Annotated in this window: 39 protein-coding genes and 2 tRNA genes (1 of these 41 running past the window's edge); 29 read left to right on the top strand and 12 right to left on the bottom strand. The window is 40.4% G+C overall.

The features are described from left to right. Positions 1-382: the 5' end (the start) of a TIGR01777 family oxidoreductase gene (locus IWX76_RS15045; RefSeq protein ID WP_196860854.1), read on the bottom strand. 527 nt of this gene lie to the left of the window's left edge; only the first 382 of its 909 coding nucleotides appear in the window; it begins with the start codon at positions 380-382; its stop codon lies off the left edge, out of view. 153 nt (positions 383-535) lie between these two features. Here IWX76_RS15045 and IWX76_RS15040 point away from each other — a divergent pair, with 153 nt between their 5' ends. The 4 genes from IWX76_RS15040 to odhB all read left to right on the top strand — a co-directional run bounded on the left by IWX76_RS15040 (position 536) and on the right by odhB (position 6,870). Beyond that, positions 536-1,816 carry a DASH family cryptochrome gene (locus IWX76_RS15040; protein WP_196860853.1) on the top strand — a complete coding sequence of 427 codons (1,281 nt, stop codon included), beginning with the start codon at positions 536-538 and terminating at the stop codon, positions 1,814-1,816. 68 nt (positions 1,817-1,884) lie between these two features. Next, positions 1,885-2,763, top strand: a complete 879-nt coding sequence (locus IWX76_RS15035; RefSeq protein ID WP_196860852.1) for a MerR family transcriptional regulator — start codon at positions 1,885-1,887, stop codon at positions 2,761-2,763. A 66-nt stretch (positions 2,764-2,829) separates the two neighbouring features. Beyond that, the gene (locus IWX76_RS15030; protein ID WP_196860851.1) at positions 2,830-5,625 is read left to right on the top strand and encodes a 2-oxoglutarate dehydrogenase E1 component; all 2,796 of its coding nucleotides are present in this window, start codon (positions 2,830-2,832) and stop codon (positions 5,623-5,625) included. A gap of 15 nt (positions 5,626-5,640) precedes the next feature. Further along, on the top strand, positions 5,641-6,870 hold the full coding sequence (gene odhB, locus IWX76_RS15025; protein ID WP_196860850.1) for a 2-oxoglutarate dehydrogenase complex dihydrolipoyllysine-residue succinyltransferase: 1,230 nt from the start codon (positions 5,641-5,643) through the stop codon (positions 6,868-6,870). A gap of 59 nt (positions 6,871-6,929) precedes the next feature. Here the strand turns inward: odhB and IWX76_RS15020 are convergent, their stop codons facing one another. The 3 genes from IWX76_RS15020 to IWX76_RS15010 form a co-directional block, all read right to left on the bottom strand. Then, positions 6,930-7,628, bottom strand: a complete 699-nt coding sequence (locus IWX76_RS15020; protein WP_196860849.1) for a head GIN domain-containing protein — start codon at positions 7,626-7,628, stop codon at positions 6,930-6,932. A 73-nt stretch (positions 7,629-7,701) separates the two neighbouring features. Then, positions 7,702-9,369, bottom strand: coding sequence for a M1 family metallopeptidase (locus IWX76_RS15015; RefSeq protein WP_196860848.1), 1,668 nt, complete (start codon positions 9,367-9,369; stop codon positions 7,702-7,704). A 1-nt stretch (position 9,370) separates the two neighbouring features. After that, entirely contained in the window at positions 9,371-11,242 is a 1,872-nt protein-coding gene (locus IWX76_RS15010; RefSeq protein WP_196860847.1) for a CocE/NonD family hydrolase, read from the bottom strand. 123 nt (positions 11,243-11,365) lie between these two features. Here IWX76_RS15010 and IWX76_RS15005 point away from each other — a divergent pair, with 123 nt between their 5' ends. Genes IWX76_RS15005 through lpdA form a run of 3 tightly spaced genes read left to right on the top strand, consistent with a single transcriptional unit; the run spans position 11,366 to position 14,889 of the window. Further along, positions 11,366-11,776 (top strand): GtrA family protein, encoded by a 411-nt coding sequence (locus tag IWX76_RS15005; RefSeq protein ID WP_196860846.1) that lies wholly within the window; start codon positions 11,366-11,368, stop codon positions 11,774-11,776. Further along, positions 11,773-13,443 (top strand): ArnT family glycosyltransferase, encoded by a 1,671-nt coding sequence (locus IWX76_RS15000; protein WP_334642030.1) that lies wholly within the window; start codon positions 11,773-11,775, stop codon positions 13,441-13,443. Before IWX76_RS15005 ends, IWX76_RS15000 begins: the two co-directional genes overlap by 4 nt. Positions 13,444-13,482: 39 nt before the next feature. Beyond that, the gene (gene lpdA, locus IWX76_RS14995; RefSeq protein ID WP_196860845.1) at positions 13,483-14,889 is read left to right on the top strand and encodes a dihydrolipoyl dehydrogenase; all 1,407 of its coding nucleotides are present in this window, start codon (positions 13,483-13,485) and stop codon (positions 14,887-14,889) included. Between the two features lie 72 nt (positions 14,890-14,961). On the opposite strand, the gene IWX76_RS14990 is transcribed toward lpdA, so the two are convergent. From IWX76_RS14990 to IWX76_RS14970, 5 genes are all read right to left on the bottom strand, one after another. Further along, entirely contained in the window at positions 14,962-18,156 is a 3,195-nt protein-coding gene (locus IWX76_RS14990) for an efflux RND transporter permease subunit (protein WP_196860844.1), read from the bottom strand. A gap of 15 nt (positions 18,157-18,171) precedes the next feature. Beyond that, positions 18,172-19,236, bottom strand: coding sequence for an efflux RND transporter periplasmic adaptor subunit (locus tag IWX76_RS14985; protein ID WP_196860843.1), 1,065 nt, complete (start codon positions 19,234-19,236; stop codon positions 18,172-18,174). Beyond that, on the bottom strand, positions 19,233-20,564 hold the full coding sequence (locus IWX76_RS14980; protein ID WP_196860842.1) for a TolC family protein: 1,332 nt from the start codon (positions 20,562-20,564) through the stop codon (positions 19,233-19,235). The genes IWX76_RS14985 and IWX76_RS14980 overlap by 4 nt, the downstream gene beginning before the upstream one ends. A 20-nt stretch (positions 20,565-20,584) precedes the next feature. Next, a complete protein-coding gene (locus tag IWX76_RS14975; RefSeq protein WP_196860841.1) occupies positions 20,585-21,187 on the bottom strand; it encodes a TetR/AcrR family transcriptional regulator in 603 nt (200 codons plus the stop codon). Positions 21,188-21,299: 112 nt separating this feature from the next. Beyond that, on the bottom strand, positions 21,300-21,905 hold the full coding sequence (locus IWX76_RS14970) for a TetR/AcrR family transcriptional regulator (protein ID WP_196860840.1): 606 nt from the start codon (positions 21,903-21,905) through the stop codon (positions 21,300-21,302). Positions 21,906-22,041: 136 nt separating this feature from the next. On the opposite strand from IWX76_RS14970, the gene murB reads away from it, so the two are divergent. The 4 genes from murB (at position 22,042) to IWX76_RS14950 (ending at position 24,769) form a co-directional block, all read left to right on the top strand. Next, positions 22,042-23,058, top strand: coding sequence for a UDP-N-acetylmuramate dehydrogenase (gene murB, locus IWX76_RS14965; protein WP_196860839.1), 1,017 nt, complete (start codon positions 22,042-22,044; stop codon positions 23,056-23,058). Positions 23,059-23,229: 171 nt separating this feature from the next. Next, positions 23,230-23,760 carry an RNA polymerase sigma factor gene (locus IWX76_RS14960; RefSeq protein WP_196860838.1) on the top strand — a complete coding sequence of 177 codons (531 nt, stop codon included), beginning with the start codon at positions 23,230-23,232 and terminating at the stop codon, positions 23,758-23,760. Positions 23,761-23,868: 108 nt separating this feature from the next. After that, entirely contained in the window at positions 23,869-24,549 is a 681-nt protein-coding gene (locus IWX76_RS14955; protein ID WP_196860837.1) for a lycopene cyclase domain-containing protein, read from the top strand. After that, on the top strand, positions 24,536-24,769 hold the full coding sequence (locus IWX76_RS14950) for a cytochrome b5 domain-containing protein (protein WP_196860836.1): 234 nt from the start codon (positions 24,536-24,538) through the stop codon (positions 24,767-24,769). Before IWX76_RS14955 ends, IWX76_RS14950 begins: the two co-directional genes overlap by 14 nt. A 9-nt stretch (positions 24,770-24,778) precedes the next feature. On the opposite strand, the gene IWX76_RS14945 is transcribed toward IWX76_RS14950, so the two are convergent. Continuing rightward, positions 24,779-25,693, bottom strand: a complete 915-nt coding sequence (locus IWX76_RS14945) for a PfkB family carbohydrate kinase (RefSeq protein ID WP_196860835.1) — start codon at positions 25,691-25,693, stop codon at positions 24,779-24,781. A 135-nt stretch (positions 25,694-25,828) separates the two neighbouring features. Here IWX76_RS14945 and IWX76_RS14940 point away from each other — a divergent pair. The 8 genes from IWX76_RS14940 to IWX76_RS14905 all read left to right on the top strand — a co-directional run bounded on the left by IWX76_RS14940 (position 25,829) and on the right by IWX76_RS14905 (position 34,586). Then, positions 25,829-25,902, top strand: a tRNA-Asn gene (locus tag IWX76_RS14940). A 399-nt stretch (positions 25,903-26,301) separates the two neighbouring features. Beyond that, entirely contained in the window at positions 26,302-27,585 is a 1,284-nt protein-coding gene (locus IWX76_RS14935; protein WP_196860834.1) for a tetratricopeptide repeat protein, read from the top strand. Beyond that, complete coding sequence (locus IWX76_RS14930) at positions 27,546-27,884, top strand: helix-turn-helix transcriptional regulator (RefSeq protein WP_196860833.1); 339 nt, start codon at positions 27,546-27,548, stop codon at positions 27,882-27,884. Before IWX76_RS14935 ends, IWX76_RS14930 begins: the two co-directional genes overlap by 40 nt. Before the next feature lie 209 nt (positions 27,885-28,093). Then, positions 28,094-30,802, top strand: coding sequence for a TonB-dependent receptor (locus IWX76_RS14925; RefSeq protein ID WP_196860832.1), 2,709 nt, complete (start codon positions 28,094-28,096; stop codon positions 30,800-30,802). A gap of 24 nt (positions 30,803-30,826) precedes the next feature. Beyond that, entirely contained in the window at positions 30,827-31,858 is a 1,032-nt protein-coding gene (locus IWX76_RS14920) for a hypothetical protein (RefSeq protein WP_196860831.1), read from the top strand. A 3-nt stretch (positions 31,859-31,861) separates the two neighbouring features. Then, entirely contained in the window at positions 31,862-32,926 is a 1,065-nt protein-coding gene (locus tag IWX76_RS14915; protein ID WP_196860830.1) for a purple acid phosphatase family protein, read from the top strand. 22 nt (positions 32,927-32,948) lie between these two features. Beyond that, positions 32,949-34,022, top strand: coding sequence for a phytase (locus IWX76_RS14910; protein WP_196860829.1), 1,074 nt, complete (start codon positions 32,949-32,951; stop codon positions 34,020-34,022). Positions 34,023-34,512: 490 nt separating this feature from the next. After that, positions 34,513-34,586, top strand: a tRNA-Asn gene (locus IWX76_RS14905). A gap of 93 nt (positions 34,587-34,679) precedes the next feature. On the opposite strand, the gene IWX76_RS14900 is transcribed toward IWX76_RS14905, so the two are convergent. Continuing rightward, entirely contained in the window at positions 34,680-35,117 is a 438-nt protein-coding gene (locus tag IWX76_RS14900; protein WP_334642024.1) for a DoxX family protein, read from the bottom strand. A gap of 209 nt (positions 35,118-35,326) precedes the next feature. On the opposite strand from IWX76_RS14900, the gene IWX76_RS14895 reads away from it, so the two are divergent. The 4 genes from IWX76_RS14895 (at position 35,327) to IWX76_RS14880 (ending at position 40,657) form a co-directional block, all read left to right on the top strand. Then, the gene (locus IWX76_RS14895; protein ID WP_196860828.1) at positions 35,327-37,747 is read left to right on the top strand and encodes a TonB-dependent siderophore receptor; all 2,421 of its coding nucleotides are present in this window, start codon (positions 35,327-35,329) and stop codon (positions 37,745-37,747) included. A gap of 177 nt (positions 37,748-37,924) precedes the next feature. After that, a complete protein-coding gene (locus IWX76_RS14890) occupies positions 37,925-38,662 on the top strand; it encodes an MBL fold metallo-hydrolase (protein ID WP_196860827.1) in 738 nt (245 codons plus the stop codon). 16 nt (positions 38,663-38,678) lie between these two features. Continuing rightward, complete coding sequence (locus IWX76_RS14885; RefSeq protein ID WP_196860826.1) at positions 38,679-39,698, top strand: AI-2E family transporter; 1,020 nt, start codon at positions 38,679-38,681, stop codon at positions 39,696-39,698. Between the two features lie 38 nt (positions 39,699-39,736). Beyond that, on the top strand, positions 39,737-40,657 hold the full coding sequence (locus IWX76_RS14880) for a carbohydrate kinase family protein (RefSeq protein ID WP_196860825.1): 921 nt from the start codon (positions 39,737-39,739) through the stop codon (positions 40,655-40,657). Here IWX76_RS14880 and selD read toward each other — a convergent pair. Then, on the bottom strand, positions 40,654-41,571 hold the full coding sequence (gene selD, locus IWX76_RS14875; protein WP_196860824.1) for a selenide, water dikinase SelD: 918 nt from the start codon (positions 41,569-41,571) through the stop codon (positions 40,654-40,656). The genes IWX76_RS14880 and selD overlap by 4 nt on opposite strands. 231 nt (positions 41,572-41,802) lie before the next feature. Here selD and IWX76_RS14870 point away from each other — a divergent pair, with 231 nt between their 5' ends. The 6 genes from IWX76_RS14870 (at position 41,803) to galB (ending at position 57,537) form a co-directional block, all read left to right on the top strand. Continuing rightward, complete coding sequence (locus tag IWX76_RS14870) at positions 41,803-45,909, top strand: hybrid sensor histidine kinase/response regulator transcription factor (RefSeq protein WP_196860823.1); 4,107 nt, start codon at positions 41,803-41,805, stop codon at positions 45,907-45,909. A 137-nt stretch (positions 45,910-46,046) separates the two neighbouring features. Further along, positions 46,047-48,899: a TIM-barrel domain-containing protein gene (locus tag IWX76_RS14865; protein ID WP_196860822.1), complete on the top strand. Its 2,853-nt coding sequence runs from the start codon at positions 46,047-46,049 to the stop codon at positions 48,897-48,899. A 55-nt stretch (positions 48,900-48,954) separates the two neighbouring features. Continuing rightward, positions 48,955-52,053, top strand: coding sequence for a SusC/RagA family TonB-linked outer membrane protein (locus IWX76_RS14860; RefSeq protein WP_196860821.1), 3,099 nt, complete (start codon positions 48,955-48,957; stop codon positions 52,051-52,053). Between the two features lie 20 nt (positions 52,054-52,073). After that, positions 52,074-53,666 carry a RagB/SusD family nutrient uptake outer membrane protein gene (locus tag IWX76_RS14855; RefSeq protein ID WP_196860820.1) on the top strand — a complete coding sequence of 531 codons (1,593 nt, stop codon included), beginning with the start codon at positions 52,074-52,076 and terminating at the stop codon, positions 53,664-53,666. 26 nt (positions 53,667-53,692) lie between these two features. Further along, the gene (locus tag IWX76_RS14850; protein WP_196860819.1) at positions 53,693-55,078 is read left to right on the top strand and encodes a hypothetical protein; all 1,386 of its coding nucleotides are present in this window, start codon (positions 53,693-53,695) and stop codon (positions 55,076-55,078) included. Between the two features lie 95 nt (positions 55,079-55,173). Then, positions 55,174-57,537 (top strand): beta-galactosidase GalB, encoded by a 2,364-nt coding sequence (gene galB / locus IWX76_RS14845; RefSeq protein WP_196860818.1) that lies wholly within the window; start codon positions 55,174-55,176, stop codon positions 57,535-57,537. Positions 57,538-57,671: the final 134 nt, after the last annotated feature.

The raw sequence follows: 57,671 nt of genomic DNA, 5'->3' as shown, positions 1-57,671 counted from the left end.
AAATTTCATCACCACAATCTCCATAATAGCCCACTGCTGAGGCGGAAATCATGTCTTTCACTTGATGAGGTGTTTCCCTCAGGGTTTTGTATAACAATTCGGTTGACCGCACCCTACTGTCGATTAATTGTTCCTTACGCTCCTTTGTCCATTTTTTAGTGGCTATATTTTCACCCGCCAGGTGTACGATGGTATCTACACCATCCAGGCAGGCTGCATCAATTTTCTGGCGATATACATCCCACAGGAATACCTTTACCCCCGCAAGTTTAATGCGCTTTCTACTTAATACCGAGACGGTGTGTCCTTCTTTTATTAAGGCCTTTAACAGGTCTTTTCCGATCATTCCTGTAGCTCCGGTGATTAAGATGTGTTTTTTCATGGGGTTTAATTGTTTTTCACAGGTTGTAATCTACTATTAAAGAATCTTTATTGTCACAAATTGTTTTGCTTGTGTAATTATTATAGAGGCAGTTTGCTTAAAGTTACGAAAATGAGGTACTTTTACCCTAATCCCTAAATATGCCTATTCAAAATGAAGCCCAAGAAGATATTAGTCTGGTTTAGAAATGATCTCCGTCTGCATGATAACGAAATGTTGGTGGAAGCTATTGCTAAGTCTAACGAAATTTTACCGGTTTATATTTTCGACCCACGCACCTTTCAGCTTTCCGTGGAGCCCCCTGTTTTTAAATCAGGGAACATCCGGACCAGGTTCCTGCAGGAGAGTGTAGCAGCGTTGCGTGAATCATTTCAGCAATTGGGTGGCAATTTACTCGTGTTAAACGGTCATCCCGAAGACATTCTGCCTGACTTAGTGGAGCAATATGATATCGCAGAGGTCTATCATCACCGCGAAGTGGCCTCAGCTGAAACGATTGTTTCTGCAGATGTAGAGGATCGCTTATGGAAAATTCAGGTTAATCTTCGTCATTTCATTGGACATACCTTATATAACAAAGAGGATTTACCTTTTCCCATTAAAGATATACCCGATGTTTTTGCTCAGTTTAAGAAAAAAACTGAACGCGATGCTATAGTAAAGGCTTGTTTTTTGTCCCCTGAAGTTATCAATTTCACTGAAGTAGACGATTGGGGATTGATACCTGATTTACAGACCTTGCTGCAGGTTGATGCTTTGGTGGAACCAATACAGCATGAATTAATTGGTGGAGAACAGGCGGGTTTACAACACCTCAGTGAATTACTAGCTCCAGGCGCTGCCATATACCTAAAAATAGCAAAAACTGGTGCGGGGAAAGCTGGGTTTTCTTCCCGTTTATCACCATGGTTGGCGGTGGGTTGTTTATCGCCAAGGATGGTCTACTGGATGGTCAAAGATGCCGAAGAGGAACATGGTGGACATGCAAATTTCAATCAAATCATTTTAGGTTTACTTTGGCGCGATTACTTTAGGTTTATGCTTAAAAAACATGGCTTTACATTTTTTGAAGAATTAGCCGAGCAACCGGCGCAGGTGTTAACTCAAGCAGAGGAAAATAGCTTACTGGAGCAATGGAAGTCGGGTGCAACAGGCCATGGGTTGGTTGATGACTATATGCAGCAATTGAATGAAACTGGTTTTGTAACCAATACCGGCAGGGTATTATTAGCCACCTACCTAATTTATGTCTTAAAAGTGAATTGGATGAAGGGGGCAGCGTATTTTGAAGAAAAATCAATAGATTACGCCCCTGCAAATAATTGGTGCAACTGGGCTATTGTAGCCGGCGGAGGAAAGGCTGGCCATGCATCAAAAAGCACATTTAATTTAGACAAGCAATTAAAAATGCTTGATATTAATGTTTCTATATAAACGTGGTCATTGTCTTATGGGCAATTATTGTATTTTAAACCAATTAGTTTAAGTTTTGTTATCATACTGTGAAAAGATTTTCAATTAGTGATATAGAGTCATTTACTGGCATAAAGGCGCACACTTTAAGGGCTTGGGAAAAAAGATTTAATTTGGTGCCGCCAAAACGGACGTCGACAAACATTCGCTTTTATGATGAGCAGGACTTGAAAATGCTGTTGAATATTGTCACCTTAAATGAAAATGGCTATAAAATAAGTAAGATAGCCAGCTTAAGTTCAGAGCAAATTAACCACTTGGTTGCCCAAATGAAAGCCGACTGGAATAATGATGCCGTTCAGGTGCTTAATCTTTCTGAAGCGACGCTTCGTTATGATGAAGAAACTTTTTCAAAAATATTATCGGGATGTATCAAGGAGATGGGTTTGGTAAAAACCATGGACATTGTATTGTTCCCTTTTATGAAAAGGGTGGGTATGTTGTGGCAAACCAGCACACTGGATCCTGCACATGAGCATTTCGCAGGTAACCTGATTCGGGATCAGCTCATTATTGCCATTGCTAAGGTGAAAAAGCCGATTAAGAAAAGCCCTAAACGTTTCCTTTTATTCCTTCCCGAAGCAGAGACTCATGAAATTGGATTGCTTTTTGCAAGGTACTTGTTGAAGAGATGCGGGCATGATGCCCTGTATATTGGTCAGGATATTCCATATAGCGATATTAATAAAGTTATCGATGCTTTTAAACCCGACTATGCGTTTATGGTGCTTACTTCTTTAAATTTAGGAAAGGACGTAAACAAGATAATTGGTAAAGTAATGGGCAATTTAGGAGTTCCACTGTTGGTTGCCGGCAGTTTAATTTCTGAATTTGACATTGTTATGAACGAGCGGTTGATACCCCTAAAAAATGTTTGTGATATGGTCGACTTTCTCGAAGAAATATAAAGAATTTTGCCTGTTTTATAAGGTAAAATCCTAATTTTACCGTACTTATAGAATTTCAAAAACATAATGGATAATTTATCTTATCTCAGCGGCGAAAATGCTGAATACATTGATTCCTTATACAAAGCTTATAAAGAAGACCCCGATGCTGTAGAATTTGGATGGCAGAAATTTTTTGAAGGATTTGACTTCGGAAGGAGTTCTTCAGATGGTTCAGTAGCTACTCAGGCGCCTGAGCACTTTTTCAAAGAGGTTAATGTACTAAATCTTATTAATGGCTACCGCAACCGGGGCCATCTGTTTACCAAAACTAATCCTGTTCGTGAAAGACGAAAACACTTGCCTACCTTATCCCTGGAGAATTTCGGTTTAAGTGATGCAGATTTAAATACAGTTTTTAATTCAGGTGTAGAAATAGGCATTGGTGCAGCTAAATTGAGCGATATTGTTGCTTTTCTAGAACAAACCTATTGCGGCTCTATTGGTGCACAGTATAAGTATGTTCGTACCCCAGAAGTTCTTACCTGGATTGAAGATAAAATGGAAAGCACCCGTAATACGGCGAAGTTTTCTATTGATGAGAAAAGAAGGATTTTAAAGAAGTTGAATGAAGCTGTGAGCTTTGAAAACTTCTTAGGGACTAAATTTCTTGGACAGAAACGTTTTTCATTGGAAGGTGCAGAAGCATTAATTCCTGCATTGGATTCAGTGATTGAAAAAGGTGCCGACTTAGGAATCGAAGAGTTTGTGATTGGTATGGCACACCGTGGACGTTTAAACGTTCTTGCCAATATCATGCAGAAGACCTATAAAGATATTTTTGCTGAATTTGAAGGTAAGGGCTATAGCGCTACTTCTCCGTTTGGTGGGGATGTAAAATACCATTTGGGTTATTCTACTGACGTGACGACAAACGCGGGTAAAGAAGTTCACTTAAGTCTTTGTCCTAACCCTTCACACCTGGAAACCGTTAATGGTGTGGTAGAAGGATTGACACGTTCTAAAATTGATTTTAAATACGGTGGCGACAATGCGCGCATTGCACCGATCTTAATACATGGTGACGCTTCAGTTGCTGGTCAGGGTATCGTTTATGAAGTAATTCAGATGGCTGGTTTGGATGGTTATAAAACCGGGGGTACTATTCACCTGGTGATTAACAATCAAATTGGTTTTACCACCAATTACAAAGATGCACGTACCAGTACCTATTGTACAGACATTGCTAAAGTTACCTTGTCGCCAGTATTCCATGTGAATGGTGATGATGTGGAAGCTTTAGTTTATGCCATTAACCTGGCTATGGAATACCGCCAGCGGTACAAAAACGATGTCTTTATTGATATTTTATGTTACCGCAGGTTTGGGCACAATGAGGCAGATGAGCCTAAATTTACCCAGCCACTTTTATACAAAGCGATTGAGCAGCATGCTAATCCCCGTGATATTTATATTAAGCAATTAATTGGAGAAGGCTCACTGGAAGCAAGCATGGCAAAAGAAATGGAAAAAGAATTCCGTGGTATTTTGCAGCAACGTTTAAATGAAGCCAAAGAATTAGTGTCTACTTATCAGGATGTTAAATTTGGTGGTGCATGGGCAGATATGCGTATTGCATCTGCAAAAGACTTTGACAAGTCGCCAGACACTGCTGTAGATAAAGAGACTTTATTGTCTATTGCCAACAAAATAAGCACTTTACCTGGGGACAAAAAGTTCTTCAAGAAAATTGAAAAGCTCTTTGATGAGCGTAATAAAATGGCTACGGCTACCCACATATTCGATTGGGCAATGGGTGAGCAACTTGCTTATGGTACATTATTGGCCGAAGGTAAAAGAGTTCGACTAAGCGGTCAGGATGTAGAACGTGGAACTTTCTCTCACCGTCATGCGGTGTTAACGCTGGAAGATCAGGAGGAGGAATATATTCCATTAGCACACTTGTCACCAGAACAGGGGCCATTTGATATTTACAATTCCCACTTATCTGAATATGGTGTTCTAGGATTTGAATATGGTTATGCCATGGCTAATCCAAATGCATTGACGATCTGGGAAGCACAATTTGGCGACTTCTTTAATGGGGCTCAGATTGTAGTGGATCAGTATATTGCAAGTGCAGAAACGAAATGGCAGCGTGAAAATGGGTTAGTGATGCTGTTACCTCATGGCTACGAAGGCCAGGGGCCGGAGCACTCTTCAGCCAGAATTGAACGTTTTATGGAGTTGTGTGCAGACCATAACATGCAAGTGATTAATTGTTCAACTCCAGCAAACTTTTTCCATGCTTTACGCAGACAGTTTGCACGTGATTTCAGAAAACCTTTAGTGGTATTTACGCCGAAAAGTTTATTGCGTAACCCGGCATGTGTATCTAAATTAGAAGAATTTACAGAAGGTAGATTCCAGGAAGTTATTGCAGATCCAAATATTGCGGCAACTGACGTCAACCGGGTTCTTTTTTGCAGTGGTAAAATCTATTATGAGTTGTTGGAGAAACAACGTAATGATCAGATCAAAAATGTTGCGATTATTCGTTTAGAACAACTTTATCCTTTACCGCTTCAGCAAATGGAAGCTGTTTATGCAAGTTACCAAAATGCTAAAGAGGCGCTTTGGGTACAGGAAGAGCCTGAGAACATGGGTGCCTGGCCATATCTGGTGCGTAAGTTAAGAAAAACTAGCTTTAGTGCTATCGAAGTGATTTCCAGAAAAGAAAGCAGCAGTACCGCTTCGGGCTTTGCCAAACAACATGCCGATCAGCAAGCTTACATTTTAGCTAAAGCATTTGAAATGCCTGTAACGGAAAAAGAACAGAAAATTGCCAAGAAATCGGTAAGTAAAATATACAACGTAGATTAAAATAATACATCAGTTATGAGTATAGAAATAAAAGTTCCGCCAGTAGGAGAGTCAATTACTGAAGTTGTTTTATCCAGCTGGATAAAGAATGATGGTGACGCAGTTGAAATGGATGAAGTTATTGCTGAATTAGAGTCAGATAAAGCGACATTTGAATTAACTGCTGAACAAGCGGGAACTTTAAGAACAGTGGCCCAGGAAGGTGATACCCTTGCTATTGGCGCTGTAGTATGTAAAATTGAAGATGGTGGCGCAGCACCTGCGGCACCGGCAGAAAAAGAAGAAAAAGCTGTTGTTGCAGAAGAGAAAGCGGTCTCTCCGGTAGCTGAAAAAACTGGCGACAGTTATGCTACGGGTACACCTTCGCCTTCGGCTGGAAAGATCCTTGCGGAGAAAGGTGTAGCGCCTGCCGACGTTAAAGGTTCTGGTGTAGACGGAAGAATTACTAAAGAAGATGCTTTAAACGCTGAAAAAGCTCAGCCTAAAGCTGCTGCTAAACCAGCACCAGCATCGGCTCCGGCCGCTGCTCCAGTTGTTGCAGGTTCTAGAAATGAGCGCAGACAAAAAATGACGCCATTGCGTAAAACTGTTGCTAAACGTTTAGTAGCGGTAAAAAGTGAAACGGCCATGTTAACTACTTTTAACGAAGTGGACATGAAGCCGATCATGGACTTACGTGGTAAATACAAAGATAAGTTCAAAGAAAAATATGGTGTAGGTTTAGGCTTTATGAGCTTCTTTACCAAAGCAGTTTGTGAGGCTTTAAAAGACTTCCCTTCTGTAAATGCACGTATTGACGGTGAAGAAATTGTGTATAACGATTTCGTTGACGTATCCATTGCGGTGTCTGCACCAAAAGGATTAGTTGTTCCGATTATCCGTAATGCAGAAAGCAAAAGTCTTGCTGAAATAGAGAAAAGTGTTGTAGAACTAGCTACTAAAGCCCGCGACAACAAGTTGTCTTTAGAGGAAATGACAGGTGGAACTTTTACCATTACCAATGGTGGTGTTTTTGGTTCAATGATGTCAACGCCAATCATTAATTCTCCACAGTCGGCAATCTTAGGGATGCACAATATTATTGAGCGCCCAATTGCAATTAAAGGAGAAGTGGTTGTTCGTCCAATGATGTATTTAGCTTTATCATATGATCACCGTATCATTGATGGAAGAGAATCTGTAGGTTTTCTGGTAAGGGTTAAACAATTGTTAGAAGATCCAGCTCGTTTATTGTTAGGCGTTTAATCCTAATAACGGTATAAATAAAAAAACGGCCTTTCCAATTGGAAAGGCCGTTTTTTTATTTAGCTTTTTCTGACGCCACCAGAGCCTGAAACTGTTTTTTCAACCTGTGGGTCTCCCGTATAATGAACATTTCCGGAGCCTGATACTACGGCATTTAACTTCTTGTGGGCGGAAATGTAAATTGATCCGGAGCCACTAACAGTTGTGGATGCTGTTTCTGCCCGCAAGTCTGTTCCTCTGAAGTTGCCAGAGCCACCAACAGTAATGTTGGCATCATTGGCCCTGCCCTGAATATTTACGTTGCCAGAGCCACTAACTACCGCTGATAATGATTTAACATTTGCGGATGCCCGGATGATCCCTGATCCGCTAACGGTAGCAGCAAGTTCCGTTGAATTAATCTGGCCTTGCACATCTATACTTCCAGAACCACTCATGGTTAAGGAGGTTAACTTTTTGGCCGTAATGTAAGCCGTAATGCGGCTGTTTCTGAACTTCTTGTTCCACTCTCCCCATTTATTTTTGGTTCTGATGATTAAGACACCACCTTTAACTTCAGTAATCAGTTCGTTAATGGCTTCCTGGTCACCTTCGAAACGAAGGCTCTCCTTATTGCCGATCTGAATAATGGTTTTAATAGAACCACTAATTGCGACGCCATCGAAGTTGCTAACGGCCCGCTCCTGGGCAAAGGTTGTATTCGCTGATACCACACAAACCAGTAGTACCAGGATTAAGATTTTAATACAATGTTTCATAAAATTATTTTATAAGGTTAGGTTATCTATAAGACCCAACTATTTGCATTTAGTTGCACGCCCGACCTAAAAATTATAAAATATTTTTTATTAATACATAGAAGTTTGGATCAGCATTAAATTCGCTGGGAGGTAATGAACGATCAATACTAGTGGTTTTCCACTTTTCAGTAGGAGAGATGAAGCTGTATTTACCTTTTGTCAGCGTGACTTTCAGCGGCATTTTAAATCCCTTAACGCTGTTCGCCCAGCGGTAACTTAACTTACCCTGGTTAATTTTATATTCCAGCACCGGTATCTCCGTATGACGTAAATATTGGTCAAATACCTTATCCAGTTTCAGTCCGCTCTGCTTACCGATATATTGCTCTACTTGTTCCGTGGTGACCGTTTGGTGGTAAAAAGTTTTATTCATGCCCCTTAATAAGGTCCTGAACTTATCGTCATTATTGATTAGCTGTCTTATCGTATGGATCATGTTTGCGCCCTTATAGTACATGTCGCCGGATCCTTCTTTATTAACTCCATAATGACCAATAATTGGCACATCATTGAGAATCTTCTTCCTGACCCCAATTACATATTCTTCGCCAGCAGCCTTGCCACTTTGGCTTTCCACAAACAGCGCTTCCGAATAATTAGTGAAACTTTCATGGATCCACATGTCGGCAATATCTTTGGCGGTGATGTTATTGCCAAACCACTCATGACCACTTTCGTGAATGGTAATGAAGTCGAAATTCATACCCCAGCCAGAGCCAGATAAATCAGTGCCGGCGTAACCTTTTTTGAACTTGTTGCCATAAGCCACTGCGCTTTGGTGCTCCATGCCTAAGTGTGGGGCATGTACCAGTTTGTAGCCATCTTTGTAGAATGCGTAAGGACCAAACCAATGCTCAAAACTCTTTAACATGGGTTTTACATCTGCATCCCAATGTGGTCTGGCTTTAGCGCTATCAGCTTTTAATGCCCAGTAATCCAGGGCTAATTTGCCGTTTTCACCATCAAATTCATCTGTCCAATGGGCGTAGTCGCCAATATAAAAGGTAATGTTATAATTGTTAATCGGGTTACCTACAAACCAGTTAAACTGCGTGTAGCCATCGGCCTGTTCCACTACACTGCGTAAGCGGCCGTTAGACACTTCCTTTAAACCCTTTGGAACACTCATGCTGATGAATACACTGTCCACCTCATCACTCTGGTGATCTTTATTAGGCCACCAGCTGCTGGCACCCAATCCCTGGCAGGCCACAGTTACCCATGGTTTACCTGCACTGTCTTTTGCGAAAACAAAACCACCATCCCAGGGTGCTTTTTTAGCAACAATCGGGTTCCCGGAATAATGAACAGTAAATTTATCTTTTGCCCCTTTTTTAATGGTCTGTGGGAAAGTCACAAAAACGGCATTAAATTCTCTTGTAAATGCAAGCGGCTCCCCATTGTAAATCACCTTTTCTATTTTCAGGTTTTCAAACAAGTCAAACTGCAGTTTCTTGAAATCCTGCACAGCCGTAAAAGCAAACTCATTGCTTCCGGAGATAAAACGCTGGTCAATATCAACTTTCACGCTCAGGTGGTAATAATTGATATCGTAACAAGTACGCAGGGGTGTTAGCGTGCCCCTTAAGGTATCGGCACGGGAGAACTTTTCCGGTTTTGGCTGCATCAATTGAGCAGTAGCCGAAAGGGTGAAAAGGAGTAGCACAGGGAGCGCAAGTAGTAATCTTTTGAAGGACATGTTATGGTTTTAAAATGGTCACGACCAAGCCTGTTGCATGGCTTGTATCATGGTGAATACGGTGTGTTGCTTTCTGGAAATCCTGGTTGTCGGCAGTATAGATATCCATAAATTTTTGTGGGTTGCGGTCGGCCAAAGGGAACCAGGAGTTTTGCACTTGTACCATGATCCGATGGCCTTTTTTAAAAGTATGGCCAACATCAGGGAGTTCATAGTTAACCTGTGTTACTTGCCCGGGTACAAAAGCTTCGGGTTTCTCGAAACTATTCCTGAATTTACCGCGCATGATTTCTCCGCGAACGAGCATCTGGTAACCACCCATCATTACCGATGTGGAAAGGGTAGAAGTGGCATCTTCCGGATAAACATCAATGAGTTTAACCACGTAATCGGCGTCAGTGCCTGTGGTGCTTACAAATAAATCAGCAGTCAGTGGACCGGTAAGGGTAATGTCTTCAGTTAATACTTCGGTTTGGTAAACTTTTACATCTGGTCTGCGGGCGGCAAAGCGCTGGTCATCGACCATATATTCCCGCGTTCTGCGCTCTTGTACGCCATCCTGATAAGGAACCGGTGCATTAGGATCACTTTCATATTCATCGAAGCTGGTGGCTACTGTAGGTTTGTTAAAACTTAACCCGCCATTAGGCTGGAAATACAAAGTTTTCTTTTCTGTGTCTGCAGGAGGCCAGGTGTCGAAGTTTTTCCATTGGTTGCTTCCTGTTAAAAAGATCGTCGCTTCAGCCAGTTGATGTTTTGGGCCGTCTTTTAGGTAATGCATAAAAAAAGGATATTCTATTTTTTCCTGGTAATGTGCACTGGTCGGATGTTCAAAGTTGATATCACCAAAGCTGTCTCCGGTACTTCTTACCCAGCCGCCATGAAACCAGGGGCCTACCACCAGGTTGTTGTTGGCCTTTGGATTTTGCTTTTCTATGGCCTCATAGGTTTTGAATGTTCCGTAGGTATCTTCGGCATCAAAAAAGCCTCCAACCACCAGTACGGCTGGTTTAACATCTTTTAGGTGTGTCCTGATGTTCCTGGCTTTCCAGAAATCATCGTACGTACCATGCGCCATCAAATCATTCCAAAACTTTATACTGTCGCCGAAATATTTAGCATTCACATTTTTCAAAGCGCCAACACTAAGAAAGAAACGGTAATTATCCTTAATAGGGAGTGGTAAAGGTTTCGGACCCCGGTCTGGAGTAATAGGTTTAGGGCGTGGCACGCCAAAGGAAGAGTAGAAATTAAAGGCATCGGCCAGCATCAGGGCACCATTATGGTGGAAATCGTCGCCTATAAACCAATCCGTTACAGGTGCTTGTGGTGATACCGCTTTTAGGGCAGGATGTGCGCCAGGTAAGGAAGTGGTGGAATAGAAGCCAGGATAGGAGATGCCATAAATACCGACCTTACCATTGTTATTGCCAACGTTTTTAATTAGCCAATCGATGGTATCGTAGGTATCGGTGCTTTCATCAATGTCTTTCTTTCCCTTTTTTCCGGTAAGCTGAGGTCGTACGTCTACAAATTCCCCTTCACTCATCCATTTACCCCTTACGTCCTGGTAAACATAAATGAAACCTTCTTTTAATAGTGCAGAAGAGGGGCCAAGGGTAGTTTTAAACTTATCCTCACCGTAGGGCGATACAGTATAGGGTGTTCTGTTCAAAAGAATAGGATATTTTTTAGCCTTTTCTTTTGGGATGTAAATTGCTGTAAACAATTTAACCCCATCTCGCATGGGAATTGTTCTTTCTATTTTCGTGAAGTTTTGCCTGATATAGGCGGAGTCAGTTTGTTGTGCAAAGGCAGAAAGTCCAAAGAACAACGTGATGACCTGTAAAAATAAGGCCTTTAATAGCGTCATAAGTTTGAGGGTTTGATAGGCTAAACCTACAAAAAATAGGTCTTAAAGCATATTGTCCAAGGTAAAAATATTGGAACATTGAAAATCCTTGTACCTTTAGAAAATAATTGCAAACAGCGGCGCATGGCAGATAAGCGACTTTTATCTATAGTTAAATTTGGAATAACCGGTATGTCTGGTATGGTCATCGATTTTTCGTTAACCTGGTTATTTAAGGATGTGTTACACGTAAATAAGTTTCTGGCTAATGCCATTGGTTTCAGCGCTGCGGTCATGAGCAACTATTTCATTAACAGGATTTGGACCTTTCAGAACAAAGCTAAGATCAGCAAGCAACTGGCCGCTTTTATTACGGTATCCATTATTGGTTTGTTGCTCAACTCGATGGTGGTTTATGTATTTAACAACCTGTTGTTGCTTAATTTTTACCTGAGTAAAATTATAGCTGTAGGTTTAGTTTTCCTTTGGAATTTCAGTGCCAATTATTTTTATGTGTTTAAATCTACTAAAGAACAAAATACTGCCGACTTATGATGGATGATTCGCAGACCGCATTAAGGTTTAAATGGCTATATGCATTTATCGGACTCGCAGTGCTGGTTAATTTCAGCGGATTATGGGTTACCATTATTGGTCCTGATGGTGCTTTGTATGCCTCCATTGCCAAAACCATGGCGATAAACAATAACTTCTCTGATCTTTATGTGGAGGGTAAAGACTGGCTAGACAAACCACATTTCCCTTTCTGGCTTGCTGCCATCTCCTTTAAAATCTTTGGCATCAGCACCTGGGCTTATAAATTGCCTGCAGTTTTAATGGTCATGGTAGGAGCTGTTTATACGTACCTCTTCGCCAAATCGCTTTATAATAAAGAAACGGGCCTTTGGGCGGTGTTAATTTTACTAACCGCAGAACACCTGATTATTTCCAATACAGATGTGCGTGCAGAACCTTACCTCACGGGTTTGATCATTGCCAGCGTCTATCATTTTTATAAAGCACTTGGGCACAAATGGTTCTGGCCATTGGTGTTCGGCTCTGTATTTGCCTCCTGTGCCGTGATGACTAAAGGCATTTTCGCCCTTATCCCTGTATTTGGTGCCATTGCAGGCCATTTAATCATCACCAAACAATGGTCATTACTATTTAACTACCGCTGGTTAATTGCCGCCGCGCTGGTACTTTTGTTCATGCTGCCCGAATTGTGGTCTTTATATCAGCAATTTGATGCCCATCCGGAGAAAGTGATCTTTGGCCGAACTGGTGTTTCAGGCCTGCAGTTTTTCTTTTGGGATAGCCAGTTTGGTCGTTTCTTCAATACCGGGCCTATCAAAAAAGCCAGTGGTGATCCGTTTTTCTTCCTTCATACCACCTTATGGGCATTCCTTCCCTGGTGTATCTTGTTTTATGTAGCGGTCGTGAAATTTGTTCGTCAGCATTTCCGTAAACCACAGGCTGCACATTGGTACAACTTGGGTGGCGCGGCTTTAACTTTTATCATCTTTTCTGCATCTAAATTTCAACTGCCACACTACATTACCATTATATTTCCTTTTTTTGCCATCCTAACCGCGCAGTACATTTATACCTTACAGCGTGCAGGAAGTAGCAAGGCTATCCAGGTTACTCAGCTGCTGATCATTTGTTTAATGATGGTGGCCATTGGCGCCCTGAACTTTTATTTCCAGCCAGAGGGGGTCTCGTTGAGCACCATCGTTCTCCTTATTTTAGCTGTCGTTTTAATCGTGATCACTACCTTAAGCAGACATCAAGGGAGCTATAAAATCTATTTCCAGTCGGCAGCCGTAGTACTTTTTGTTAACCTCTATTTTAACCTGGTCTATTATCCCCAGTTGACCACCTACCAGGCCGATAGCGAAGCTGCCTTTTACCTGAATACACATAACCCTGAGAAACTGCCGGTGGTGAAGGTGATTAATGGTTACAGTTATGCCATCGACTTTTATAGTCATGAACCCTTAATCTATTACCGCATAGGGCAGGATAATGAGCTTCCAGAGAGGCCTTTTCTGTTGTTTGGCGAAAGTGAGGCTATCAGCCAGCTTGCTGCAACGGGCTTACATGGAGCGGTTGTAAAAACCTTTAAAAGGTATCCGATTACTAGGGTAAAAGGGGCTTTTCTCCATCACCAAACCCGCGAACAAACCTTAGGTTCCTCGCAGCTTATACTTATAAAATAAGAATATATTCTTAACTTTGTTTACACAAAAATTTTATTTATGCAATACGATGTAGTTGTTATTGGTTCTGGTCCCGGCGGATATGTTAGTGCAATCAGATGCGCTCAACTTGGTTTAAAAACCGCAGTAATAGAGAAATATAAAACTTTTGGTGGTACCTGCCTTAATGTAGGATGTATTCCATCAAAGGCATTGTTAGATTCTTCAGAGCATTATCACAATGCTGCACATACCTTTAGTACGCACGGTATTGAGTTGAAAGACCTGCAAGTGAACATGCCACAAATGATTGCCCGTAAAAACGATGTAGTCGCACAAAATACAGCAGGCATACAATACCTGTTCAAGAAAAATAAAGTTGATACTTTCCAAGGTGTAGGCTCATTTATTGATAAAAATACCGTTAAAATCACTAAAGATGATGGTACTACGGAGCAGGTGACGGCAAAAAATGTCATTATTGCCTCAGGTTCAAAACCAACTGCGCTTCCATTTTTACCTATCGATAAAAAACGAATTATAACTTCTACGGAGACTTTAAACTTAGCAGAAGTTCCTAAAACTATGATTGTTATTGGTGGTGGGGTAATTGGATTAGAGTTAGGATCGGTATATGCCCGTTTGGGAACTAAAGTATCAGTTGTAGAATTCTTACCGTCTATTATTGCGACCATGGATGCTGGTCTTGGAAAAGAACTACAACGGGTGTTAAAGAAATCTTTAGGCATGGAATTTTATACCAAGCATAAAGTTACCGGCGCTACTGTAGCTGGTGAAACCGTTACCGTTACTGCAGAAAATGCAAAAGGCGAAGAGGTAAAATTGGAAGCAGACTATTGCATTGTTGCTGTAGGCCGTACTGCATATACTGCTGGACTAGGTTTAGAGAACATCGGTATTAAAACCGAAGACCGTGGCAATAAAATCCCGGTTAATGAACACTTAGAAACTTCAGTTGAAGGTGTTTATGCAATTGGTGATGTGGTAACCGGCGCTATGCTTGCTCACAAAGCTGAGGATGAAGGTGTTTATGTTGCAGAGACTATAGCCGGACAAAAACCACATATTAACTATAACCTGATTCCTGGTGTAGTTTATACCTGGCCTGAAGTTGCTTCAGTAGGTGCTACTGAAGAGCAGCTAAAAGAAAAAGGGACCAAATATAAAGCAGGATCTTTCCCTTTCAAAGCCAGTGGACGTGCTAAAGCCAGCATGGATACAGACGGTTTTGTAAAAGTACTTGCTGATGCCACTACAGATGAGATTTTAGGCGTGCATATGATTGGTCCGCGTGCGGCTGACATGATTGCTGAAGCAGTGGTAGCCATGGAGTTCCGTGCTTCGGCCGAAGACATCGCAAGAATTTGCCATGCACACCCAACGTATACAGAAGCCTTCAAAGAAGCAGCAATGGCTGCTACGGAGAATAGAGCAATACACATTTAATACAAATTCCAATATTAATAAAAAGGCCCCTGAATCATTTGATCCAGGGGCCTTTCTGTTTTGAGACGAAACTTAAATTGTTGCTTCGTCTAATTCGTATTCTTTTACTTCTTTATGTTGGTAAGGTTCTACCATTAACTCGTCAACAGACTTCCCTTTTTTGTTGAAACCGAAACGGTCAAGGATTCTATCGAAAACCAGGTACATTACCGGAACAATAATCAACGTCAGGAATAGGGAACTGGTTAAACCACCCACAATTACCCAGGCTAATCCATTTTTCCATTCTGCACCGGCACCGCTGGCTAATGCAATAGGTAACATACCGATAACCATGGCCAGGGTTGTCATCAAAATAGGACGCAAACGGGCATGATTAGCTAAAATCAAAGCTTCTCTGGTTTCGCGACCTTCTGCTTTCATCTGGTTGGTAAAATCGACCAGGATAATTGCATTCTTAGCCACCAAACCAATCAACATGATCAAACCAAGGATGGTAAATATACCCAGGGAATTATTAGTTAAAGCCAAAGCAAGTAAGGCTCCAATAACGGATAATGGTATGGAGAACATCACCACAAATGGGTAAACGAAACTATCGTAAAGGGCCACCATAATCAGGTAAACCAAAATAATAGACGCTAATAAGGCAATACCCAGGGTACCAAAACCTTCACTTTGGTTTTCTTCATCACCACCCCATAAATAACTCACACCTACTGGTTTGACTAATTTTTTGTCGGCTTCTAATTGTTCTAACTTAGACCTGAATTCTGCAACAATGGTACCCGTAGGGCGACCAATGGATTGGGATTTAACAGATACAGATGTACTTTTGTCACGTCTTTCCAGCTGACTAGGGCCAGATCCTTCAATGATGTTTGCAAATTGTGAAAGCTTCACCTGCTGACCTGCGTCGTTGATAAAGATCAAATTCCGCACATCTTCACTGCTCTGTCTATTGAAAGCCTGGTATTGGATATTAATATCGTACTCATACTCTCCTTTACGGAATTTACCATCCGTGTTGCCACTAAAAGCAGTTTGCATGGTTCCACCCACCGTTTGTAATGATAAACCCAGGGCAGCCATTTTATCGCGGTCTACCTGTACATTAATCTCCGGACTACCTTCTTCAACTGATAGTTTAACCTCAGCAGATCCGTCAATATCCTGGAGTACTGTCATTGCTGCTTTAGCATATTTCATGGCACTGTCTAAGTCAGACCCCATGACCACCAATTCAATTGGTGCATTTTCGGCAATACCTAAAATACTAATCGGTACTGTTTTTACTTTTACACCTGGCAGTTGTTTTGCTAATTCGCGGCTAATTTTTGTGGCGTAGATGTTAGAAGCATCTTCGCGGTCTTTACGATCAACCAACTTGACGTTGATTTCCGATTTATAAGCTGTTGCCTGTGTTCCTCCAAAGTCGCCACTGGCTTGTCCAACAGTAGTAATCATTTGCGTGATTTCTGGCTTTTTAGTTAAAAAAGCTTCTGCTTGTTGGGTAACCTTATTGGTTTGTTCTACCGAAGCATCCTTTGGAAGTTCTAATTGTACAAGGAACTCCCCTTTATCACTTTTAGGGAAAAACTCTGTACCAATGTATCCACCACCTACTAAACCGCAAGAGCTGATTAACAACAAGAATGTTCCACCAATGGTGATGGCTTTGTGATCTAAAGACCAGTTTAAGATACCCGTAATCCAAACGGTGAATTTATGGAGTTGTTTTTCGAACCATAGGATGAAACGGCCGAAAGCATTTTTACCTTCAATTTTCTCCAGTTTACCAAAACGTGACGACAATAGCGGTACGATGGTAAAGGAGGTGAGTAAGGATAGGAGCGTAGCTATAATGACCACTACACAGAACTGACGTAGGATGTTAGACACCAATCCAGAGCTGATCGCAATCGGGAAGAACACCACCACAATAACCAGGGTAATGGAAACAACCGTAAAACCAATCTCTTTAGTGGCATCAAAAGCAGCACGCACTTTGTTCTTGCCCATCTCCATGTGGCGGTAAATGTTTTCCAATACCACAATGGCATCATCCACTAAAATACCTACCACTAAGGATAGCCCTAACAGCGACATCAGGTTAAGGGTATAACCTAACATATCAATACCGATAAAAGTAGCAATCAGGGAGGCAGGAATAGACACCATCACGATCACCGCGTTCCTGATACTATGCAGGAAAAACAACATCACGAAGGCTACCAATATAATCGCCAGGATTAAATCGTGGATAACTGCATCAGCAGATTCCAACGTGAAAATAGAACTGTCGTTAACAATGTCAATTTTCAGGTTATTCGCTTTATAATCATTTTGCAGGGTTTCTACAATTTTGTGTACACCCTTACTTACTTCTACTGCATTCGCATCAGATTGTTTAATAATCTGTACGGCAATCGCACCTTTCTGGTCAATTCTTGCCAGTTTATCTACTTCTTTCTGGGTATCCTGTATATCAGCAATGTCAGAAAGACGTACCTGAGCACCGGCTTTACTCGTGCTCACTACCAGGTTACGTAACTCCTCAACATCTTTATACTTACCCGATAAACGGATTAAAATATCCTGGTCCTGTGTTTTCACACTACCTGTCGGGAAGTCAAGGTTAGATGATAAAATAGCTTGTTGAACCTGCAGAATAGATAAGCCATATCCTTGCATTTTGTTACCGTCCAAACCTACATAGATCTCACGTTCCTGTCCACCAACTAAATTTACCTGGGCAACACCACTAACACGCGAAACAATTGGGGCAATTCTTTTATCAATAAGGTCATAAAAGGTTGCGTCATCCATACTTGCCGAAGCCGACATGGTGATGACCGGAAGGTCATCAAGCGAGAACTTATTTAAGGAAGGAGTTTTCACCTCTTCCGGTAAGTCGGCAAGAATAGCATTCACTTTCCGTTGTGCCTCATTTAAGGAAAGATCCACATTAGCCTTATCGTTCAAGGTAATGGTCACCACAGATAAACTTTCATACGAAACTGCATTCAGTTTTTTAATGTTCTCCATGGATGACACGGCATCCTCTATCTTTTTGGTTACTGTATTTTCTACCTCATTTGGCGAAGCTCCCGGATAGATGGTCGATATAGAAACCACATTGTTAGAGAACTTCGGAAGAAGCTCATAACTCAGGGAGAAGTAACTTAATAAACCCAGCAAGGTGAGCGCCGTAAAAACAACGATAACCAGGGATGGGCGTTTAATAGATATTTCTGTTATTTTCATCAGAATAGTATTTAATTATTTTATCGGTGCCACAACAGCGCCATCTGTTAAATTGATCTGACCGCTGGTAATCGCCGTTTCGCCTTCTTTTAATCCATCAAGAATTTCTACTTTTTCTCCTAGAATCCTTCCGGCCACTACCTTACGCAACTTTGCTTTATTGCCATCTTCTAATACAAAAATCTCATTGCTGCTTACACTACCCACAAATGCGCCACGCGGAATGGTAATAGTTGGTGCCTGTGTAGGAAACTTGAAGATTGCCGTACCGTACATACCTGCTTTAATGGTATTAGGTTTGTTGTTCTCTACTTGAATTTCAATAGGGAAGTTCAATGAATTGTCAGCTTTGGCAGCAATAAAACTAACTTTTCCGCTAAAATCAAGGTTAGGGAAAACCGTAGTTTTAATCTGTACCGGATCGCCAATTTTCAGGTTTGCTACCTGGCTTTCGTTTACATTGACTTGTAGTTTTAAGCGACTAACGTCAACCAATTCAAATAACTGAGTTCCTTGTGACGTTACAAAAGCACCCACTTCAATGTATTTTTTGTTTACGATACCATTGATTGGCGATTTAATATTGGCATCACTTACACGGCGTTGCGATGCTTGCAACCTTAATCTTGCATTTTTAACCGACAACTTAGCCTGATCCAGTTGTTGTTGGGTAACACCACCTGTTGCGAAAGAGCTGCTGTAACGTGCTTCATCTTTAAGCGCATTTTGCAATGTTGCTTCTGCAGTCTCGCGGTCGGTATTTAAAATCTCCGCATCAACACGTGCTAGTACTTGTCCTTTTTTTACGTAATCACCTTCGTCAACAAATATTCTGGTCACACGGCCAGCATTCTCTGATAAGAAGTCAATTTCTTTATATGGGGTAAAGACACCGTTTACACTATAATCCAGGTTGGCGGCTTCTTTTTTAACTACAGCTGTACGTACACTAACGGCACCACCACCTTGAGCAACAATTGCAGTTATAGCTTCATTTTCTTTTTTATTGTTCGTCAGTACGAAACCGATTCCCGCCAAGGCAGCAATAATTACAATAGCTATAATAATTCCTCTTTTCATTTTAATAGTGATTTTATGTTTCCGTTTGATTTAATAAGTTGTATTTCGGCAATTTTGTAATTTAACAATGCCTGTGTATAGCTGTTTTGTGCTTCTGTAAGCGCATTTTCTGTATCTAGCAGGTCTGTTAGTGCTGCCAGTCCGTTGTTATAGTTGTTCTGCGTGCTTTTGTAAATTTCCTCTGCCAGCACCACGTTTTCACGTTGTGCGTTAATGGTCACCATGCTGTTTTTTAATTGAATTTTAGCATTTTCATAAGCCAGGTTTAAGGAGTTGGAGGTTTGACGTCTGTCTTCGTCTGCTTTTTTAATATCTACATCAGCTTGTCTCACTCGCGAACGGGTGGCGAATCCATTAAAAATAGGAATTCTTAAGCTTAAGCCTATGGCCGAAGCATCATACCAGAAAGCTGTACTGTTTGATTTAAACAAGTCAAATTTATCACTTTGACCGGTGTAAGACAAGTTACCAGTTAAAGATAAGGAAGGATAATACTCAGCTACATAGGCTTTACGTTGCAAGACCAACAGGTCGCGCTGTACATCCATTAATTTCATTTCCGTGCGGTTACTGATATTCACACTGTCAGACAATGCAGGTAAAGTAGTTACGGCACTCAGCTCTGTAATTGGTAGGTTGATTGCTGTGTTTACCGGCATTCCCATGTAAAATTTCAACTGATTTTCCAATTGCGTTACTGCATTGGTGGTTTGTTCCTGTTGTGTCTGTAGGTTGGTCAGGTTCACTTTAATCCGGTCTACGTCAATCTTTCTGGCTAAACCATTAGCGTATTGATTGCCAATAATTTTTTCTACAACCCTTACATTTTTAATATTGGTGTCTATTACGTTTAAGCGTTGTCTGTTTACCAATACCTGGTAATAGGTGTTAGCCACTTGTTCAATAACCTGTTCTTCTGTTAAGTCGGCAGACAAGTTGTAATAGTTTTCACTTTTTTTAGCCGCCTGTAAACCAGTAAAAACCTGTTGATTAAACAGCTCCTGGTTTAATTGCACGCCTGCATTGGCATTCCATTTTCTTCCTAATTGGAACGACTGGTCGCCAACCACCAACTGGCCAATAATAGGGTTATACGTTAAACCTGCATTTCCTGATATTTGCGGCAATGCTTGTGCGCGGATTTCCTGGGTTTTATACCTGCCACCGTCAATGTCTAAACGCGATTTGCGAAGGTTTTCACTGTTTTCAACCGCGTATTGGAGGGCTTCTTTAAGCGTCAACTCCTGTTGCGCCTGTGCGTTCAGGCCTAACAACAGACCCAGCAACAGTAGCGGTATAGTTTTTAATTGTTTGGTTAATCGATTCATTATTCTTGATTGTCGTATGCTTATTTGAGTCCTTTGATAAATATTTTAGAAAGGTCAAGTTGTTTCTCTAACATGAGCTTTACATCTTTTTTGCTGGGCATCAGTTCCTTGTTTCCCTTCATCACACAAAGTGATGTAATACCCGCCAGGCACTGCAGGTAAAGTAAGGCTGTTTTTTTAGTGTCAATGGTGGCAATTTCTCCCTTATCCATCGCTTCCTGCAAAAGTTGGCTATGAATTTCCATATCCTTATTTTTCATTTCCATTACATACGTTTTGATCTGCTCCGTATTTAGGGAGCTATCTGTAGTGCCTGCAGATAAATGCAGCATGTAATATTTTTGAAAAAACCGTTGTTTGATTTCAATCATTGCCGCAAATTTATCTTCCAAACTTGCTGTGGTCTTCTCCTTCGCTAAAAGTTCAAAGTAATCTTCAAAAATTTTACTGACCACACCCAGGATCAAACTGGCTTTATCAGGAAAATAATAATACAACGCAGGTTTTGAGACGGATAGATCATCCGCAATCTCGTTCATAGTTGTCTTGTTGATTCCATAATGTGTAAAACGTTTGATGGCACCAACGATTATTTGCTCTCTTTTTTTATCTGTTTCAATCATTCTACCTTTTTACTTTCTGACTTTTAACTTGTCGGGGTCAAAAATACAGCCATTATTTCTTAGTAAAGAAAAGTCTTTGCAAGCTGTATTTAAGATGACATTACTGTGACTGTTAGCTGGGTTTTAAACCCTTTAGAAAAACCTCTGCAAAACGCTTTTCTTTGATGAAGATTTCTTTGAATTGGCCTTTGTCGGGAAAAAAACGCTTTTCTTTATTGAGGATGTTGAAATGGATTCCAGAAAGTGCTTCGATGAAAATTTCTGTAATTAACTGGTTGTCTTGAGGTTCAAACTCGCCACTTGCCGTGCCACGAACGAGCAATTCTGTCAATATTTTAACTTCAAACGCTTTAGCGCGGTTAAATTTGTCATGAAGGTCTTCTGGTAATTCCGTATAAGATGACCTGGAAGGTTCCAGGAGGTTATAATATTTCTGGATATACCCTTGTCTTTTTTGCAGCAGCATCATCACGCCATCAGTGGCAGAAGTGGTTTTATCCACGGCCTTAATTAACTCCTTACTAATGGAATGCATGAGGTGTTCGATCACACTTACATATAAACTTAGTTTGTCAGGAAAGTAATAATACAATAACGCTTTTGAAAAAGAGATGTCTTTTGCAATGTCCGTCATGGTTGTTTTAGCCAAACCATAATGGGCAATTCTTTTTAAAGCGGCATTTATAATAAGTATCTTCTTTTTATCCTGGTTTTCCATTGTTTAATTAAGACCCCACGTTTTTTATAATTTCATCAATATGGTGATGTAAATATGCATTTTTTTTTAAATATTAACTTTGAAACAATAATAAACGCATAACAATTACATTTGCAGCATATACAAAACTACATACATGCCACCTATTCAAGAAAATATCTCTTTAAAACCTTTCAATACCTTTGGTATTGCTGCACAAGCAAAATACTTTGTTGATATTCAAAGTGAAGCTGACCTGGAATCCTTCTTAAAACATCCCATGGTCAAAGAAGAAACCTTACTTATTTTGGGTGGCGGCAGTAATGTGTTGTTTACAAAAGATTTTATGGGCCTGGTGCTTAAAATTAGCATTCCTGGTATTACTGTAGAAGAGGATGGCGATGAATCCATCGTAACGGCAGGTGCAGGGGTGGTGTGGAACGATTTTGTTCAGTATTGCGTACAGCACCAATTGGCTGGAGTAGAAAACCTAACTCTCATTCCTGGTACTGTTGGTGCATCGCCAGTTCAAAACATAGGTGCATATGGAGTAGAGCTAAAAGATGTCTTCCACAGCTGTACAGCCTATGCCGTGGAAACGGGAAGGAGCAGGGTATTTCGTTTTGAAGATTGCCAGTTCGGCTACCGCGATAGTATTTTCAAAAATGAACTTAAAGGTGCTTATATTATCAGTTCAGTGAGCTTCCGGTTAAGCAGACACGCCAGAATCAATAGCCAGTATGGGGCCATCCAGGCTGAACTGGCCAATAGAAATATCACAAGGCCTACCATTGCAGCCATTTCAGAAGTCGTTTCTTCTATTCGGGTAAGTAAACTTCCAGATCCGGCCACCATTGGTAATGCCGGTAGTTTCTTCAAAAACCCGGTTATTCCTGCAGCTCAACTTGATGAAATTGCAGCGCGTTTTCCTAAGGTAATCTATTATCCAGTAGGAAAAACGCATTATAAATTAGCCGCAGGCTGGTTAATTGAAAGCTGTGGTTTTAAAGGTGTCATCTCCGGACAAACAGGAACCTGGAAAAACCAGGCTTTAGTTTTAGTTAACCATGGTGAAGCCACTGGCGAGGAAGTGTATAGTTTTTCAGAAAAAATCATAGACGAGGTGTGCCAGAAATTTGGTGTTACGCTGGAGCGCGAAGTAAATATTTTATAATTTGCTTTAAATTTTATGGTTTAACCTGTTTTTAACTTTCAAGTATAGCCAATTCATTTTTTGGTACATATGTTGTAGAGGGAATAGTAGAAGAAATTAAACAAACTTAGTTGTGCCTTCGCATTAAAACAATGTTTGTTACGTTTTTAACCCTTTTAATATTAGAACATTATGACGAAAAATGAATTTAACCTACAGCTTCATGATCACTCTGTTTCTTTACAGTCATTCGCTTTGAATTTTACTAAAGATGTGGAGGATGCTAATGATTTAGTTCAAGATACCATGTTAAAAGCAGTGACTTATTACAGTAAATTTAAAGAAGGCACAAATTTAAAAGGGTGGTTGTTTACCATTATGAAAAACACCTTTATTAATAATTACAGAAGGTTGGTTAAAACGAATGCATTGATTACGCAGTCGGAAGATATTTCTTCAGCAAACCTTCATTACAGTGCCAGCAAAAACAGCAGCGATAGCAAGTTTGTAATGGGTGATATTAACAAAGCCCTGGCTACACTGCAACCAGAATATTATGTTCCATTTATTAAGTACTTTGAGGGTTACAAGTACCATGAGATTGCAGAAATGTTGAATATTCCAATTGGAACCGTTAAGACAAGAATTCATGTTGCCCGTCAGATATTGAAAAAATATTTAAAAACATACTCTAAAGAAATTCTAGGTGCTGATATCGTTTAGCTAAAAGAAAATAAAAGCTTAGAAACGCTTTTCCTAACAAGGGAAAGCGTTTTTTTTATGCGTATCCCAATGTAAATCCTATTTTTGAGCAGAACCTAATGATGATTAATGAATAACGGCTACATAATAAACCTGCTTCTGCTTTTACTTTCCTTATATTTATTTTATTCAACGCGTGCTCATCTCGCAAAAGAATGGAAGTTTGTATTGTATTCGGTGTTATTTACCGGGGTCTTTTCACTTGGTATAAGTGTCGCTTTTGTGCGATACCAGCTAATCCATTATGATTTTAATCAAACTGCAGGATTCGAAGTATCGGCAATTCCACTGGCCGCTGTACTTTTATGTTTTACACTGCCTACGGCAAGTATTGCCATTTACAATGCCTTAAATCAGCGTTATCAGGAGAATAGTTTAGATCGTTATACCCTGGCATTTAGTAATATGCTTATCGGTCTATGTATTGCTTTTGTGTTTTTTGCCTATACCATGGCCTATTCGGTCGTTACCTTTATGCTATTGTTTTTCATACTCCTGTTTATGGAATACCGCAATAAATTACGTTTCATGTATCGGTTTTACCGTGCCTATGGGGTCATTGCGTTGTCGTATTTTCTGGTCAGCCTGGCGCTGGGTACCATCAACGGCGCAGCCTACAACGTGGCACATACCGTAAAATTTAACCTTGCAGGAGTACCCTTTGAGAACTATGCTTTACTTTTTGTGATGGTATTGTTTGCTGTTTATCTATTTGAATTGTTCAAAAGCCGGAAACATGGAACTGCCTGATTATACCAAACAACAATTAGCCCTGCGCAACGGGCAAGATAAACCACAAATTTGGGTGGCCTATAAGGGCTTAATTTATGAAGTGACGGAAAGCCGTTTGTGGCGCAATGGGAAGCATTATGAACACTGGGCAGGCCAGGATTTAACAGATGAACTGGCAGATGCGCCGCATACTGCCAGTGTATTTGAAAAATTTAAGCCGGTAGGCCGGCTTAAATAGTGTTGTTCATTATATTGTGAAAGAACTCAGTTTTACAAATTCTTTAATTCGTTCTTCAATTTGTGCATCTGTCAAATTAAGGATACGCTCTGTACCAAATTTCTCTACACAAAATGACGCCAGGGCAGAGCCGAAGATAATCGCATTTTTCATGTTGTTGAAATTAATGGTACCTACCTTAGCCATATAGCCAATAAAACCGCCAGCAAAGGTGTCTCCCGCACCGGTTGGATCAAAAACTTCAGCTAATGGTAATGCCGGGGTAGAGAAAACCTGGTCCTGGTGGAATAATAACGCACCATGTTCACCTTTTTTAATGATCAGGTATTTTGGTCCCATGGTCAGGATTTTGGTAGCCGCTTTCATTAAGGAGTATTCGCCTGATAACTGACGTGCTTCTTCATCATTGATGGTAAGTACATCTACCATTTTAATGGTTTCCAGCAGGTCGTCCATGGCAATGTCCATCCAAAAGTTCATGGTGTCCATTACAATCAGCTTTGGTCGGTTTTTTAAGCGTTTAATCACCGTTTGCTGCACTTGTGGGGTAAGGTTGCCCAACATCAGGTATTCGCAATCCTGGTAGCTCTCTGGTATAACAGGATCGAAATCTGCAAGAACATTCAATTCCGTAATCAGCGTATCGCGACTGTTCATGTCATTGTGGTATTTTCCAGACCAAAAAAAGGATTTTTCACCTTGTTTCACTTGTAAACCTTCGGTATCAATGCCATGGTTGTTCAGGATATCAATGTTTCCCTGCGTAAAGTCGTCACCCACTACACCAACGATTTTAACGTCTTTATAAAAGTAAGAAGCAGCTAAACCGGCGTATGTTGCAGCGCCGCCTACTATTTTATCCGTTTTTCCAAAAGGGGTCTCTATGGCGTCGAAAGCGACAGATCCTATGATAATCAGGCTCATATATAAATTGTTAAAGTATTTTAAATTTTTTTCATTGCAAAGATTGCATAAATAATTTAAAAGCCCTAATATTGCATTCCCAAAACAAAGGAGGCTTGCTTCAAAATCAGAGTCTTCGCGTAGAGGGGAAAAGGATCCCGAATAGCTCAGTTGGTTAGAGCATCTGACTGTTAATCAGAGGGTCGCTGGTTCGAGCCCAGCTTCGGGAGCATAAAAGGCAAGCACGGTAAAACGTTCGCTTGCCTTTTTTTTGTGCGTTAAATCTTTAATTGTCTTTGCAAGAAAGACGATTTTGTATATTCGTGTATGATGAAAGAGATCATAAAGGAAATTTTAATTCAATAGCTTTACCTGTACAAGTAAGCTGGACGCTCATTGATCCGGACACCAGGAACCGGGAAATATAAGGATTACTTAAAGCTGCCCGCTTATTGCAAGGTTAGTGAAGCCTTGATCATCACACTCAATGAGGAAGAGACGTTGACTATTGATGGGGTAAATATACAAATAATGCCCGCCTGGAAATGGATGTTACAGACTTAACATTAGCTTAACAATCCAACCTTAATTTTAGCAATCCTACGCTAATGCTTAAAAATTAAGATTTCATGAAATTCCTTTTCTCAGGTTTACTTCTGTTACTGATGTTTTCGTGTTCTTTTTTACTCCAAGCTGCACCCAAAGAAGGCGAGGAAAGGAAGATGCATCGTTCCCCTACAGTGATTAAAAAAAATCCTGATGCTGCTTTTTTGCAAATCAAACGCCAGCTTAAAGAAGCGCAAAAAAATGGCGACAGATACACCACTGCCGTATGTTATGCGCAGATTGGAGAACTGTTTTATGGCCAGTCGGCCTATTCACAAGCATTAAATAATTATTATAAAGCCGATAACTTGTTCAGGAAAGAAGATCATACCGAAGAACTTGCTGCCAATTTAAACAGGATAGGCGAAACCTATTATTACAATAGGCAGTATGATACGGCCTTAAAGTCTTTCCAACAATCGCTCCTCCTCTATAAAAAGTTGCAGCATAAAAGAGGGGTAGCAAATTCCTATGGCTATATAGGCCAAACCTATGAGAAAACTAATGATTATAGGCAGGCCTTTAAATACCAGCAACTTGCCTTGCAGGAATTTAAAAATTTAAAGGATCAAACAGGAATTGCTAAAATTTACGAAAACCTCGGAAGTATATATGAGGATAAACTTCAGCTGGATTCTGCACTTAAGTATTTTCGGCTGTCCCTTGGGTTAAGTGAACACCGGGGCGATCATATGGCGCAAATCGAAATCGTCAATAACATTGCTGATGTATATCGTAAAACGGGGCAATACGCCTCATCATTGGTTTACGCCAGGAAAGCCGCAAAAATGGCTAAAGCGTTGAATGAACCTTATCAACATGCAAGTGCTTATCGTGACCTCTCTAAAACGTATGACCTGATGGGCAAGCATGACAGCGCGTATTATTACAGCGAGGCCGGGCGGAAGATTTTTATGAGTATATTTTCTGAGGACAATAGGAAGCAGCTGCTGTTATTGCAAACACTATTTGAAATTGAACAGAAAGATAATGCCATTGTGCAGCTGGAAAACGACCGGCAGCGGAACAGGTTAATCGTCATCGGTGCCGTTTTAATTATTATACTTCTGTTGTCGCTGGGGGCGAGTATTATTAGTCGGCAGCGATTAAAAATCAAAAATGAGCAGCAACTTAATGAACAACATCATACCTTAAACGAAGCACAGAAAAAAGACCTCGAACTCAAGAGTAAAGAATTGACCACCCATACCTTACACCTTATTCAGAAGAACCAGCTACTGGAAGAATTAAAACCAAGCTCAATGGTATGGTCAAAGATGATAAAAGAGACCAGCGCAAAGAACTGAAACAGCTCATTACCCTTATCAATTTCAGCAGTAACCTGGATAAAAACTGGGACGATTTCAGGGTCATCTTTGAAAGTGTGTATGAACATTTTTTCGACAGCCTGAAGAAACATGCTGATAATTTAACGGCTTCCGATTTTAGATTGGTTGCCCTGTTAAAAATGAACCTTAGTTCTGCTGATATTTCAACCTTGCTCGGCATCTCCCAAGACAGTCTTAGAATTTCAAGGTACAGGTTGCGTAAAAAACTACATCTCCAGGAAGGAGAAAAATTAAGCGCCTTCATCCAAAACCTATAGCTGTAATTAAGCTAACCTTAGGTTAACATAAACTTAATGGCCTTAAAGTAACATTGTAATGTACTTAAGTACAGCTGATTGCATGTGTAATTACAGCCCATGTTGCCCCCTTGTTAATGCCATTTTAAAGCCTGTATATGTTTTGTAACGTCATAATATTGCTTGCCGTTGCATAGGATTTCATCTTTGGCTAAAGAAAAAACAAAAATATGAAACTAAGGTCATTACTTTTTTGTGTCCCACTTTTACTCTTCGCAACGCTGGCTATGGCTCAGCGTGGAATTATAAAAGGAAAGATAACCGGGCAGGAAAATAAGGAACCACTTGCAGGCGCTACGGTGCTGCTTTCGGGTACCAACAACAAAACTTCCACTAACCTTAACGGAACGTACGAGTTTTACGTCAATGCAGGAGAGGTGAGGTTAACCATCAGGTATCTCGGTTACCAGGATACGACCATTAGGGTAAGCTTGAAACATGGTGAATTAAAATTGTTAAACATCCAATTGCATGACCGCCAGCAACACCTCCAAAGTGTAGTGATCACAGGTTATACGCAAGGGCAGGCCAAAGCTTTGAATCAGCAAAAGAATGCAGATAACATTAAGAATGTTATTGCAGCCGACCAGATTGGCAGGTTTCCTGATCCAAATGCTGCCGAAGCCTTACAACGGGTACCCGGTGTAAATATAGAAAGAGACCAGGGGGAGGGACGTTATGTTTCCGTTCGTGGTTTAGCTCCGCAATTTACCAATATGAGTATCAATGGCGAGCAAATTCCTTCTCCGGAAGCTGATGTGCGTTTTGTGGCGCTGGATGCTATTCCTGCAGATCAGCTGGCCTCCATTGAAGTCACTAAAGCATTAACGCCCGATATGGATGGTGATGCCATTGGCGGTTCCATCAACTTAATCACCAGAACGGCACAAAGTAGTAAAGCCGAAATTACCGGCTCCTTAGGCAGTGGTTATAACAACCTCATGGGCCGTACCAACCTGCAGGGACAATTGCAATATGGCCAGCGTTTCGGAAAAAATGAAAAATTAGGCGTGCTCCTTAACAGCAATTATTTTCATAACGACCTAGGTTCTGATGGGGTAGAAAGGGCAGTGGAAGACAATGAATTAGAGCTTCGTGATTATGAATTGACCAGAACCCGTTTAGGTTTAAGTTCTGCTGTAGATTATAAATTTAGTCCTAATCATGAGGTGTACCTTAAAGGGCTTTATACACGTTTTACCGACCGTGAATTTAGACGACGTTATATTTTTATCCCAGGCGATGAAGAAATTGTGAAAGCCACCAAAGATCGTTTTGAATCTCAATCCATTGTTTCCATTAATGCAGGGGCTAAACATACTTTCAAAAAGTTTTTGGTAGACTATGAAGCGCAATACAGCTATGGCGAACAAAATACCCCTTATGATAATGAAGCAGAATTTATAGCTGGCATCCCAAGTACTTTAGATTTTAGCAATCCCGATTTTCCCGCTGTTGAAGCTCAAGATTATACCAACAATTCTTTATATGGATTTGATGCAGTGGGTTTTGGTAAAACGTTGGCTAAAGACGAGAATCTTACCGCTAAGTTTAATATCGGTGTGCCTTATAAGGTAAATGGTCATGACGGCTTAATCAAATTTGGTGCTAAAGTGCGGTCCAAAACCAAGGAGTATACCATTCAGCAAAATACCTTTGAGAACCTCGGTGGTGTTCCTGATTTAAGTAATTTTGACCAGGATCCTATCAAAGATGAGTTCTTTTCAGGAAGGTATAATTTAGGTAGACCTTTGGATGTAAGTAAATTAATTACTCACTTCAATGCTAATCCAGCCCAGTTTGAGTTACAGGTAGAAGATAAAGCCATAGACGAAGCGCTTGAATCTTTTACTGCTACAGAAGATGTGATGTCGGCTTATATAATGGCGCGCCAGCAGTACAAAAAGCTGATGATTTTGGGTGGCTTTCGCTATGAACATACCAAAGTAAGGTATAATTCAAGTGATGTGATCATTAACGAAGCAGGTGACCTCGATGAAATTGTTCCGGTAACTGGCAGCAGTGCTTACGACTTCCTGTTGCCGCAGCTACATTTAAAATACGAAATCAATAAATACAGTAATATCAGGGCTGCGGTTACCTATTCTTACGCGAGACCAAACTTTGCAGAGATCGTTCCTGCACAGGAAATAAACCGCGAAGACCGTATGGCTACGGCAGGAAACCCTGCATTATTACCTGTAAGTGCAGTCAACTACGATTTAATGTTTGAGCGTTATTTTGGTTCAGTAGGGATTGTTTCTGCAGGTTTATTTCACAAAAAACTAGATGATTTTATTTACAAGCGCATCCTGTTTAATTCTCCCTATCCCTTAACAGGCACGCCTACCATGACTGGGATCGATGTGATCCAAGCCCAGAATGGCGATGAAGCACAAGTGACCGGCTTAGAGTTTGCTTACCAGCGACGTTTAACTTTTATCCCTCTTTTACACGATTTCAGTGTTTATTTGAATTATACCTACACCCATTCTAAGGCTAATATTCAAAGCAGGGGTGCTGATGAAACCACAGCAAATGCAACCGAAGAAATCAGGTTGCCAGGCCAATCGACTCACGTAGGAAACGCCTCTATCGCCTATGAAGGTAAAAAGTTCTCTGTAAGAACCTCGCTGAACTTTAATGGCGAATTTCTATCGGAAGTGGGGGGCACAAAGAAAGAGGATATTTACATGAAAAGTCGCATGCAACTTGATGCCAGCGCCAGTTACGCCATCAATAACCGCATCCGTTTATTTGCCGAGGTATTAAATATCACTAACCAACCGCTGGAAGTTTATCAGGGAAATACCTCGCAAACCATACAGCGGGAGTTTTATTCTTTCTGGACCAGATTCGGTATAAAATTCAATTTGTAACCTCTTTCGTAATTTATAAAACACATGAAAAATTCAATATATATACTTTTATCTTTCCTGGTGGTTCTTTTTTCTGCCTGTGATAAAAAAAATGATAATCTGGTTAACCCATTGGTAGAAGGTGATTTCCCCCAGATTTTATTGCTTGCAGATGAAGGTGATGGCGAATTAGAAGATGAAGACAAATTCAGCTTTGTGATTACCCTTGCCGACCGCAAGGATCCTGAAGGAAAAGAATTAGGCGGTACAGTTATTCCGCTAAAGGAAGATGTTACCGTTTATTTTGAAGTGAGTGGCGACAAAACTTTCAGTCCGACAGCTCCTTATATTTTAGCGGCCAATGCTTTTTATGAAATAGATGATTGTACCACATCAGAAGATGAAAATGTGGACTTGAATGTCGTTTATGACGCCCTTACTGGTAAAGGTAGTGTTACCTTCCCCAAAGGAGTAACGGAAATTGAAGTAGAATTTGAAACAAATCCTGACCTGGTGAGCGATGATCTATTCAATACCGAAAGCCGTAACCTGGAAATTAAATTAACAGCTGTTGATGCTCATTCAGAAAATGTGGTGGTTAATCAAGATAACAGTTTCCAATACATGGTCCTGGATGAGGAAGGTATTTATAGTGAATATGAGTTGTCCGTTAACCAACCTGCTGAATTAGCAAAATACCTGGCACTTTTTGGTCTAGTAAATGAGGATGTAAAAGCCTTAAAAGCTGATGAGGTAAAAGAGATCATTGTTGAGTTCCAGTACGGCGAATTCAAGGCCATTGTAGTACTTAACGAAACAGAAGAAGTAGAGGAGTGTGGATCAATTGAAACTAAAAACAAAGAAATAGAAATAGAAGGGGAGTTTGAAGAACTGGAAGATGATCAACAGGAGGGAGACCTGGAGTTTGTCGGGGCTGTTGAACAAGAGGATGGATCAGAGAAAGAATTTGTTTATAAAGGGTCCTTTAAGATAGACGGCGATCGTTTAGCGCTACGTTTACAAGGAGAATTTAATGACGAAAAAACTGCTGAAATTACGCTAAACCTTAAAAAATAAGCCATGAAAATTAAGTCATCAGTTACTATAGTTTTTAACTATACAGCGCTTCTATTTTCAGCTTTATTATTATCCTGCGGAATTAACCAGCAGTCGGGTCAAACTCAAAAAAAGGCATCAGCCATCTCCGAAACCATTAAAGAGGAGAAAGCTTCTGGATACCAGGGCGGGTTTATCGAAAATCTGCAGGTGCAGGAAAATGCACTGAACTTTTTAGTGGTTGGCGACTGGGGCAGGAACGGTCAGTATCATCAAAATACGGTGGCCAAACAAATGGGAAATGCCGCCATGACCATGGATGCCGATTTCATCATCTCTACCGGTGATAATTTTTATCCGGATGGTGTGGTGAGTACCAGCGATCCACAATGGCAATCGTCTTTTGAGAATGTCTATACCGCCCATTCTTTATTTCAGGACTGGAATGTGGTGTTAGGAAATCATGATTACAGGTCTAATCCGGAAGCCCAGATTGCCTATTCTAAAGTAAGCAGACGATGGAATATGCCTGATTATTATTATGCTAAAAAAGTAGCCATAGATGGCGATGCTACACAACAGGTGCTATTTGTTTATATCGATACGAATCCTTTTGTCAAAAAATACCATCACGATGAAAAGACAAAAGATAAGGTGTCGCAACAAGATACACTTGCCCAGAAAAAATGGATTAACCAGGTGCTAAGTGATCCTGATCCGGCTATTAAATGGAAAATTGTTATTGGTCACCACCCGCTTTATTGCGGAGGTAAAAGAGCAAAAAGCCAGGATACCTATGATATCAGGAATACCTTCGAGCCTATCTTTAAAAAACACCAGGTAGATGCATACCTGTGTGGCCATGAGCACGATCTGCAACATATCAAACCTGAGGGGAATACCCATTATTTTGTGTCGGGTTCAGGCTGTGAAGTCAGGCCCACTGGCAACATTGCCGGAACTAAATTCGCTGCCGCCGATTTCGGTTTTCTCACTTTCTCTGCAACAGCCAAAGAAATGATCGTACAGGCTGTTAATGATCAGGGAGCGATCATTTATACTGGCAACCTTAACAAAACTAACCCATAAATTTATACCTCAATTCAATCAAATGATACTTAACAAATTGATATTAAGTGCAGCTTTTTTAACCCTATTCATTTCCTGCACCAACAATACCTCCACATCAACAAACGCAGGTCCAACAATACAACCTTTATATGTCACAGAACCTGTGGAATTTGATACTGACGATCCTGCCATCTGGGTAAACCCAGCTGATCCGGCCCAGTCCTTAATTATTGGTACGGATAAAGATGAAAACGGGGGTCTATATGTCTACGATTTAAAAGGAAAAATCATTGCCGAAAAAAGAGTGAAAGGATTGAAAAGACCAAACAACGTAGATATTGCCTACGGACTTACCCTTGGGGGCAAAAAGGTTGATGTTGCCATCACCACGGAAAGGATGACCAATAAAATCAGGGTCTATTCTTTACCTGATATGCAACCTGTGGATAACGGTGGCATAGAAGTTTATGTTGGCGAAACGAATAAAATGTACCGCGATTTAATGGGTATAGCTTTGTATACCAGTCCTACCGGAGAGATACACGCAATTGTAGGTAGAAAAACAGGCCCGAAAGACGGAACCTATTTATGGCAATATGCATTGGCAGATGATGGTCAGGGCCAGGTTAAAGCCACACTGGTACGAAAGTTCGGAAATTTCAGTGGCAAGAAAGAAATCGAAGCCATCGCGGTAGATAACGAATTAGGTTATATCTATTATTCAGATGAACAGGTTGGCGTTCGTAAATACTATGCAGATCCTGCTAAAGGAAACAAAGAATTGGCCTTGTTTGCAACAGAAGGTTTCACAGAAGATAATGAAGGCATTAGTATTTATAAAACTTCAGCTACCACAGGGTATATTTTAGTGTCGGATCAAAGCGCAAACCAGTTTAAAATCTATAGCCGTGAAGGTAAGGACGGTGCCCACCACCATGAATTAATTACTAGTGTTAAAACCGCAACCAACCAAAGTGATGGCTCAGATGTGGTTTCTATTCCATTAAACAACGATTTTAAACATGGTCTATTTGTAGCCATGAGCGATGACAAAACTTTTCACCTGTATCGTTGGGAAGATATAGCAGGGAAAACTTTAAAGGTTAATCCTTAATACGGCAGCAGTTAAACAGGGCGTATGCTGAATATTTTAGGGCTTGATGTAAACCTATTTCAGGAATAACAATGCCGTGTGTAAACCAAAATCAGGAATTAACATGAAATAGCAGGCCTAGTGTGTCAAGTGAAACCCGTATAAGACAGGCATATATAGCCAATTTGTACGATAGTTTTTGTAAACACCAATTCTTAGATAGAAGGGGGTTAGAAGGGGGTTAGAAGGGCCTTTGAAGGGCCTCTAAACGGCTATAGCCCTTCTAACCCCCTTCTAACGGCGGCTTAACACCCGTTTGACGCTCCTATACCTGAGAATTGCAGGTCCGCACTTCTGCAGTTGTTTTTTTGCTGGAAACCAATGGTTTATCAATTTTGTTGATTTTATTTCAAATTGCTGTTGCAGAAACCAGAAAATAGTCCTAATATTGCAATCCCAAAACGAAGCAAGTTTTAATCACTTAAAATGGAATTTGGATGGGAATAAAGACTCCTAAGTAGCTCAGCTGGTTAGAGCATCTGACTGTTAATCAGAGGGTCACTGGTTCGAGCCCAGTCTTGGGAGCAAAAAGGCAAGCACGGTAAAACGGTCGCTTGCCTTTTTTATTTAATCACTTTTTCCACATTAATATTTTTTTTCGATAGATGCAGTAGTCGCCTATTTTGAAAATCTACGTTTAATATAAGTAAGCGCACCTGTAGACCATAAGGCCCAAATGATGAGCACAGGTTGGAAAAATAACCTGATTAAACGTGCGCGATCAGTGTTTAGTCCAAAAGCATCTGTATGATTTAAATATTGGGCAATATTGCCAGGGAATATGATGACATAAAATAGGGCAAGCGCAATTCCTACTGTAGCTTTTTGTTTCGTCCAAAATATTATAGCTAGTCCCAGGGAAATTTCTGCAAGCCCAGATAAAATAACAATCACATCCTTATGGATAGGTATCCAATTTGGTACCTGTGCCTGGAATTCTGCCCTTTGGAAAGTAAAATGCCCGATAGCAGCAAGGATCATGAATAGCCCCAGAACGATGCTAAATATCTTTTGAACCAAATTAATTTTGATGTTTTCCATAAAGTCATTTTTCATATTAATTTTTTGGAAGATTATTTTTTTGCCATAAATAGTGCAGGAATTGTAAATTACATCCCATTGGTAAACCATAATTATACCTAGTTATATACATCCGGTAGAATACAGCAACCTCTCCATTTTGTTTTTAATTATTCTAAATAACCTTTGCAAATCTCAATAACCTTAGTACTTTTGCGGCTGTTAAGAATAAATCTAAATAATAAATGAAGTTACTATATTCCATCCTTGTATTAAGCTTAATGCAGATTACCGTTGCCTTTTCACAAAATGTACAAATCAAAGGCCGGGTTATCAACGAAAAAGGGGAGGCCTTGTCCTCCGTAAACATGAACATCTCACCTTCTTCGGCGGCTGCCAGAACAGATGAAAATGGAAACTTTAGTTTTAATAACATACCTCAAGGAAAATATACGATTAAAGCGAAATTGGTTGGCTATCAGCAGAAAACTGCGGAAATCGAAGTTGGAACAGAAACGAAAGAAGTCTATTTCACATTACAGCCAGCATTAAACGGATTATCTGAAGTGCAGGTTTTTGGTACGGCCAATAAACCAACAGAAAAGTTAGATGCCATTACCAGACTACCGCTAAAAGCTAGTGAGCAGATCCAGAGTATATCTGTCATATCGAATAAACTGATTGAACAACAAGGTGCCCTGAGTGTAATTGAAGGTGTACGTAACGTACCCGGCGTTTACACCTATTCTACTTATGGTGGCGTAAAAGAAAGTATTTCTTCACGTGGTTTCAGGGGCATCCCTGTTTTGAAAAACGGTGTGCGGGTGATGACGGATTTTCGCGGACAAGGCTTTTCGACGGATATGCAGGGTGTGGAGAGTATCCAAGTGTTAAAAGGTGCCAGTGCCATCACCATGGGTGCTTCTACAGATTTAGGTGGACCAGGTGGAATTGTTAATGTGGTGACTAAAACACCTAAGTTTGAAAATACAGGCCAGGTGTCTTTCCGTGCAGGAAGCTGGGGTTTGATCAGACCAACTTTTGACGTTCAAGGTGTGGTTAATGAGTCTAAAACATTGGCCGTGCGTTTAAACGGTGCTTATGAAAATGGGGGTAAATTCCGTGATTTCATGGGTAATGAGTCCTTTTATATTAACCCATCGTTGGAATGGCGCCCAACTGAGCGAAGCACCTTAACTTTAGAAATGGATTACCTGAAGGAGAAACAGGGAATTGATGTAGGGACGGTAAACTTAGCTGTAGGTAACAAACAGAACCAAATTTATGACCTTCCGACTGAACGGTTTTTAGGGTTTGAATCAGATAAAACGGATACTAAACACAGCACTTATACCGCGCGTTTTAAACATGACCTGAATGATCAGCTCTATTTACGTGCTGCGGTTTTCCACTCTAATTATGATAGTGATGGAATTAAAAGTGGATTAGCTGCAGCAAAAGGTGCAGGCATCAATGTAGATCAGGTTAACATATATAATCGCTCTATTGCTCATAACTCAACCCGTGAAGATAAAAACACGGTATTCCAGTTGGATTTAGTTGGCCAGAAAGTTAAAACCGGTGGTATTTCACATACTTTCCAGGTAGGTGCAGATTACCGTTACATGGACCTGTATCAGCCAACTTATAACACCATTGCGGTAGATCAGATCAATGTATTAGATCCAACTACGGTGACCAACATCCTTCCTTCAGGCTTAACTCCTTTTTCCATCACCAATGAAACACAGTCGTACGACTACCGTTTTGGTATCACCATTCAGGATGTGATCCAGGTTACAGACTGGGCCAGAGCTTATGGTGGAGTTCGTTACAGCACCAATAAAACCAAAGATGATGGGGTAGAAAGTGTTACTTCAAGTTTCTGGAACCCGATGGCTGGGGTAATGTTTACTTTAAAGCCAGGATTCAATGTATTTGGATCTTACACCAATAGCACCAACCCACGTTCAGCATCAGTGGTTGACATTAATGGCGAAGCACTAGGGTCTGAGCGTATTGACCAGATCGAGGCAGGTATCAAATCTGAATGGTTCAATGACCGTTTACGTTTCAATGTCACTTTTTATAAAATCAACAATAGCGACATGAACCTGGAGGTTTTCAATGTTGATGAGAATGGTATTGTACAACCCACTGGTTATTATGCTAAAGGCGGTAACGACGAACGTAAAGGGGTAGAAGTGGAGTTAACAGGTAAAATATTGCCAAATCTGGAAGTAGTTACCGGTTATGCATATATAGATGCACAATACAAAGATCACTCGACCTTTATTCCAGGCTCTGCACCAAACAACACACCAAAACATACCTATAACATTTATGCTAATTATACTTTCCAAAACAATGTTTTAGATGGATTGAATATTGGTGCAGGCGTTTATTACCTGGGCGAGCGTCCATATAATGACTGGACGCAGGATGGGGTGCAATACCATGCCATTGACCCGAATACGGCACCATGGTACAATAAAGCATATACCATTGTCAATGCACAGGTAGCTTACCCACTGACAAAAAATATCGGTCTGCGGTTATTGGTCAATAATGTCTTCGATAAAGTAGGATACGACGCTTATCGTACCAGTTTTATTGACAGGGTAGCACCAAGAAATTTCTCAGGGGTACTTACCTATAAGTTCTAAGCATCACCTGGTATTAATATTTAAAAATCCCGCCCTGGCGGGATTTTTTGGTTTGTGTTCGAATTAAATCAAAAGTGAATTTTAATTGCAGTTGGGGTTAAGCTGTGGTTGCCCGAACATTTAGCTCTCTTTTTGTGTTTAAACATAAGGGGTATAACCCTTGATAGATTATACAGGATGGAGGTTAACTTAGAAATTATTGGCTGTGGAGATGCTTTTGGCAGCGGTGGAAACCATTACACTTGTTTTTATGTATCAAGTGGTGCGCTGCGGTTATTAATCGATTGTGGGGCTACATCAGGCCCAGCTTTGAAAAAAAGCCATGTAGATATTGCTACGCTCGACTATGTGCTGATATCTCATCTACATGGTGACCATTTTGGAGGATTACCTTTTTTGTTGTTAGATAGCCTGCAAACCCCGAGGCTTAAACCATTGTATATCATTGGTCCGCCAGGCATTAAAGAACGTACCCAACAGCTTTTTGATCTTTTGTATCCAGGCTCGGCAAGAAACCTGGACTCCAGCCAATTTATTTACACCGCATACACCACAGCGCAAGCGTTAATCACAGACCATTTTACACTGAAGGCTTTTTCAGTTGTTCATACAGAACAAGCCATGCCACATGGCTTAAGGTTTCAGCTCCGTGATAAAGTGATCAGTTATTCTGGCGATACTTCCTGGTGCGACAACCTGATCAATTTAGCGAAGGATGCCGATCTGTTTATTTGCGAATGCACTTTTTTCAACCTTGTTGTAAAGGGACATTTGAACTACCATACCATGATGCAACACCGCGGCGAACTGCAATGTAAAAAGTTGTTGCTTACACATTTTGATCAGGAAATGCTTGATGCTACTGATCAGGTGGAACTGCCTTGTGCCCATGATGGAATGAAACTAATTATTTGATAATTTTAACCTGACTATGAAGCTACAGCGACTTGTAAACGTATTTTTCTTATTTACCCTGGTGGTGGGCATTTTGTATATCGCCCGCGAATTTTTAATTCCCCTGGCACTTGCCGGCATACTAAGTATGTTGTTTGTTTCAGTGTGTAATTGGTGCGAAAGTAAAGGTATGCACCGCGGAGTATCTGCTTTTTTAGCAGTATTAGCGTTATATACCTTTGTAGGTCTGGTGTTCTTTTTCCTTTCCTGGCAGCTCAATGACTTCGCTTCACAAATGGGCAATATGCAGAGCAAATTAATTGGTTTCGTTGACCAGATTAGAAACTGGATCAATACTACTGTAGGCATTACGCATGCACAGCAAAAGGAAGTAATTAAAGAAAGTCAGGCTGGCGGTGGTGGCGATATGCTTTTCGGTTTTGCTGCTGGGGTTACCGGTGTGCTGATCAATACGGTTTTGGTAACCGTATACCTGTTTTTATTGTTGTTTTATCGCTCACACCTTAAAAAAGCACTGATAAAAATGGTTCCAAGAGGTGAAGAAAGCAACACCGGTGACATAGTTAACCAATCTGTGCAGGTGTCAAGACAATACCTGGGTGGTATGGCCATGATGATTGGGATGTTGTGGGTAATGTATGGCATAGGTTTTAGCCTAGTAGGTGTAAAAAGCGCTATTTTCTTTGCGGTATTGTGTGGCCTGCTGGAGATCGTTCCTTTTATTGGTAACCTCACCGGCACTGCGATTACGCTGCTTGCCGTTACTGCACAGGGGGGAGATAGTAAAATGCTTATTGGCGTAGTGGTAACGTATTTAGTGGTGCAATTTATACAGACTTATGTGCTGGAACCTATGGTTGTAGGTAAGCAGGTTAATATTAATCCATTGTTTACGATTATCGCTATCGTTATTGGGGAAATGATTTGGGGTATTGCGGGCATGATTCTGGCCATCCCGATTCTGGGCATGCTTAAGATTTTTTTCGATCATGTGCCCATACTTAAGCCATATGGTTTTTTGATAGGTGGTGATTGATGTTTTATGTATCTTAGGTATAAAACTCATCACTTGTTATGAATAACAAATCCCGAAAAAAATCAGTTGTATGTTTTGGAGAGATATTATGGGATAACCTACCTGAGGGACGCAGACCGGGTGGCGCACCTATGAATGTGGCCTATCATTTACACCGACTAGGCATCGATAGCCAGTTAATTAGTCGTGTTGGTCAAGATACTTCAGGCGATGCTTTGATTAGCTTTTTGAATGAAATGGACCTGCCGGTAAACCGGATACAGGTTGATTATTTGCGGGAAACCAGTGTAGTGGAAGCTAACATTGACCCCGAAACAAAAGAGGTGAGTTATGAAATTTTATCCCCGGTGGCTTGGGATTTTATCAGCTGGAAACCTGAGTATGCTCCTTTACTTGATGAAGCCGCAGCTTTTGTTTTTGGGTCGCTGAGTGGCCGAAACACTGTCTCCAGAGAAACGTTGTATAAAATGCTGCAATATGGCAGCTACCATGTTTTTGATGTGAATCTTCGTGCACCCCATTATGAACCTAATGTTATTGACGACCTGCTTAAAAGAGCAAATTTGGTGAAGTTAAACAGCAGTGAGTTATTGCTGATTGCTGGTTGGTACAGTAAAAATTGCCGTAAGGAAGAAGAAGCGATTGATATGCTGTTTAACCGTTTTAAGATGGCAGAAATGGTCATTACCAAAGGCAGTAAAGGGGCTACTTATTACACAGAAAATTATCGGTATGATTACCCAGCTTATCCAACAAGGGTGGCTGATACTATTGGTAGTGGCGATTCATTTCTGGCCGCTTTCCTTGCCATGAAGCTAAGCGAGCAAACTGTAGAAGCTACACTTGATTATGCCGTGGCCATGGGGGCATTTATTACTGCCAAACCAGGTGCCTGTCCACCATATTCTAAATATGATTTTACGCGTTATATTTGGAAAAAGAATTTGAATATTGACTAATCCGGAATTACCTGGATTAATTCGCCACCATTTGGTTCTCTTAGCCAGCCAAATGACCTGGCGCTAATCTTGTTGGAACTTAGCAAACTTTCAAATTCATCAACACCCTCGTCGGCTACGACTACCAATAACCCACCACCAATTTCTGGATCTGCAAGTATCTGTTTTTGTTTTTCTGTAAGCAGACTAACCTTATCTTTATAATTTTTCCAATTTTTCAATGAGTCTGGGGGACAGCAATTTTTGCTCACGTAATACATAATGGAGTGGATAGTTGGCACACTTTTAAAATCGATAACGGCAGATAGTCCACTTTTTTCACATATATCTATTAGATGACCTAATAGACCAATACTTGTAACCTCCGTCATGGTCTTTACCCCTTTAATTTGCGACCATGTCTGACCTAATTTGTTAAGTGTAAGCATGCTTTTTAACATTAAATCCGAGTCTTCAGGTGTTAATAACCCTTTAACTTTGGCGGTGGCAAGAATGCCTAAGCCCAGGGGTTTTGTGAGATAAAGGCGGCATCCAGATATTGCATTAGAATGTTGAACTAACTCGTCACTATTTATAAGACCATTCACCGCTAAACCGAATACCAGCTCGGCAGCATTAATTTGATGCTGGTCAGAAAGTATAATTCCAGCCTCTGAACAAATCACTCTTGCGCCTTTCATGATCTGATTTGCATCTTCCAGAGAAAACTGATCAGCAGGCCATCCTAAAATGGCTCTAGCAGATAAAGGTTTACCGCCCAGGGCATACACGCTATTAATCACGCTTGCACCTGCGATGCGCCCAAAATCACTAAGGTCGTCAACTATGGGCTTAAAGAAATTTGCAATGGAGATAAGGGCGGTGCCGTTTCCTAAATCTAAAACTGGTGTATTATTGTTGAAAACGGTATTCATTATGATGTAGAATTATAGGTGAGACACTTGAGTCAGGATCAATTAGGTTTAACCATTATATACACAACATGATATATTAGAATAAAGTTTTCGTTATTCTTCTTTTCAGCTTGATTGACCTCTTTTACTGTTATTTAACTAGCATATGGTTTCATAATCCTTGTTTTTACTTTAAAAAAATCTGTAAGTTTGCTTATACTAACCAACCATAAACTAACTTAGTTAATAACCTTGCGCCTCAATACAATTCTTTTCCTTGTTATTTTCTTTGTCGTTACAGCGGTTTACGGACAACCCAACCAGATTCAGTTTTCCAGTATCGACTTGCGTGATGGCCTTTCTCATAACCAGGTTAATGCAATAAGAAAGGATGCCAAAGGGTTTTTATGGTTTGGAACATTCTCAGGTTTAAACCGTTATGATGGTTACGCCATTAAAGTTTTTAAACACGATCCTCGAGACCTTACTTCCATTAGTAATGATTTTATCACTGATATTTTTGAGTTACCTGACCATCGCCTTTATATTGAAACCAGAAGCGGGCCAAATATATATAATGGCCTAAACGAAACTTTTAGCCGTGATGTAAAAGCTTACTTGAAAGGCTTAAACATAGTGACAAAAACGATTAGGGATATTTTAAAAGATGACGAAGGTAACTTTTGGTTTAATGCCGTTGAGGAAGGGATCTTTAAATATGAGGTGTCCACAAGAAAGACGATACATTTAAAGTGCGATGGGAAGAGTAAAGGTTCTTTAGCAAAAGCACCGGTGTCTGCTATACAAAAAGGTCCGAAAGGTGAAATCTGGGTAATCCATCAGGATAAAACCTTAGAGAGACTTGATGGGAAAACAGGGAAAGTTCAACAACGTTTATTGGTATTCCAAAAAATGAAGACCACGGATTATCAGGACTTTAAGATGTTTTTGGACAAACAGGGTGACTTTTGGATATATACTTTAAACAACCAGCGGGGGATTGACTATTATGCCCCAGCTACAGGTGAAAAACGTTTTGTTGACAAAGGTGTAATGCGCCTGAACAATAACCTGATCAATGGAATTCTACAGGATAATAATGGATTAATATGGATTGCCACTGACCATGGGGGCGTAAACCTATTAAATAAACGTGATTTTAGTATCCGTTACCTGGTTAACCGGGAAGATGACCAAAAGAGCATTGGGCAGAATAGCATCACCAGTATATATAAGGATACATCGGGAATTATCTGGATCGGTACCTTTAAAAAAGGAATCAGTTATTATCATGAGAAGATTTTAAAGTTCCCGCTTTACCGTCACCAGGGTTCAAACCCGAATGGGTTAACCTATGATGACATAAACCGTTTTGTTGAAGACGACCAGGGAAATCTTTGGATTGGTACCAATGGCGGCGGACTGTTCTATTTTAACCGTAAAACCGGTCAGTTCAAACGGTACCGCCATGATGCTAGTAACCCTAACAGCATTAGCAACGATATTATTGTGAGTCTTTATATTGATAAACAAAAGATACTTTGGATCGGTACCTATTTTGGGGGACTTGACAGGTATGATGGTAAGCAATTCAAGCATTATAAACATCAGCCTGATAACCCTAAAAGTTTAGCCGATGACCGGGTTTGGGACATCCTGGAGGACAGTAAGGGCCGGTTTTGGGTAGCCACTTTGAGTGGTGGGCTGGATCGCATGGATCGGGAAACAGGCGTTTTTCATCATTATAAAGCAGATGCGCCTAATAGTGTAAAGTCTAACTTCATTTCTTGTTTGATTGAAGATAAAGCTGGCAACATATGGGTGGGTAGTGCCGATGGGATTGATGTGCTACAAACCAATGGTAAGTTTATACATTATGAAAATACACCGGGACAAAGCAAAGGCCTGATCAATAATATTGTTTACGACCTGATGCAGGATAGTCATGGTTACATATGGATAGCTACCCGCGATGGGTTGAGTAGGTTTGATCCGAAAAGTAAGCAGTTCAGAAATTTTGAAGAGAAAGATGGCCTTACAGAAAAAACGACCCTGAAAGTTATTGAAGACAACCAACGGAATTTATGGGTAAGTACGGCCAATGGTTTATTTAACATTAGGGTAAATAAACCAGCCACAGGTGACTTCACTTATTTCTTCAGGAAGTTTGATGAACAAGATGGCTTGCAAGGAAATGCTTTTAATGCAAATGCAGGGTATAAAACCCGGTCTGGTGTATTATTGTTTGGCGGGGCAAATGGTTTTAATGTTTTTAGGCCTGAAAATATTAAGAAGGATGACAGCAAGCCCCAGGTAGTTTTATCGGATTTACAATTAGCTAATAAAAAAGTAGGTGTGGGTGCCATAGTCGACAACCAGGTGCTCCTGAAGAATTCACTTCATTTTACAGATACCCTGGAGTTGAAATACAGCCAGAATGGTTTTGCCCTGGATTTTGCAGCACTCAACTTTTTTAGTCCGCAAAAGATCAGGTATAAATATAAACTGGAGGGTTTCGATCAGCAGTGGCAGGAGCTTCAGGAAAATAACCGACGGGCAACTTATACGAACATTGACCCTGGAGAATATGTGTTCAAGGTGGTATCTACCGATGCATCGGGAAATTGGCTGGATAACGAAACCAGTTTGAAGGTAATCATTTTGCCTCCTTTTTGGAAAACTAAATTGGCCTACCTTATTTACATTCTTTGTATTGGCGGCACCTTGTTCCTGTTGAGACGCACAGGGATAAGAAAGGCGCGAAATAAGTTTTTGCTGGAACAGGAGCGGCAGCAAGCAAAGCGGATGCATGAGCTTGATTTGCTAAAAATTAAGTTTCTCACTAATGTGAGTCATGAGTTCAGGACGCCTTTGTCGTTAATCATCACGCCCCTGGAAAAATTGATTAAAGAAGCCGCTCCGGGAGAGAAAACCCAGCTGCAGATGATTCAGCGAAACGGGCGCAGGTTGTTAAACCTGGTTAACCAGTTGCTGGATTTCAGAAGGATGGAGGTTCATGAGGTGAAGTTGCAACTTAAGCAGGATAACCTGGTGTTATTTATTAAGGAGTTATGTTATTCATTTACGGATGTGGCCGACCGCAATAACATCAGGTTAAGCTTTTCTACAGACCGGAAAAGCATGGTGACCTTTTTTGATCCTGATAAGGTGGAGCGTATTGTTTTTAACCTGCTGTCTAATGCTTTTAAGTTTACACCTGCAGGAGGCAGGGTAGCCCTGATGTTGCATGCCCGGACCATAGAACAGGATAAAACCGAATTAAAGATTGTGGTGCAGGATACGGGTATCGGTATGGAAAAGGATAAACATGAGCTGATCTTCGAGCGGTTTTTCCAGGATGAAATTCCTGACTCTATGGTAAACCAGGGTAGTGGTATTGGATTATCCATCACTAAAGAGTTTGTAAAGATGCATGGCGGTACCATCACTGTTGATAGTGAAGTAAATAAAGGGAGTACGTTTACTGTTACCTTGTGGTTTGCGGAGGAAGCGGTGCAGGCAGAAGAAGTGGTGATATCACAACCACTGATTGAACAACCGCAAAGTAACCAACAGGAACAAGAAGTTGATGCGAAAAGCAAAAAACCTGTACTGGTGTTGGTTGAAGATAATGATGATTTCAGGTTTTACCTTAAGGATAACCTGAAAGAGTATTACCAAATTGTGGAGGCCGTAAATGGTAAGGATGGATGGCAGAAAATTCTGGCTTGCCATCCCGACCTGATTGTGAGTGACGTGAGTATGCCGGAGATGAATGGAACGGATTTGTGTAAGAAAATCAAGTCGGATAAACGTACGGCACATCTCCCGGTGATTCTATTAACAGCATTGACCACAGAGGCGCAACAGTTAAATGGTTTGGAAACAGGTGCCAACGACTACATGACTAAGCCTTTTAACTTCGGGATTTTACAATCAAAGATTAAAAACTTGTTGCAACAGCAAGCTTTGTCGAAAAAAACCTATCAAAAGCAGGTAGACTTTAAACCTGCGGAGACGACCATTGAATCGGTGGATGATAAGTTTATCAGGCAACTTTCTTTACTTCTGGAAGCGCATTTAGGAGATGCTTCTTATACGGTAGATCAGTTAAGTGCCGATCTTCACATGAGCAGGGTAGGGCTATATAAAAAGATACTTCCGTTAACCGGAAAAACACCGCTAGAGTATATCCGTTTGTACCGTTTACAAAAATCAAAACCCTTATTGCTGAAGTCGCAAATGACTATTGCCGAGGTAGCTTATACCGTTGGATTCAGCAATCCTAAACACTTCAGTAAATATTTTAAGCAGGAGTTTGATGTGCTGCCATCCGTATATGCGGCATCAAATTCTTAGCAAAATAGCTTCTGAATGGTCTTAAGCCTGTACTGTTAACATATCGATACCTAATTGTTATCATATGCATACCCTGTGCTAAGTGCAATCCTGATATTTTAGGGACTAATAAACCGAGTATAAACAGTATTATTACTATGCGTAAAATCAGGGTCAAATCCGTTATTCTTTTCGGCAGTATTTTCTTTTGCCTTCAGGTGAACGGACAAGAAAAAAACGTCTATCAACAAACATCTTCAGGGGTTGAAATTTCAATTCCAAACTCCGTTACCGGCGTTAAAAAGATTCGTCTTCAACCGGTAAACGATCAGATTATTCATGTTACTTCTATTTCTGGAAAAGATTTTCCTGCAGATAAGAGTTTGATGTCTGTTAAACCATCAAGTACAAATGTTAAGTTTTCTGTACAATCAGAAAATGAAGTTGTGGTATTAAGTACCGCAGCATTAAAAGTGCAGGTATCTACAAAAACAGGACTAATTACATATCTTGATCAGAACAACCAGTTACTCCTGGCACAAAGTAAAAATGCTATTCCGGCGTTACTGCCTAAAGTATATAATGGTGAGCCGTCATTCCAGGTTGCACAGTTATTTGATGCGCAAGAAAATGAAGCCTATTATGGTTTAGGACAGCACCAGCAGGGCCTGGTAAATTACAGAGGTCGCCGTGTTGATCTTGTACAATACAACACGGAAATTGCTGTGCCATTTGTGATATCAAATAAAGGTTATGGTATTTTATGGGATAACTACTCCATTACCCGTGCTGGTGATATGCGAGAGTATGATGATTTAAATGCTTTACGCTTGATTTCTAAAGATGGCAAAGAAGGATGGTTAACCGCTAGTTATGCATTAAAGTCGGCACCTAAAAAAGTTGTGCTAACGCGTCCGGTTTCTGAGATCTCTCAGAACTGGTTAAGCGATCAGCATAAATTTCCAGCTGGTGTAGCTATGAACGATGCTATAGTTACTTATGAGGGCGATGTGGAAAGTGGCTTAGGCGGCTTATACCAATTACAGTTAAAGTATGCTGGTTATATTAAGGTATGGTTAGATGGTAAACTTGTTGCCGAATATTGGCGCCAAGCATGGAATCCAGGATCTGCAATTGTGGATATGGAATTGGTAAAAAACAAAAAAGTTAAGTTTAAGATGGAATGGCTGCCAGATGGCACAGAGTCTTATATAGGCTTGACGGTATTAACTCCGGCTCCGGAAGAATTGAAAAACACTTTTGCCTTACACTCTGAATCTGGTGCTGCGGTTGACTATTACTTTATTGCAGGTTTAAATGCAGATCAGGTAATTTCTGGATACCGTACCGTAACAGGTAAAGCAGTGTTAATGCCTAAATGGGCCATGGGATTCTGGCAAAGCCGTGAACGGTATAAAACTGAGGACGATATTTTGTCGACCGTAAAAGAATTCCGTGATCGTAAAATTGCCTTGGATAACATTGTTTTGGATTGGTCCTACTGGAAAGAACCAGAATGGGGAAGCCAGGAGTTTGATCCAGCACGTTTTCCAAACCCGGATAATATGATCAAAACGGTACACAAACAGAACGTGAACATCATGATTTCTGTATGGCCGAAGTTTAATAAAGGTTTTGATATCTATGATGAATTTGATAAAAAAGACTTCTTATATAAGAGAAATATTGAAGAAGGTCGTCGCGACTGGATAGGCAAAGGTTATGAAAACACTTTTTATGATGCTTTTAATCCGAAAGCAAGAGAAGCCTTATGGAGCCTGATGAATAAAAGGTTATACAGCAAGGGCATTGATGCCTGGTGGATGGATGCCACAGAACCGGATATGCACTCTAATATTTCTGTACAACACCGGAAAGATTTGATGAACCCAACATATGCAGGTTCTTCGACTACTTATTTTAATGCATTTCCATTAGTAAATGCTAAAGGTATTTATGAAGGTCAGCGCCAGGTGAAACCAAATGATCGGGTATTTATTTTAACCCGTTCTGCCTATGCAGGCTTACAACGTTATGCTGCCGCCGCCTGGAGTGGTGATATTGCTTCCCGTTGGGAAGATATGAAATCACAGATAGGTGCAGGTGTTAACTTCTCGCTATCAGGAATGCCTTACTGGACGATGGATATTGGTGGTTTTTCTGTTGAAAAACGCTACGAAGAAGCAAAGGGTGCTGATTTAGAAGAATGGCGTGAATTAAATGCACGTTGGTACCAGTTTGGAACCTTTGTTCCTTTATTTAGAGTACATGGTCAGTATCCGTTCAGGGAGATCTACAATATTGCACCAGCCGATCATCCTGCTTATAAAAGCATGGTATATTATAACCAGTTAAGGTACCGCTTAATGCCTTATATTTATTCATTGGCCGGACAAACGTATCAAAAGGACTATACCATGATGCGTGGTTTAATGATGGATTTTCCTCAGGATTTAAAAGCGTCTAACTTAAACGATGCCTTTATGTTTGGCCCTTCCTTATTAATCAATCCGGTATATACTTATAAAGACAGAAACCGCAAGGTTTACCTTCCATCGGGCCAGGGTTGGTTTGATTTATATTCTGGTAAATTTTATAATGGTGGGCAGGAAATCAAAGCTGATGCACCCTATGAAACGATGCCAGTATATGTGAAAGAAGGTACGATATTACCAACAGGCCCATCTTTACAATATACATCAGAAAAACCTGCCGATCCGCTTACCTTATTTGTGTATACAGGTAAGGATGCTACTTTCTCGCTTTATGAAGATGAAGGCACTAACTACAATTACGAGAAAGGTGCATTTGCAACCATCGATTTTAATTATAGCGAAGCAACAAAATCATTAACGATTGCTGCGCGTAAAGGCACTTTTAAAGGAATGTTGCAAAACAGAACCATCAGGGTAGTGGTGATTTCGGCTAATCAAGCAAAATCACTCGATTTTAACCAAAAGGCTGATCACGAAGTGAAATATTCAGGTAAACAAACAGTAATTAAATTATAACCAAATAAAAACCCCAATAAATGAATCAATTATTTACAACATTATGATGAACGGCATGAAAAAAAAATCGGGAATAAAAAGAGAAAGCGTTTTTCTGCTGCTTTTTCTTTCATTACTTATGATAAGTCCCGCATTAAACGCACAAGAGAAGCAGATTAGCGGAAAGGTAACGGGTACATCGGATGGTATGCCGATACCAGGTGCCATGATAAAAGTTAAAGGCAAAACCGGTGGAACCGGAACCAATAATGATGGTGCTTATGTGATTAATGCACAAACAGGCGATGTATTACAAGTAAGTTCTATTGGTTATACCACTAAAGAGGTTACCGTAGGACAAAGTAACATTGTTAATGTAGGTCTTGCTGAATCTAACAACGAACTGGATGAAGTGATGGTTGTTGGTTATGGTGTGCAACAGAAAAAACTGATTACTGGCGCTACAGTGCAGGTAAAAGGAGAAACTTTGCAGAGACAGAGCACAACTAACGCATTGCAAGGTCTGCAAGGACAAAGTCCGGGTGTACAAATTGCTTCTACTTCTGGTCAGCCAGGAGAAGGAATGAAAGTAACCATCCGTGGTTTGGGTACAATTGGTAACTCTGGTCCGCTTTACGTAGTGGACGGGGTTTTAACTAATGACATTACCTATTTGAACTCTGCGGATATCGAATCGATTGATATTCTTAAGGATGCGGCTTCTGCGGCAATCTATGGTTCGCAAGCTGCAAATGGTGTTGTTTTGGTTACCACCAGAACAGGTAAAAAAGGTCAGTCTGCACAGATTACTTTTGATGCTTATGCAGGTGTACAAAATGTACCAAAGAAGATAGACCTGTTAAATTCTTCTCAATATGCATCAATTATGAACGAAGCTGCCATTAACGGTGGAAAACAGCCACTTTTTAGCAATGCAGAAATTGCTGCTTTAGGTGAAGGAACGAATTGGATGGATGAGATGTTTGTTAAGGATGCCTTAACTCAAAACTATTCATTTGGCGCCTCAGGTGCTTCTGATGCTTCGGTATTTTCTACCGGAATGTCGTACACTGGCCAGGAAGGTATTGTTGGTGGTAAAGGTTTATCTAACTACGAACGTTATAGTTTTAGAATTAACAGTGAGCACAACTTTTACAAAGATGTTATTAAGGTTGGTCAGCATTTAACTTATACTGATATTAAAAACAATGGTATTGGTGTTGGTAATCAATATAACAACTCCTTACGTGCTGCATTTAGTGTGAGTCCGTTTGTGCCAATGTATGATGAAGAAGGAAACTTCTTTGACAACAGTAACTCTACCTGGAATAATGGGGAGGCAAATCCTTATGCACAAATGGTTTATAATAACCAGAACACAAGGAATAGCCAGCGTTTATTAGGTGATGTTTATTTAGTAGTACAACCTATTAAAAACTTAACATTCCGCACCAGTTTAGGTATGGATTATAGTGCAGGCGAAAGTCGCTCTTTTACCCCAATTTATCAGCTTTCTGCTTATGCTTATAGCATTACGACCAGGGCTACGCAATCGATGAACAAAGGAAAATCGTTAATCTGGGATAACTTATTAACATATAAATTTGATGTAAAAAACGACCATTCATTTGAAGTGATGGCAGGTAGTTCTGCTTACCAATCAGATGGTTCTTCTCTTTATGGAAGTAACACAAATTTGATTTTTGAAGATTTAGACCATGCCTGGTTAAGCAATGCAACGGGTAAAACAGTAGCTGGTATTTCTATTACCGGTGCGCCATATGATGCTGATCGCAGGATGTCGTATTTCGGTAGGGTAAACTATAACTACAAACAAAAATACCTATTGAACGCTACCTTCAGAGCGGATGGATCATCAAGATTTGCTGCGCAAAACCGTTGGGGTTATTTCCCTTCTGTGTCTGCAGGATGGGTAGTTACAAGTGAAGATTTTATGGAAGGCCAGAAAGGCTGGTTAGATTTCTTAAAAATTAGAGCGAGTTGGGGACAAGTAGGAAATCAGAATATTGCTGCTTTCCAATACCTGGCGCCAATTAAGTTAGATAATACAAATTACAACTTTGGTGAAGAGGGTATTTTAATTCCTGGCGCTTATCCAAGCAGAATTAGTAATCCTGGATTAAAATGGGAAACTTCTGAGCAGGCTAACGTTGGTTTTGACGCTAACATGCTTGATGGAAAGTTTACCGTTAATTTTGACTGGTATAAAAAAACGACCAAAGATTGGTTAATTTCTGCACCAATTTTAGCTACTGCAGGTGCTGACGCCCCATTTATTAATGGTGGTAATGTGAAAAACAGCGGTATTGAGTTGGCTTTGACCTTCAAAAACAATGTTGGTGATTTCAATTATTCGATTGGAGTAAACGGTGCTTACAATAAAAATGAAGTAGGAAACATTCCTACAGCAGATGGTATTGTACACGGTTTAACGGGTCAACTATTTGATAATTCATTAGAATTCTACCGTGCACAAAGTGGCTTCCCTATTGGTTATTTCTGGGGTCTAAAAACTGCAGGTATTTTCCAGAATGAAGCTGAAGTGTCAAACTACAGATCTGGTAGTAAAGTAATACAGCCTACAGCGATGCCTGGAGATGTGAAATATGTAGATCAGAATGGTGATGGTGTAATTGACAATTCAGATAGAACAATGATTGGAAATCCTAACCCTGATTATACATTTGGTATAACCTTATCAGCTGATTACAAAGGTTTCGATGTTTCTGTTGTTGCTTCAGGTGTTGCAGGAAATGACATTGTACAATCTTATAGAAATCAATCGAATCAATACGGAAACCACACCGCCAGGATTTTAGACAGGTGGCACGGAGAGGGAACTTCTAATACGATGCCTCGTGTAACAGAAGATAATAGAAACTGGACAAATTTCTCTGATTTATACATCCAAAAAGGAGATTATTTAAGAATCAGTAATGTAACCGTTGGTTATGATTTGGGGAGAGTGATAAAGAAAGGTTATTTAAAACAAGTGAGGTTATATGCCGCAGCTTTAAACCTTTACACATTTACCAAATATGATGGAATGGACCCGGAAATCGGTTACGGATCTGAAGGCTTTTCATCTGGAGTGGATGTAGGTTATTACCCAAGACCAAGAACATTTATGTTCGGCGCAAATATTAGATTTTAATTATCCTGATTTTAAATATTATGAAAGCTATTAAAATATGTACTATAGCAGTCCTCCTTTTATCATTAGGGGCTTGCAAAAAAAGTTTTCTGGATACCGAACCTATTACGACGGTAACAGATGTGAATTTCTATAAGACACCAAAAGATGCTTATACCGCATTAGTGGGCTGCTACGATGGCTTGCAAGTGGTATGGTCTGAAGGTGTTGCATTGCCGGTTGCGGCAGAAGTAATGTCTGACAACGCTTTTGGTGGTGCCGGAAATTCTGATGGTTTTAACTACCAGATGATTGATGAATTCGATAAGGCACGTTCTCCATCGGATCAAAACTTGTACGAACGTAACTGGGTTTTGTATTACAAAGCACTTTACCGTTGTAACATGTTGATCAGTAAAATGGATCAGATTGAATGGGGAACTGATGCCACACTAAGAAACAGGTATGAATCTGAGGCTCGTTTTCTTCGTGCTTACTTATTATTTGACATGGTTCGTTTATGGGGAAATATTCCTTTGTTAACAGAACCTTCGGCAGAAAATCTTCCACAATCCAATCCGGATGAGGTTTATAAAGTAATTGCTGGTGACTTAAAATTTGCTGCAGACAACATGCCTGCAACTGGATATGCTGCTCAACCGGTTACAGAACGCGGACGTGTAACTAAATATGCTGCAGAAGCATTATTAGGAAGAGTATTCTTGTTTTACACTGGTTATTATGCTAAAGGCGACCTTGTAGGCTTAGTTTCTAAAAACGAAGCATTAACTTATATGGAAGATGTAATTACTAACGGTGGTTACGGCCTGGTTGAAGATTTCGCAAAACTTTGGCCAGCAGCCTCTGTAGGCAGTTATGCTGGTGAAGACAATAAAGAAACTGTTTTCGCTATTAAATATACTTACACCAGTGATTATAATGGTAATACTGATGGTAACCACTGGATGGTTATGGTTAGTATGAGAGAGCAGGCGATTTTTCCTTATGGAAACGGATGGGGTGGACAGACGGTTAGTCCGAAGTTGTGGAGTGCGTATGCTGCTACAGATACGCGTAAATCGGCTTCCATTATTTCTATTGTTGATGAAAAATTACCTTTTACCAATCAAGGTAAAACAAGAGAATACACCGGATACTGGGGTAAAAAATATAGTGTAATGATTGGTGAGGACGGAAAGCCATTGCCAGAAAGTTATGGTAACTCTAATTTTCAGATTGCGCAATTTCAGGATTATGTTTCTATCCGTTATGCTGATGTATTATTAATGGCTGCCGAACTGGGAAGTGCAAATGCACAAAGCTATTTTAACATGGTAAGACAACGTGCCTATAAAGAGGCTTTTACACCGTTAACAGTATCAGCAGATAACATCATTAAAGAAAGACGTTTGGAGCTTGCATTAGAAGGTATCCGTTATTATGACTTGTTACGTCAGGGTATCGATAAAGCAGCGCAACAGATTGCGGAAACAACTACGGTATTAAATGGTGGTGCACCTGCGCAAAAGTCCATTGCTGCTGCTAATGTAATCGCAACTAAAGGTTTGCAACAAATACCTTATACACAGATCAATTTATCTAATGGTACACTGGTTCAAAACCCAGGCTGGTAGTTATTCATCAATTTAATTGTAATAAAATGAAACGATATAGAAAAATCCTTGCGCTGCTGATGCTGCCATTGTTGATGATCGCCTGTAAAAAGGATGAGCACAAGATGGGTGAGGTACTTGATAAAGCTGATATTAATTTTACAGTAACCCAGGATCTACAGGCGGACCCTGGTGGAAACACGGTAATCCTAAAAAACCTTACTCCAGGTACCCTGCCAATGTGGGATTATGGAACAGGTACCTCTAACAGAATGACGGATACGGTGAAGTTTGCTTTCGCTGGTGATTACACCATCAAATTTGCAGTATCTACCGGAGGCATGGTTGTTAACATGGATTCTGTAGTTGTTAAAGTAACTTCTGACAATTTACAATATGTTAATGACCCATTATGGACTGCCCTTTCTGGTGGCGTTGGTAATGAGAAACAATGGTTGCTTGATACAGATGGTATTTTCTTTGCTGGTCCTTTATCTTTTTATGGGGTAAATAACGGCTGGCTAAAAGAAAATGGTGGCTGTTATGGTACCGACTGCTGGAACTGGGGCCCTGGCACAGCAGATATTTATCCTGGAATGATGGCACAAGGCGATTATGGGGTAATGACTTTCGGGTTAAAAGGTACAGCTTCGTTTAAAGCAGTAAAACCGATGGAAAATGGGATTACCCAAAATGGTACTTATTACTTAAATACCACCACCAAAAAACTGACGGTTAATAATGGCTCTATTTTACGTGGTTACAAACCAGCTAAAAATGGTATAACTGGCATCAGTAACTGGACTAACTACACCGTTCTTTCTTTGGATGAAAACACCATGCAATTGGGTGTGATCAGAGATAAAGATGTGGATGGCGAAGGTCAAGCGATGATTGTTTATAATTTCATCACTAAAGCTTTTAAAGAAAGTTATGTGCCACCAGTAACCGGACCAGATGAAGGTTTTGACCCAACTTTTAAAGCAGGTGAATTAGTTTCCATGTTAACGGGTACCTCATCGGGCCGGTTATGGAAATTAGATGCCACAGGTAATCCAATTGACTGGATTGGAAAAGGTAAGGGATGGACTAAAGGGCATGCTGATTCAAGAGACTGGGGCTGGAGTGACAGCTGGGATGCTGCTGCTGCTAATTCATGGATTTTATTTAATAAAATTGGTGGACAAAACTATACGCGTAATCAAAATGGTGTGATCACCACTGGAACGTTTACCGTAAATGAAGCCACAAATGAAGTGACTTTAGTGGGTAACTTATTGATACAAAATCCTGGCAACTGGATGTCTCCTGCTAAAAACACTTTCAAAGTGGTGAAAGCATTCCCAGGAAAAGTAGAAAGTAAGGGTATTTGGTTTGGTGTAGATTATAATGCAGAAAAAGACGAGTGGTTTGCCTTCCACTACGTATTGTAATCTTAATAAAAAAATAAGTTCATTAACATAGATATACATTGAAAAAGCGCTTTTTTACCCTAGTCTACATTTTCTGCTTATTTTCTAATGCCATCATGGCGCAAAATAAGCCCAGAGAAGAGGCTGACTTCAATCAAGGCTGGAAGTTTTACCTGGGCGATAATGCTCAGGCATCAAACACTTCATTTGCCGATCAAAGCTGGCGGACGTTAAATTTGCCACATGATTGGGGAATTGAGGGATCATTTAGTAAAGATCATCTGGCCACTGTAGGTGGGGGCGCTTTGCCTGGCGGCATAGGTTGGTACCGTAAAACATTTACGGTGCCAGCCCTTGCTAAAGGCAAAAATATAGCCATTGATTTTGATGGTGTTTACAAAAATAGTGAAGTGTGGATTAATGGACATCTCCTGGGTAAAAGACCTAACGGTTACATTGCTTTTAGATATGACCTGTCACCATACCTAAAATACGGCAGTAAAAATACCATTGCTGTGCGGGTTGATAATTCTCAACAGCCTAATGCAAGGTGGTATACAGGCTCTGGCATTTACAGAGATGTAAAGTTAATTACGACAAACACAACACATGTTGAACAATGGGGTACGTTTGTAACGACGCCTGTTGTTAGTAAAACAGCCGCGACTGTTAAGATTGAAATGAACATTAAATCGCCGGCTAAGAAAACACAGCAGGCGGTTATCAAAACGCTGATTTTTGATAAAGAGCGGAAGTTAGTTGCAAGTGCGACGGAGCCGATAAATCTTACCGGTAACACCAGGTTAAGTGAGGAAATTGAAGTGGCCAACCCAAAATTATGGTCAGATAAACAACCTTATTTATATACGGTGGAAACACAAATTCTGGTAAACAAAGTATTGGTTGATGCATACCATACTACTTTAGGTATTAGAAGTTTTAGTTTTGACGCTGAGCAAGGCTTTATCTTAAACGGTGAAGCATTAAAAATAAGGGGAGTGTGTAACCACCATGACCTGGGTGCCCTGGGTACTGCATTTAATGTACGCGCGGCAGAAAGACAATTGGAGATTCTGAAATCGATGGGTGTTAATGCACTTCGTACGGCACACAACCCTCCTGCTGCAGCTTTATTAGCACTTTGTGATAAGATGGGTTTTATTGTAATGAATGAAGCTTTCGACATGTGGGCCAAGAAAAAGTCTGATTTTGATTACCACCTGGATTGGGACAAGTGGCACAAGAAAGATCTGGAAGATCAGATCTTACGCGACCGCAACCACCCATCTGTATTTATTTGGAGCGTTGGTAACGAAATTCAGGAGCAATGGGGTACCGGAGCGGATACTGTAGGGCGTGTAATCACCAGAGAACTTGCCGCCATTGTTAAAAATCTGGATACTACCCGTCCGATTACGACGGCAAACAATGATATTAATGTATACAATAACCTGATTAAATCGGGCGCTTTAGATATCATCGGTTATAATTACAACCATGATAAGTGGAAAGATTTCCATAAAACATATCCTGGGAAGAAGTTGATTGCAACAGAAACCACTTCTGCTTTACAAACCCGAGGTCATTATGATAATCCTGCAGATAGCATCCGCATTTGGCCTACCGCATGGGATAAACCTTTGTTAACGGGCAATGCTGATTTCAGCTGTTCTGCATACGATAACTGTTATACACCATGGGGTTCATCACATGAACAGACATTAATTGCTTCTGAGTACAATCCTGCAGTGTCGGGAATCTTTGTATGGACCGGTTTCGATTACCTGGGTGAACCTACTCCTTATGTTTGGCCAGCCAGAAGTTCTTATTTTGGTATCATGGACCTTGCAGGTTTTCCAAAAGATGTTTACTATCTATACAAAAGTGTTTGGACTGACGAAGCTGTTTTACATGTTTTTCCACATTGGAATTGGAAAGCAGGACAAACGGTAGATGTACTGGCTTATTTTAGTCAGGCAGATGAGGTAGAGCTTTACCTGAACGGCACTTCTTTAGGTAAAAAATCGAAACAAGGCCAGGACATGAAAGTGAGCTGGAAAGTGAAATATGCAGCTGGTGAACTAAAAGCGGTTTCACGCAAAAAAGGAAATGTGGTTTTGGAGAAGGTGATTCATACGGCTGGACCAGCAGCGAAATTGGTATTGATTGCTGATCGCAGTAAACTTTCAGCAGATGGGAAGGATTTATCTTTCATTACTGTTAAGGTGATGGATAAGGATGGAAACCTGATTCCTGATGCCGACCATTTAATTAATTTTAGCATAGCAGGTGATGCTACGCTTGCTGCAGTAGATAATGGAAGTCCTATTAGTCATGAGTCTTTTAAAGCCAATCACCGTAAAGCTTTTAATGGTTTAGCACTAGCAATAATTAAAAGTGGGATGAATTCCTCGACCGTTAAGGTTACCGCAAGTAGTAAAGGATTAGTATCAGGCGAGATTACACTGGAGATAAAGTAGGTCTCTATATGGCGCATAAAAAAAGCGGCTGTCTCCAAGTGGACTGCCCCCAAAAGTTTAGACAAATTTAATTATTAGATTTGTTATAATGAGCCCGATATTCCATCGGGCTCATTCCATTTAAATTCAATTTT

Source organism: Pedobacter sp. CAN_A7 (assembly GCF_015752175.1).
In the GTDB taxonomy this organism is placed as follows: Bacteria; Bacteroidota; Bacteroidia; order Sphingobacteriales; family Sphingobacteriaceae; genus Pedobacter.
Note: the sequence above shows the minus strand (reverse complement) of the source record. Positions and strands in the feature narration are given on the sequence as shown.

What these genes read in the sequence shown, in the direction of transcription:
- IWX76_RS15040 (WP_196860853.1), top strand. Translation starts at nt 536, where the DNA reads ATGAAGCCCAAGAAGATATTAGTCTGGTTTAGAAATGATCTCCGTCTG.
- IWX76_RS15030 (WP_196860851.1), top strand. Translation starts at nt 2,830, where the DNA reads ATGGATAATTTATCTTATCTCAGCGGCGAAAATGCTGAATACATTGAT.
- odhB (WP_196860850.1), top strand. Translation starts at nt 5,641, where the DNA reads ATGAGTATAGAAATAAAAGTTCCGCCAGTAGGAGAGTCAATTACTGAA.
- IWX76_RS15020 (WP_196860849.1), bottom strand. Translation starts at nt 7,628, where the DNA reads ATGAAACATTGTATTAAAATCTTAATCCTGGTACTACTGGTTTGTGTG.
- IWX76_RS15015 (WP_196860848.1), bottom strand. Translation starts at nt 9,369, where the DNA reads ATGTCCTTCAAAAGATTACTACTTGCGCTCCCTGTGCTACTCCTTTTC.
- IWX76_RS15010 (WP_196860847.1), bottom strand. Translation starts at nt 11,242, where the DNA reads ATGACGCTATTAAAGGCCTTATTTTTACAGGTCATCACGTTGTTCTTT.
- IWX76_RS15005 (WP_196860846.1), top strand. Translation starts at nt 11,366, where the DNA reads ATGGCAGATAAGCGACTTTTATCTATAGTTAAATTTGGAATAACCGGT.
- IWX76_RS15000 (WP_334642030.1), top strand. Translation starts at nt 11,773, where the DNA reads ATGATGGATGATTCGCAGACCGCATTAAGGTTTAAATGGCTATATGCA.
- lpdA (WP_196860845.1), top strand. Translation starts at nt 13,483, where the DNA reads ATGCAATACGATGTAGTTGTTATTGGTTCTGGTCCCGGCGGATATGTT.
- IWX76_RS14990 (WP_196860844.1), bottom strand. Translation starts at nt 18,156, where the DNA reads ATGAAAATAACAGAAATATCTATTAAACGCCCATCCCTGGTTATCGTT.
- IWX76_RS14985 (WP_196860843.1), bottom strand. Translation starts at nt 19,236, where the DNA reads ATGAAAAGAGGAATTATTATAGCTATTGTAATTATTGCTGCCTTGGCG.
- IWX76_RS14980 (WP_196860842.1), bottom strand. Translation starts at nt 20,564, where the DNA reads ATGAATCGATTAACCAAACAATTAAAAACTATACCGCTACTGTTGCTG.
- IWX76_RS14975 (WP_196860841.1), bottom strand. Translation starts at nt 21,187, where the DNA reads ATGATTGAAACAGATAAAAAAAGAGAGCAAATAATCGTTGGTGCCATC.
- IWX76_RS14970 (WP_196860840.1), bottom strand. Translation starts at nt 21,905, where the DNA reads ATGGAAAACCAGGATAAAAAGAAGATACTTATTATAAATGCCGCTTTA.
- murB (WP_196860839.1), top strand. Translation starts at nt 22,042, where the DNA reads ATGCCACCTATTCAAGAAAATATCTCTTTAAAACCTTTCAATACCTTT.
- IWX76_RS14960 (WP_196860838.1), top strand. Translation starts at nt 23,230, where the DNA reads ATGACGAAAAATGAATTTAACCTACAGCTTCATGATCACTCTGTTTCT.
- IWX76_RS14955 (WP_196860837.1), top strand. Translation starts at nt 23,869, where the DNA reads ATGAATAACGGCTACATAATAAACCTGCTTCTGCTTTTACTTTCCTTA.
- IWX76_RS14950 (WP_196860836.1), top strand. Translation starts at nt 24,536, where the DNA reads ATGGAACTGCCTGATTATACCAAACAACAATTAGCCCTGCGCAACGGG.
- IWX76_RS14945 (WP_196860835.1), bottom strand. Translation starts at nt 25,693, where the DNA reads ATGAGCCTGATTATCATAGGATCTGTCGCTTTCGACGCCATAGAGACC.
- IWX76_RS14935 (WP_196860834.1), top strand. Translation starts at nt 26,302, where the DNA reads ATGAAATTCCTTTTCTCAGGTTTACTTCTGTTACTGATGTTTTCGTGT.
- IWX76_RS14930 (WP_196860833.1), top strand. Translation starts at nt 27,546, where the DNA reads ATGGTCAAAGATGATAAAAGAGACCAGCGCAAAGAACTGAAACAGCTC.
- IWX76_RS14925 (WP_196860832.1), top strand. Translation starts at nt 28,094, where the DNA reads ATGAAACTAAGGTCATTACTTTTTTGTGTCCCACTTTTACTCTTCGCA.
- IWX76_RS14920 (WP_196860831.1), top strand. Translation starts at nt 30,827, where the DNA reads ATGAAAAATTCAATATATATACTTTTATCTTTCCTGGTGGTTCTTTTT.
- IWX76_RS14915 (WP_196860830.1), top strand. Translation starts at nt 31,862, where the DNA reads ATGAAAATTAAGTCATCAGTTACTATAGTTTTTAACTATACAGCGCTT.
- IWX76_RS14910 (WP_196860829.1), top strand. Translation starts at nt 32,949, where the DNA reads ATGATACTTAACAAATTGATATTAAGTGCAGCTTTTTTAACCCTATTC.
- IWX76_RS14900 (WP_334642024.1), bottom strand. Translation starts at nt 35,117, where the DNA reads ATGAAAAATGACTTTATGGAAAACATCAAAATTAATTTGGTTCAAAAG.
- IWX76_RS14895 (WP_196860828.1), top strand. Translation starts at nt 35,327, where the DNA reads ATGAAGTTACTATATTCCATCCTTGTATTAAGCTTAATGCAGATTACC.
- IWX76_RS14890 (WP_196860827.1), top strand. Translation starts at nt 37,925, where the DNA reads ATGGAGGTTAACTTAGAAATTATTGGCTGTGGAGATGCTTTTGGCAGC.
- IWX76_RS14885 (WP_196860826.1), top strand. Translation starts at nt 38,679, where the DNA reads ATGAAGCTACAGCGACTTGTAAACGTATTTTTCTTATTTACCCTGGTG.
- IWX76_RS14880 (WP_196860825.1), top strand. Translation starts at nt 39,737, where the DNA reads ATGAATAACAAATCCCGAAAAAAATCAGTTGTATGTTTTGGAGAGATA.
- selD (WP_196860824.1), bottom strand. Translation starts at nt 41,571, where the DNA reads ATGAATACCGTTTTCAACAATAATACACCAGTTTTAGATTTAGGAAAC.
- IWX76_RS14865 (WP_196860822.1), top strand. Translation starts at nt 46,047, where the DNA reads ATGCGTAAAATCAGGGTCAAATCCGTTATTCTTTTCGGCAGTATTTTC.
- IWX76_RS14860 (WP_196860821.1), top strand. Translation starts at nt 48,955, where the DNA reads ATGAAAAAAAAATCGGGAATAAAAAGAGAAAGCGTTTTTCTGCTGCTT.
- IWX76_RS14855 (WP_196860820.1), top strand. Translation starts at nt 52,074, where the DNA reads ATGAAAGCTATTAAAATATGTACTATAGCAGTCCTCCTTTTATCATTA.
- IWX76_RS14850 (WP_196860819.1), top strand. Translation starts at nt 53,693, where the DNA reads ATGAAACGATATAGAAAAATCCTTGCGCTGCTGATGCTGCCATTGTTG.
- galB (WP_196860818.1), top strand. Translation starts at nt 55,174, where the DNA reads ATGGCGCAAAATAAGCCCAGAGAAGAGGCTGACTTCAATCAAGGCTGG.